At 48.5% G+C, this 57,671-nt stretch carries 46 protein-coding genes (1 of these 46 running past the window's edge); 29 read left to right on the forward strand and 17 right to left on the reverse strand.

All coding sequences use genetic code 11. The annotated features are described in order from the left end of the window. Positions 1-222: 222 nt before the first annotated feature. Positions 223-1,455, reverse strand: coding sequence for a cation:proton antiporter (locus tag ACLHR0_RS21285; protein WP_429046770.1), 1,233 nt, complete (start codon positions 1,453-1,455; stop codon positions 223-225). 107 nt (positions 1,456-1,562) lie between these two features. Beyond that, complete coding sequence (locus tag ACLHR0_RS21290) at positions 1,563-1,907, reverse strand: TfoX/Sxy family protein (RefSeq protein WP_436489322.1); 345 nt, start codon at positions 1,905-1,907, stop codon at positions 1,563-1,565. A gap of 58 nt (positions 1,908-1,965) precedes the next feature. Between ACLHR0_RS21290 and ACLHR0_RS21295 the strand changes: the two genes are divergently transcribed. Together ACLHR0_RS21295 and ACLHR0_RS21300 are read left to right on the forward strand one after the other, a co-directional pair. Further along, the gene (locus tag ACLHR0_RS21295) at positions 1,966-2,562 is read left to right on the forward strand and encodes a Crp/Fnr family transcriptional regulator (protein ID WP_429046774.1); all 597 of its coding nucleotides are present in this window, start codon (positions 1,966-1,968) and stop codon (positions 2,560-2,562) included. A 71-nt stretch (positions 2,563-2,633) separates the two neighbouring features. Next, positions 2,634-3,359, forward strand: coding sequence for an SDR family oxidoreductase (locus tag ACLHR0_RS21300; RefSeq protein ID WP_436489324.1), 726 nt, complete (start codon positions 2,634-2,636; stop codon positions 3,357-3,359). Here ACLHR0_RS21300 and ACLHR0_RS21305 read toward each other — a convergent pair. After that, positions 3,356-4,594, reverse strand: a complete 1,239-nt coding sequence (locus ACLHR0_RS21305) for a multidrug effflux MFS transporter (protein ID WP_429065363.1) — start codon at positions 4,592-4,594, stop codon at positions 3,356-3,358. The two genes, ACLHR0_RS21300 and ACLHR0_RS21305, sit on opposite strands and share 4 nt — an antisense overlap. Positions 4,595-4,708: 114 nt before the next feature. Beyond that, the gene (locus tag ACLHR0_RS21310) at positions 4,709-7,567 is read right to left on the reverse strand and encodes a ligand-binding sensor domain-containing protein (RefSeq protein ID WP_436489326.1); all 2,859 of its coding nucleotides are present in this window, start codon (positions 7,565-7,567) and stop codon (positions 4,709-4,711) included. A 184-nt stretch (positions 7,568-7,751) separates the two neighbouring features. On the opposite strand from ACLHR0_RS21310, the gene ACLHR0_RS21315 reads away from it, so the two are divergent. Next, complete coding sequence (locus ACLHR0_RS21315; RefSeq protein ID WP_436489328.1) at positions 7,752-9,482, forward strand: cellulase family glycosylhydrolase; 1,731 nt, start codon at positions 7,752-7,754, stop codon at positions 9,480-9,482. Between the two features lie 72 nt (positions 9,483-9,554). Then, positions 9,555-10,772, forward strand: a complete 1,218-nt coding sequence (locus ACLHR0_RS21320) for a family 16 glycosylhydrolase (RefSeq protein ID WP_436489330.1) — start codon at positions 9,555-9,557, stop codon at positions 10,770-10,772. 60 nt (positions 10,773-10,832) lie between these two features. Here ACLHR0_RS21320 and ACLHR0_RS21325 read toward each other — a convergent pair whose 3' ends face one another. After that, entirely contained in the window at positions 10,833-11,504 is a 672-nt protein-coding gene (locus tag ACLHR0_RS21325) for an MgtC/SapB family protein (protein ID WP_429046784.1), read from the reverse strand. A gap of 142 nt (positions 11,505-11,646) precedes the next feature. Here ACLHR0_RS21325 and ACLHR0_RS21330 point away from each other — a divergent pair, with 142 nt between their 5' ends. From ACLHR0_RS21330 to ACLHR0_RS21340, 3 genes are all read left to right on the forward strand, one after another. Next, positions 11,647-12,549 (forward strand): BPSS1187 family protein, encoded by a 903-nt coding sequence (locus ACLHR0_RS21330; RefSeq protein WP_436489332.1) that lies wholly within the window; start codon positions 11,647-11,649, stop codon positions 12,547-12,549. 89 nt (positions 12,550-12,638) lie between these two features. Beyond that, the gene (locus ACLHR0_RS21335) at positions 12,639-14,078 is read left to right on the forward strand and encodes a DNA/RNA non-specific endonuclease (protein WP_436489334.1); all 1,440 of its coding nucleotides are present in this window, start codon (positions 12,639-12,641) and stop codon (positions 14,076-14,078) included. Between the two features lie 388 nt (positions 14,079-14,466). Continuing rightward, complete coding sequence (locus tag ACLHR0_RS21340) at positions 14,467-15,276, forward strand: glycosyltransferase family 2 protein (RefSeq protein ID WP_429046790.1); 810 nt, start codon at positions 14,467-14,469, stop codon at positions 15,274-15,276. Between the two features lie 55 nt (positions 15,277-15,331). Here the strand turns inward: ACLHR0_RS21340 and ACLHR0_RS21345 are convergent, their stop codons facing one another. The 3 genes from ACLHR0_RS21345 to ACLHR0_RS21355 form a co-directional block, all read right to left on the reverse strand. Next, a complete protein-coding gene (locus ACLHR0_RS21345) occupies positions 15,332-17,152 on the reverse strand; it encodes an ABC transporter ATP-binding protein (RefSeq protein ID WP_436489336.1) in 1,821 nt (606 codons plus the stop codon). A gap of 224 nt (positions 17,153-17,376) precedes the next feature. Further along, positions 17,377-18,912 (reverse strand): sulfatase family protein, encoded by a 1,536-nt coding sequence (locus ACLHR0_RS21350; RefSeq protein ID WP_436489338.1) that lies wholly within the window; start codon positions 18,910-18,912, stop codon positions 17,377-17,379. Positions 18,913-19,003: 91 nt separating this feature from the next. Beyond that, a complete protein-coding gene (locus ACLHR0_RS21355) occupies positions 19,004-19,609 on the reverse strand; it encodes a DUF1349 domain-containing protein (protein WP_429065350.1) in 606 nt (201 codons plus the stop codon). A 128-nt stretch (positions 19,610-19,737) separates the two neighbouring features. Between ACLHR0_RS21355 and ACLHR0_RS21360 the strand changes: the two genes are divergently transcribed. The 4 genes from ACLHR0_RS21360 (at position 19,738) to ACLHR0_RS21375 (ending at position 23,432) form a co-directional block, all read left to right on the forward strand. Then, positions 19,738-20,397, forward strand: coding sequence for a hypothetical protein (locus ACLHR0_RS21360; protein WP_429046797.1), 660 nt, complete (start codon positions 19,738-19,740; stop codon positions 20,395-20,397). Continuing rightward, positions 20,394-21,539, forward strand: a complete 1,146-nt coding sequence (locus tag ACLHR0_RS21365) for a glycosyltransferase family 4 protein (protein ID WP_436489340.1) — start codon at positions 20,394-20,396, stop codon at positions 21,537-21,539. The genes ACLHR0_RS21360 and ACLHR0_RS21365 overlap by 4 nt, the downstream gene beginning before the upstream one ends. 2 nt (positions 21,540-21,541) lie before the next feature. Continuing rightward, positions 21,542-22,714, forward strand: coding sequence for a glycoside hydrolase 100 family protein (locus ACLHR0_RS21370; protein WP_436489341.1), 1,173 nt, complete (start codon positions 21,542-21,544; stop codon positions 22,712-22,714). 94 nt (positions 22,715-22,808) lie between these two features. After that, positions 22,809-23,432, forward strand: a complete 624-nt coding sequence (locus tag ACLHR0_RS21375) for a hypothetical protein (protein ID WP_370911444.1) — start codon at positions 22,809-22,811, stop codon at positions 23,430-23,432. Between the two features lie 47 nt (positions 23,433-23,479). On the opposite strand, the gene ACLHR0_RS21380 is transcribed toward ACLHR0_RS21375, so the two are convergent. Further along, entirely contained in the window at positions 23,480-24,745 is a 1,266-nt protein-coding gene (locus tag ACLHR0_RS21380; RefSeq protein WP_436489343.1) for a hypothetical protein, read from the reverse strand. 116 nt (positions 24,746-24,861) lie between these two features. On the opposite strand from ACLHR0_RS21380, the gene ACLHR0_RS21385 reads away from it, so the two are divergent. Beyond that, on the forward strand, positions 24,862-25,416 hold the full coding sequence (locus ACLHR0_RS21385; protein ID WP_429046805.1) for a GNAT family N-acetyltransferase: 555 nt from the start codon (positions 24,862-24,864) through the stop codon (positions 25,414-25,416). Positions 25,417-25,507: 91 nt separating this feature from the next. On the opposite strand, the gene ACLHR0_RS21390 is transcribed toward ACLHR0_RS21385, so the two are convergent. Next, entirely contained in the window at positions 25,508-25,825 is a 318-nt protein-coding gene (locus ACLHR0_RS21390; protein WP_370911447.1) for a hypothetical protein, read from the reverse strand. Between the two features lie 197 nt (positions 25,826-26,022). Between ACLHR0_RS21390 and ACLHR0_RS21395 the strand changes: the two genes are divergently transcribed. The 15 genes from ACLHR0_RS21395 (at position 26,023) to ACLHR0_RS21465 (ending at position 42,999) form a co-directional block, all read left to right on the forward strand. Next, positions 26,023-27,162 (forward strand): NAD(P)/FAD-dependent oxidoreductase, encoded by a 1,140-nt coding sequence (locus tag ACLHR0_RS21395; RefSeq protein WP_429046807.1) that lies wholly within the window; start codon positions 26,023-26,025, stop codon positions 27,160-27,162. Then, positions 27,153-27,863: a methyltransferase domain-containing protein gene (locus ACLHR0_RS21400; RefSeq protein ID WP_429046809.1), complete on the forward strand. Its 711-nt coding sequence runs from the start codon at positions 27,153-27,155 to the stop codon at positions 27,861-27,863. The genes ACLHR0_RS21395 and ACLHR0_RS21400 overlap by 10 nt, the downstream gene beginning before the upstream one ends. Continuing rightward, positions 27,860-28,912, forward strand: a complete 1,053-nt coding sequence (locus ACLHR0_RS21405) for a type III polyketide synthase (protein ID WP_436489346.1) — start codon at positions 27,860-27,862, stop codon at positions 28,910-28,912. Before ACLHR0_RS21400 ends, ACLHR0_RS21405 begins: the two co-directional genes overlap by 4 nt. Continuing rightward, positions 28,906-29,679: an SDR family oxidoreductase gene (locus tag ACLHR0_RS21410; protein ID WP_436489348.1), complete on the forward strand. Its 774-nt coding sequence runs from the start codon at positions 28,906-28,908 to the stop codon at positions 29,677-29,679. Before ACLHR0_RS21405 ends, ACLHR0_RS21410 begins: the two co-directional genes overlap by 7 nt. Positions 29,680-29,682: 3 nt before the next feature. Further along, positions 29,683-30,129 (forward strand): 3-hydroxyacyl-ACP dehydratase FabZ family protein, encoded by a 447-nt coding sequence (locus ACLHR0_RS21415; protein ID WP_429046815.1) that lies wholly within the window; start codon positions 29,683-29,685, stop codon positions 30,127-30,129. Next, on the forward strand, positions 30,122-31,396 hold the full coding sequence (locus tag ACLHR0_RS21420; protein ID WP_436489350.1) for a beta-ketoacyl-[acyl-carrier-protein] synthase family protein: 1,275 nt from the start codon (positions 30,122-30,124) through the stop codon (positions 31,394-31,396). Before ACLHR0_RS21415 ends, ACLHR0_RS21420 begins: the two co-directional genes overlap by 8 nt. 10 nt (positions 31,397-31,406) lie before the next feature. After that, a complete protein-coding gene (locus ACLHR0_RS21425) occupies positions 31,407-31,661 on the forward strand; it encodes an acyl carrier protein (protein WP_370911454.1) in 255 nt (84 codons plus the stop codon). Then, positions 31,658-32,248, forward strand: a complete 591-nt coding sequence (locus tag ACLHR0_RS21430) for a 4'-phosphopantetheinyl transferase family protein (protein ID WP_429065341.1) — start codon at positions 31,658-31,660, stop codon at positions 32,246-32,248. Before ACLHR0_RS21425 ends, ACLHR0_RS21430 begins: the two co-directional genes overlap by 4 nt. A 251-nt stretch (positions 32,249-32,499) precedes the next feature. Further along, positions 32,500-34,818, forward strand: coding sequence for a PSD1 and planctomycete cytochrome C domain-containing protein (locus ACLHR0_RS21435; protein ID WP_436489353.1), 2,319 nt, complete (start codon positions 32,500-32,502; stop codon positions 34,816-34,818). A gap of 30 nt (positions 34,819-34,848) precedes the next feature. Then, positions 34,849-36,303, forward strand: coding sequence for a DUF1501 domain-containing protein (locus tag ACLHR0_RS21440; RefSeq protein ID WP_436489354.1), 1,455 nt, complete (start codon positions 34,849-34,851; stop codon positions 36,301-36,303). A 14-nt stretch (positions 36,304-36,317) separates the two neighbouring features. Next, positions 36,318-37,343 (forward strand): 6-bladed beta-propeller, encoded by a 1,026-nt coding sequence (locus ACLHR0_RS21445; protein WP_370911460.1) that lies wholly within the window; start codon positions 36,318-36,320, stop codon positions 37,341-37,343. Continuing rightward, positions 37,343-39,517, forward strand: a complete 2,175-nt coding sequence (locus tag ACLHR0_RS21450; protein ID WP_436489356.1) for an FN3 associated domain-containing protein — start codon at positions 37,343-37,345, stop codon at positions 39,515-39,517. The genes ACLHR0_RS21445 and ACLHR0_RS21450 overlap by 1 nt, the downstream gene beginning before the upstream one ends. Before the next feature lie 3 nt (positions 39,518-39,520). After that, positions 39,521-40,975 carry a PLP-dependent aminotransferase family protein gene (locus ACLHR0_RS21455; protein WP_436489358.1) on the forward strand — a complete coding sequence of 485 codons (1,455 nt, stop codon included), beginning with the start codon at positions 39,521-39,523 and terminating at the stop codon, positions 40,973-40,975. 93 nt (positions 40,976-41,068) lie between these two features. Continuing rightward, positions 41,069-41,515 carry a GNAT family N-acetyltransferase gene (locus ACLHR0_RS21460; protein WP_436489360.1) on the forward strand — a complete coding sequence of 149 codons (447 nt, stop codon included), beginning with the start codon at positions 41,069-41,071 and terminating at the stop codon, positions 41,513-41,515. A gap of 68 nt (positions 41,516-41,583) precedes the next feature. Further along, complete coding sequence (locus ACLHR0_RS21465) at positions 41,584-42,999, forward strand: GDSL-type esterase/lipase family protein (protein WP_436489362.1); 1,416 nt, start codon at positions 41,584-41,586, stop codon at positions 42,997-42,999. Positions 43,000-43,047: 48 nt separating this feature from the next. Here ACLHR0_RS21465 and ACLHR0_RS21470 read toward each other — a convergent pair whose 3' ends face one another. Together ACLHR0_RS21470 and ACLHR0_RS21475 are read right to left on the reverse strand one after the other, a co-directional pair. Then, on the reverse strand, positions 43,048-43,617 hold the full coding sequence (locus ACLHR0_RS21470; RefSeq protein ID WP_429046833.1) for a hypothetical protein: 570 nt from the start codon (positions 43,615-43,617) through the stop codon (positions 43,048-43,050). Between the two features lie 137 nt (positions 43,618-43,754). Next, positions 43,755-46,325, reverse strand: coding sequence for a hybrid sensor histidine kinase/response regulator (locus ACLHR0_RS21475; protein WP_436489364.1), 2,571 nt, complete (start codon positions 46,323-46,325; stop codon positions 43,755-43,757). 95 nt (positions 46,326-46,420) lie between these two features. Between ACLHR0_RS21475 and ACLHR0_RS21480 the strand changes: the two genes are divergently transcribed. Next, positions 46,421-47,563 (forward strand): glycoside hydrolase family 130 protein, encoded by a 1,143-nt coding sequence (locus ACLHR0_RS21480; protein WP_436489366.1) that lies wholly within the window; start codon positions 46,421-46,423, stop codon positions 47,561-47,563. 26 nt (positions 47,564-47,589) lie between these two features. Beyond that, positions 47,590-49,071, forward strand: a complete 1,482-nt coding sequence (locus tag ACLHR0_RS21485; protein ID WP_436489368.1) for a hypothetical protein — start codon at positions 47,590-47,592, stop codon at positions 49,069-49,071. A gap of 3 nt (positions 49,072-49,074) precedes the next feature. Here the strand turns inward: ACLHR0_RS21485 and ACLHR0_RS21490 are convergent, their stop codons facing one another. The 5 genes from ACLHR0_RS21490 to ACLHR0_RS21510 all read right to left on the reverse strand — a co-directional run. After that, positions 49,075-51,270, reverse strand: a complete 2,196-nt coding sequence (locus ACLHR0_RS21490; protein WP_436489369.1) for a GH92 family glycosyl hydrolase — start codon at positions 51,268-51,270, stop codon at positions 49,075-49,077. A gap of 44 nt (positions 51,271-51,314) precedes the next feature. Next, positions 51,315-52,766: a RagB/SusD family nutrient uptake outer membrane protein gene (locus ACLHR0_RS21495; RefSeq protein ID WP_436489371.1), complete on the reverse strand. Its 1,452-nt coding sequence runs from the start codon at positions 52,764-52,766 to the stop codon at positions 51,315-51,317. A 22-nt stretch (positions 52,767-52,788) separates the two neighbouring features. Continuing rightward, on the reverse strand, positions 52,789-56,205 hold the full coding sequence (locus tag ACLHR0_RS21500) for a SusC/RagA family TonB-linked outer membrane protein (protein ID WP_436489373.1): 3,417 nt from the start codon (positions 56,203-56,205) through the stop codon (positions 52,789-52,791). A 140-nt stretch (positions 56,206-56,345) separates the two neighbouring features. Next, positions 56,346-57,356 (reverse strand): FecR family protein, encoded by a 1,011-nt coding sequence (locus ACLHR0_RS21505; RefSeq protein ID WP_436489375.1) that lies wholly within the window; start codon positions 57,354-57,356, stop codon positions 56,346-56,348. A gap of 50 nt (positions 57,357-57,406) precedes the next feature. Beyond that, positions 57,407-57,671: the 3' end of an RNA polymerase sigma factor gene (locus tag ACLHR0_RS21510; RefSeq protein WP_429046844.1), read on the reverse strand. It continues 326 nt past the right edge of the window; the window shows 265 of its 591 coding nt (coding positions 327-591); its start codon lies beyond the right edge, outside the window; the stop codon is at positions 57,407-57,409.

Here is a 57,671-nt window from a genome sequence, read left to right on the forward strand (position 1 = left end):
TAACGGATTGATAATCATTCTCAACTGCCATCACAATGGCTAATTTTTGCTCAAAACTGTATTTTCTGCGTTTATCCATAAAAATGCCCCCTAAAAGTGTCTAACTTTTAGGGGGCAGTACATATATTCGCTTTTATCTCCCTTAATCCTTTAAAAATCCAAAAGTAAAAATCCAGCTAATCAGTAAAATCAGCGTAATCCTGAGCCAAGACAAAATCCGCTCTACGCCATGCGGTCAACTACTTTCTTTAGCGTGAGTCCCTGCACTATGATGGAGAATAGTACCACAAAGTAGCTGGCAGAGAGGATAATTTCCTTATAGGGAGATTCCGGCAACGACAGCGCCAGTGCAACGGAGATGCCCCCACGCAGTCCGGCCCAAACCAATATGGTAATGCTTTTATAATTTGTTTTCAGGGAGCGCTTTAATACAATGGCGGGGATGGTAATACTCAGCGCCCGCGCAATCAGTACAAATACGGTGGCCATTAAACCGGTGAACCAATAGTTTTGCAGGAAGGGCATGATCACAATCTGCAACCCGATCATCACAAAGAGGATGGTGTTCAGCAGTTCATCGATGAGACTCCAGATGTTGTGAAAATAGTGTTGTATTTCTTCTGCATTTTTTGTTCCCAGGGAAGTATTACCCAATATCAATCCGGCGGAAACGGCCGCCAGTGGAATAGATACGTGCAGTATAGCGCCTACCACAGAAATTACCATTACCATGGATAAGGATACCATTACAATGATATTGAAGTCGTCTACACGCTTCATGGTCCTGTAAGCCACAATAGCGGAAACAACACCCAGCAGGATCCCGCCGAATACTTCCTGCGAAAACAGGGCGGCAGCATGTGATAGAGAAACATGACTATCTGTTTGCCCGGCTACTTCTTTCAGGATCACAAATAACAGGATGCCAGTACCATCATTCAGTAAAGACTCGCCCCCAATAATGGTTTCAAGGGCGGGCGGGACTTTTGATTTTTTTAAGATCGATAATACCGCTACCGGATCGGTAGGTGAAATGAGTGCGCCAAACAACAGGCAATATACCAGCGGGATGTCGATGTGCAGCAGTTCAGTGGCCCAGTACAACAGGAATCCGAATATAAAAGTAGAGCCGATAACCCCTACGGTACTCAATACCAGCACGGGATACCGCTGTGCTTTTAGTTTATTGAAATCGAAATGCAATGCGCTGGCGAAAAGCAGGAAGCCTAACATTACGTCCAGCAGCGTACCGGTGAAATCAATACCGTTGGTGACATCTTTAATAAAAGTGAATGCGCCGGGGAAAATTTTACCCGTCAGGGAAATCAGTAAAGATAATAACAGCGAAACCACGATCACACCTATGGTTCCGGGAAGTTTAATGAATCGGTTGTTGATGTAGGAAATTAATGCACTAATGGTAACTAAAGCCGTTATCAGCGTAAATGTGTTCATAAGTAATCGAATAATGCCGGTTAAAAAATCAGGTTCCTATTGTTGCTACAGTAGTTTTAAAGGTAGAAAAAAATGTAGCAAATCAAAGTCCCACCGGCATTATAGGATTATTTTTTCCTGGAAGACTTAGCATTTACGTTAAATTCTAATGCCATTTTAATCCAGTATTGTAATTGTTTTTTTGTGTGCAGCTCACCTTCATCTACAAAAATAAATCCTTTCATTTCTTTGCCCCCATGAATCATTACTTCGGCGCCGGAAGAGGATTCGACTACCTCGTCTGATTTAGCAGGATCAATTCTTACCATCATTTTATCGGGCCGTACGCCCACGCACATTTTATCGTTTACCATGAAACACAGGCCACCAAACATTTTCTTTTCCGTGATGTTATCGGTGGAAGCATAAAGGATTTCGCGTACGCGATCAGCGAGTTTTTCATTGAATGCCATTGAGCTATTTTTTGGGAGATATGAAGGTACGACTTCCTTTAATTACCATAATATTGTAATGAAATTTATAACTATGGCAGGATTGGATACTTTTTACCGCTTCCTGAAGCAGCTGCATCCGGTGTCTGATGACGACTGGCAGCTGTTATCCGAAGGGTTATTTGTGCAACAGGTGAAGGAAGGAGCGGTGTTATTGCCGGAGGGCAAAGTGCCGCGGGAGCTGTTCTTCATTTGTGAAGGTATATTGCGCCTGGTAAAGTATACGGATGACGGAGAGGATATTACCATATTTTTTCTGAAAGAAAATAAGTGTGCCACCATACTGGGCAGTTACCTCGAAGAAACGCCCTCGCCTTACGTACTGGAGGCGGTATGTGATGCGGCTGTAATTGTATTGCATAAGGAATACCTCATGAGGCTATACGAAAAGATCCCTTACCTCAGATCCCTGATAGATCAGATTACCCGGCAAGGCTTGCTGGAAAAGGTGCTGGCCCGGAACGAATACCTGGGACTGGATGCCTCGGAGCGTTACCGGTATTTCCTGCAAAAGGAACCGGATATTGTTTCCCGTGTACCATTGAGTACTATTGCGTCTTTCCTGGGTATTACGCAGCAGTCGCTCAGCCGGATCAGGAAAAATGGCCGCCTTTAATGCTTTTTACCATTTGTTAAATGACGCCTGCTGCCGGCTGCCGAATTTTGTGTTCATAAAAAATTATAATTATGAATACGGATCTGACAGGAAAAAAAGTATTGGTATTGGGCGGTTCGGCCGGCATTGGTTTGGCAACGGCACAGGCGGCAGCGGTGGCGGGTGCAACGGTGATCATTGTTTCCAGTAATCTTGAAAGAGTAAATAAAGCATTGGCGACGTTACCCGGAACCGCGCAGGGCTTTGCGCTGGATCTGGGGAGTGAAGCAGCGGTGCGTGACTTCTTTCACACATCAGGCGCCTTTGATCATCTGGTGTTTACAGCAGGTGGCGCCTTCCCGTTCGGGCAGGTGGAAAGCCTTACAGCCGCGGAATTGCAGGAAGCATTTCAATTACGTTTTTTCGGTGCATTCAATGCCGTAAAGTATGGCAGTAAAAATATATTGCCGGGGGGATCAGTGGTATTGACTACCGGCATCGCCAACTTAAGGCCACAGCAGGGATGGGCCGCCGGCGCCTGCATTTGTGGCGCTATGGAGGGCTTCACCCGCATGCTGGCCATCGAACTGGCGCCTATACGTGTAAACGCGGTGTCGCCTGGTATTGTGAAAACAGCACTCTGGGCAGGAATGCCGGAGGCCGATCGCGAAGCCATGTATAAACAGGCTGCCGGCATGCTTCCGGCAGGCCGCGTGGGCCAGCCGGAAGATATTGCGCAAACTTATTTATACCTGATGCAGAATGGATTCAGCACGGGGCAGATAGTAGTGGCAGATGGCGGCGCCGTACTGGTTTAATGCGCAATGGTAGCGGCGCCAGGCGCCGCTGCCACAGCCGTTTTGATATTCCGGCGGCATACCAGTAATATAAACAGTGCCAGCAGGGAAGTGCCGCACATGGTGATCGCCATCGGCGTAGCCGTGTGCGTGTTATACAGGCTTACCACCGTGGAGGCAAGCGCACCTATTCCCATTTGTGTGGCGCCCATCAGGGAAGATGCGCTGCCCGCATTTTTACTGAACGGGGCGAGCGATAATGCTGTCGTGTTGGGATTGATAAAGCCCAGGCAGCAAAGGTAGATGAACAACAATACGATGATACCGGGTAATGATAAAAAGTTATTCCAGGCGCAGACAATGAAAACAAGCCCGGTGATGGTTTGACAAAGCAGCGCCACCGGTACTATCTGCTGACTGCTGAACCGTTTCAACAACAGGCTGTTCACCTGGCTGGAACCGATCAGTCCTACCGAAAGGCCCGCAAAGATCCAACCATACGCTTTGTCACTGAGCTTATAAATATCCATAAACACCTGGGGGGAAGCTGATACATAAGCGAACAGTCCTGAGAAAGAAACTGCGCCTGCAAAAGTGTAGGTATAAAACTGAGGTTCACTCACCACCGACAGGAAGTTGCTGATAATGGGACCAGGCTTCAGTGACATCGACGTGTCCGGCTTATAACTTTCCGGCAGCCAGAGGATGGTGGCTATCAGGATCAGTGCGCCCATAACGCCCAGTACCAGGAATACTGCGTGCCAGCTAAAGGCGCTGGTTACATAACTGCCCACGGTAGGGGCAATCATGGGGGACGTTCCCACTACGAGCATCAGCAGTGCAAATACTTTGGCATTGTCTTTCACGGGGAAGAGGTCACGCACCATCGCAACAGAAGCTACTGCCGCGGCGCAGCTGCCTATGGCCTGGATAAAGCGGAGGATAATGAGCCCGTTCAGGGAAGACACATACATACAGCCGATAGAAGAAATCACATACAGCACGAGTCCTATGAATAGCGGCTTCTTCCTGCCAAACCGGTCGAGCAACGGACCATATAGTAATTGTCCTGCTGAAATCCCAATAAAAAAGCTCGAAAGCGATAAGGCCACCCTGGTAGGATCTACTCCCAGATCCTTTCCTATAGCCGGAAAGCCGGGAAGATACATGTCGATCGAGAAAGGGCCTAGTGCTGTGAGCGTACCGAGAATCAGGATAAGAAAGAAATATTTCGATTTTGAAAGTTCGTTGGTCAAAATAATATGGCTTTAAAAAATTTCCCTGCAAAAGTAAGAAGAAATACGCCCCTTCGGATGATGTGACTGTTATCTTCTTTTGATTTTACCGTGGGGAGACAAGCATTCGCGTATTTATTCCTGTGTAATATTGATCAGGAAATCATACAGTCCTGTTTCGCCGGGGATGTTCAGTTTCTTGCGAAGCCGGTACCGGCTGGTTTCCACGCCGCGTACGGAAATACCCATCGACTGGGCTATTTCTTTGGTGGTAAGATTAATGCGCAGGTAGGCACAAAGTTTAAGATCAGTGGTGGTCAAATCCGGGTATTGTTTTTTAAGGGTGCGCAGGAAGTTGTTATGCACTTCATCAAAGTGTTGGGAGAACTGCGCCCAGTCTTCTTCGTTATTCTCTGCTTCTTCAAATAACCGCATCACTTTTTTGAAAGAAGGAAGCGCTTCCGGGTCATTGGTTTTCTTTACGCTTTGTATCAGCTCTTCACGGATATTGGATATCAGTTTGCCTTTTTGTACCAGGTGCATCGTGGCGGTGGCCAGCTCTTTATTTTTATGTTGTACGTCTGATTCCAGTTTTTCATTGCGCAGCCGGATCAGCTGTTTCTCGTTTCTTTCCAGCTCCAGCTGGTGTTGAAAAATGAGATGTTGTTGTTCCTGCAGATGTTTGTCTTTCTGTGCAGCAAATTTTTTCTTCTGACGCCGGTACAGGTACCAGGTCAGCCCCGCGAGCAACAGTATATACACCGTCTTCGCTATATAGGTTTGATACCAGGCGGGTAAAATGGTAAAAGAATAACTGGCGGGAGCGGAGATATTGCCGAGGTTATCTTTTGCCTTTACCCAAAAAGTATATTTCCCGTAAGGGAGATTGGTATATTCTTTTTCTGTTTTGGCGGTCCATTCGCCGGGTTGTTTATCGAAGCCGGCCAGCTGATAGCTGTAAGTGATATGATTGCCTTGTTCCGCCGGGGGAGCCGTATATTCAAAATGAAAACTGTTGAACGCATTGGGGAGTACCACTGGCGGCTGCGCACCGGCCGTTTGGTAGCCGCCATACAGCAGGGTGTCTTTCCGGCTGGTGGCTTTTATTTGTCCGAGTAATACTGACAGGCCGGCATCATGACGGGAATATTTTTTATAGTTGAGATGATAAATGCCTTTGTCGCCGCCAAAAAAGATATTCTCCTCATTAAAAGGATAAATGAACTCAAAGCCGCCAACGATTTTCCCGGTGAGTTCGGGGAACCAGGTAATTGTTTGCTGCCGGGGTTTCAATACTCCCGGCTTTTTATCTGCCACCAGCCAGATGTTGCCGCTGCTGTCTTCCGAAAGATATTGCACCGCTGCATTTTTCAGCGGGGCAAACAATCCCTGCGACGGAACAAATTGCTGCCGGGCTTCATCAAATTCATAGATGCCTTTCATGGTGGCGGCTACCATCCGTTGTTGAATACGGAAAACGTAATTATTGTAGGTGGACGGCAGCCCGTCTTTTTGCGTGAACAAGCGGTAGCTCAGGGCGGTGTCATTTTTTAGGGTGAGCAGGTATACACCTCGGTAGGGGTGGGAGGACCAGATACGTTGCTGTGGGTCCATCGCCAGGAAGCGGAGGGATTCGTATAAACCGGAGACGTGCCGGTTGACACGCACCTGTGGGCCGTTATAGCGGATAATAGCCAGGCCATTATAACAGCCGGTAAGTATGTTGTTGGAAAGCGGCAGGTAAGCCCAGCAGCCCAGGTCTTTCAGCACTGCAGCAGCCTTGTTGCCGGTGATTTCAAACGTTCCTTCCTGGTGGGCCATCAGCAGGTGGGAGCCGATAGCAGAAAGGTTCCATACCTGGCCACGGGTGTTGGCCACCGGCTGAAAGTTGCCTTTGGAATAGCTGAGGTCTGCAACGGTGTCCAGTGGTGTGCTGTATAGTCCATCAGAAGTGCCGATGTAAAGGCGCTGATTAAACACCTTTGCCGCATAAGTGGTAAGCGAATTATGTTTGGCGGGTAGTATCTGTTTAATGGCGGTATTGTAACGCAGCTGATCTATACCGTTGTCCAGCGCCAGCCAGATATTATGGCGGGGATCAGCAAACAGGCGGAGCACATTATTATTCTGAAGACCCTCGTCCATGCTGAATTGCTGGATCACGCTGCCACTATTGGCATTGATGATAAAGCATCCTTTGGAGAAGGTGCCCACCGCCAGCTGGCCGTCACCCAGCGGGATGGCGCAATAAATACGGCTGCTCCGGAAAACACTATCTGCTGCTGTTTGCAGCGGGAGTAACTGTTGCCCGGTGATACGGAAAAGCCCATCCTTGAGGGTGGCAACCAGCAGGGTATCATTTTTTTCTTCCAGGAAAGCGGTGACCAGGAGAGATTTGCCCTGGAAGCCGGTGCAAACAGGTTGCCATTTACCGTTTAATAATTTCAGCAGTCCCTGTTTCAGGTCCTGCGCGTAAAGGCCGTGGGCCGTGCTGCCCATTATTTTCCATTCTACGGGAGCATTGTACACGTCTATCTGCCGGTTACGCCAGCCGAATATTTTATTGTTGCTTTTGAAGTAAACGCCATTGTTGAATAATGCAATATTCCAGATGTCTGCAAATTCTGTTTGCCCGGCGGGGATATACTTTTTGAGAGAAGTATATTCCAGGATACCATTTTTATTGGGCAGATAATACCCGAAGTCGTCCTGTGCGCCAACATAAATCTTCCCGTCCGGCGCCACCTTTACCGCGCGCAGGCGGGTGTTGTTGGGTACGGGGTACAGCTTCCAGTAATTGCCGTTGAAGGTAAGAAGCCCTTCATTATTGGCGAAATACAGGATACCGTTATGGTCAATATCAATGTCCCAGGTTTGCCCATTTCCCTGGTATTGGGCTTTACTGAAATTCACCACAGCGGGTAGTCCGATTGTATTCTGGGCTAATAATATTTTTCCGTGGAATAAAAGGGCCAGCAACAACAAATGCTTCATCTAAAAAGCGTTTTACTAAATGTAAAATTTTTTTGCTGATGTAGGTAAGATGTAATGAAGATAGATTAGCTATCAATGTTTTAATGTCCTTTGAAGTAGAAATGACGTAGTGCCGGAAATGATTTTATGCTTTTAAATAGGGATCTTGGATATTCTTATTTTTCTTTTTAAAGAGACACTGTACATGCTGAAATTCCACGTTATAGCACTCACCTTATTGCTGGCTTCTGTGCTGCCTGGTAACGGGCAGGGATATCTGAAAACCCGCGGCCACATTATTGTTAATGAAAAAAACGAGCAGGTGATCCTCCGGGGAATGGGCCTCGGAGGCTGGATGTTGCAGGAGGGCTATATGTTCCGCCTGGGTAATATCGGCCAGCAATACAGGATCCGCGAAAAGATCCGGGAACTGATAGGGCCTGAAAAAACACAGGCATTTTATGATGCGTGGCTTACCAATCATACCACCAGGAGGGATATTGACTCGATGGCGGCATGGGGGTTCAATTCCGTTCGCCTGCCCATGCACTTCAACCTGTACACGCTGCCGGCAGATGAGGAGCCGGTTGCCGGGCAAAATACCTGGCTGGAAAAAGGGTTTGCATTGACCGACTCCCTACTGAACTGGTGTAAGGCCAATCATATGTACCTGATCCTTGATCTGCATGCTGCACCTGGTGGGCAGGGGAACGATCTGCCTATTTCCGACAGGCACCCCGAAAAGCCATCTCTCTGGGAAAGCCAGGCTAACCGGGATAAAACCATTGCCTTATGGCGCAAGCTGGCAGCGCGTTACGCCAACGAACCCTGGATAGGCGGTTATGATATTATCAATGAACCTAACTGGGGATTTGAAGACGCCGGGGATAAAAGGGGCACCAAAGAAACAAAGAACATTCCCCTGAAACAGCTGATGACAGCCATCACCAAAGCCATCCGGGAAGTAGATCAACAGCATATCATCATTATAGAAGGAAATGGTTTCGGGAATAATTACAAGGGCATACTGCCTGCGTGGGATAATAACATGGTGATCAGCTTTCACAAATACGGCAACTTCACCAATACCGCTTCTATCCAGAATTTCCTGGATTTACGGGCGCAATATAACCTCCCGTTGTGGCTGGGGGAATCGGGGGAAAACTCCAATAACTGGTTCACCCATACTATCAGTATGGCAGAAAGCAATGATATCGGCTGGGCATGGTGGCAGCTGAAAAAGATGGGGGGCAACAATCCCCTGGAAATAAAGCTCACGCCCGGTTACCAGGCGCTCCTGGATTACTGGAACGGCAAAGGGCCCGCACCTGCGGAGGATGAAGCCTATCGCGCGCTCATGGAATTTGCAGGCAATACCGGGATCGAAAATAATATTTACCATAAAGATGTGACAGATGCCATGTTCCGCCAGGTGGCTTCCGGTAAGGCCATTCCTTTCCGGGAACATATCATCAAAGACAAGGCTGTGATCCGCGCGGTAGACTATGATCTGGGACGAAACCTTTCAGCGTATAACGACCTGGATACCGCGAGCTACCATTATACGCCGGGTGTTAATACACAGGGGAACCGCGGACACGCTTACCGCAACGATGGCGTGGATATAAAAAAGGAGGATGATGAGTTTGTGGTATTTCATATTGAAAGCGGCGAATGGCTGCAGTACACTACCCGGGTTGCCGCTGCCGGGAACTACACCCTTACCGTAAAAATAAAAGCAGATACCGGTAGTGTTGCCCCCAGGTTTAAGATCAGCAGCGATGACAACGTGCTGGCGGCTGATATTGCCGTGCCATCTGCGGGGCAGCAGGTGGTAGTGAAAAATATCCGCCTCACAAAAGGGGAACACCGGATCCGGATAGCCTTTGTGCAGGGTGGCGGTGTGTTTACCGGGATGACCTTTGAAAGAAAGTAAGAACGCATAAAATTAACTCCACGTTTGATCCATTAGCCTTATTTGTTCACCTTTTCTTTAATTGTAAATTCCATGAAAGAAAAACTGATCTCCATTAGCGTAGGTTCCGTCCTGTTAGTGGTAATGATGAGCGCCTGCAAAAAAGAGGCGAAAACAACCAATAATCTGCAACCTTTGGATGCCCGGCCTGCTGCAGTAGCAGTGCAGGCGGCAGCAGCAGCGTACACGCTGATCTGGTCTGACGAATTTGACGGCACCAGTGTCAACACTTCCAAATGGTCTTTTGAAACCGGTCCGGGTGTTAATAATGAAAAGCAGTATTACCAGTCGTCCAATGCCAGTGTGAGCAACGGCAACCTGGTAATCACCGCGAAGAAGCAGTCCGTGAACGGCTGGCCCTATACCTCTGCGCGAATGAACACCGCCGGGCATTTTACCACGCAGTACGGCCGTATTGAAGCGCGGATTAAACTGGCCTCCGGGCAGGGACTATGGCCTGCCTTCTGGATGCTGGGCAATAACATTGGCTCCGTGGGTTGGCCGAAATGCGGTGAAATAGATATCATGGAGCAGGTAAATACCAGCAACACTGTTTATGGCACTATTCACTGGGATGCCAACGGTCATGTTTCCTATGGCGGCACTTCCAGTACCACTATTACTGATTACCACGTATATGCGGTGGAGTGGGATGCCAATGCAATCCGCTGGTACCTGGATGGTAACCAGTTTGCAACAGCCAATATCCAGAACAATATCAACAGCACAGAAGAATTCCACAACCAGTTTTTTATCATCCTGAACATGGCTGTGGGAGGCGATTTCCCCGGACAAACGATTGATGAAAGTAAACTGCCTGCCAATATGTACGTGGATTACGTGCGGGTATACTCCATTTCCAACAGCGGTGGCAATGCGCCTATTGGCAGCACCATTACGCTCAAAGGATTTAATAATGCTTTTGTGAGCAGTGAAAACGGCACACAGGCCATGACCTGCAACCGCACTACTGCACAGGGATGGGAACAGTTTACCGTGGAAGATGCCGGCGGTGGTAAGGTGGCATTGAAAAGCCAGGGTAAGTATGTTTCTTCAGAAAACGGCGTTAATCCCATTACGTGTAACCGTACCAGTGTGGGCGACTGGGAAAAATTTGACTGGATAGTAAATACAGACGGCAGCATCGCCCTCCGCGGAAATAATGGGCGATATGTGTCGTGCGAAAACGGCACGCAGGCTATGACCTGCAACCGTACCACTATTTCCGGCTGGGAGTCGTTCCGGTATTAAATGATATAGGTTGATGGATCGGGCCGGCCGTGTTAACGGCCGGCTTTCCTATGCTGTAGATCAACTGTTCCATGATACTTCCTTTACGCCGGTATCTGCCTGTATATCTGCGATCAGCTTGCCTACAATGGTTTTATCCATGCTTCTGAAACGTACCGTGATAAAGAAGAAACTGTCTGTTTGCTCGATGTTGCAGGAAGTAATATTGAGCGCGGTGTTTTGAAATAATTTATCTGCTACCTCAATGGATTTGCTCCGTTCAAAAGTGATGATGCGGATAGTTTTTTGTTCAAAGCGGCTGAGGAATCTTTTTTCTACCGGCTGCAGCAGCCACAGGATGATGATGGCAATAGCGGTGGCAATAAATGCGGCGAAATACATGCCGCCGCCGGTGGCGAGCCCGATAGCTGCTACCGTCCATAATCCCGCGGCGGTAGTGAGCCCGCGAACCACGCCTTCTTTCAGAAAAAGAATGGTGCCGGCGCCGATAAATCCTATACCGCTGATCACCTGTGCGGCCACCCTGGAGGGGTCCAGTACAATGTTAGGCTGCCCCAGGATATCGGAAAATCCGTAAGCGGAAACCATCATGGTTAACGCCGCACCTACAGACACCATCATGTGGGTTCTAAGACCGGCAGCCCAGTCCTTCCGTTCTCTTTCCAAACCTATTATACCGCCAAAAACCGCTGCCAGCGATAATCTTATCAATATTTCCATCCAGGGTATCATACTACTAATTTACGCAATAAATTTTCTTTCATCCTGTGGAGGTTGTCTTTCTGCCTGATTACGGTGATTATTCCGATTATAGCCGGGCTTTTAAAGAAGCTCAAAATTTGTATCTTGACATCAATTCATTTATATTTTTCGCATGCTTCCAATCAAACTACGTTTACTCATTGCCGCAGCGCTTCTTTTTTCCGTTACAACCCGGGCGCAGGTAAAGTTCCGGACAATAGCACCCAACGTCACCCAGCCGGGATTAAAGACAGTGCATTCGCCGCATCTTGCCGCAGAACCCGCTGTGGGAAACAACCGCCATCAGCTGATAGTGATGATTCCCGGTACCGGCGGCACGGCCACTGATTTCCGTACATTCGACAGTTCTTTTGCTGCCATGGGCTATTATGTGATCACCCCGGATTATATGAACACGGTGATCACCACAGCGTGTTCCAAAAGTGAAGACAGTACCTGTTTTGATCATTTCCGCCAGGAAATTATGTTTGGTACGCCGGTGAGTGATAAGGTAGATGTAGATTCTGCCAACAGCCTGGTGAACCGTTTTACAAAACTGGTGGTGTACCTGGCTGCGCAGGATCGTGGCTGGAGTGAGTTTGTACGTAATGGACAAGTGCGCTGGGATAAAGTTATTGCTGCAGGTCATTCGCAGGGAGCGGGGCATGCAGCATATTTTGGGAAGCAGTTCCGTTTGCGTGGAGTGCTGATGTTTTCGGGCCCGCAGGATTACCTGCAATATTTTAATGCGCCGGCGCATTGGCAGCAGGAGCGTGGTCGCACGCCGGTGAACAGGTATTATGCGTTTCTGCATGTTGCAGACCCGTTTAATTACCAGTACCAGGTGCAGGATGTAAGTGCGGTGAACCACCAGGCGGTAACCGATACCACGATGGTGCAGCCGGGAATGCCCGTTCACTCCAGGAATAGTATCCTTGTTACGGATGTGGATCGTAAAGATAAACACGGATCTACGCTGGGAACAGACTTCATAGCCGTGTGGAAATATATGATCAGCGGGGCTACCAGGAATTAATAAGGAACTGGCTAACGGTCTCGTGTAAACGATGAACTTTGTCCTCCTGTTTTTTATTCTTTATCTTCGCGGGCGTTCGTTACCATTCTATGTCAAAGAAGAAGAGAAGAAAAAAGAAGAAGCACCAGGGAAGCAGCAGTTTAGCCGTTATCGTTATATTGATCATCGCTGCATTTGCGGTGACTACCTGTTCCCGGAAAATTACCGGAGACAATGAAAAATCTCCTCCAAAGAAATCATCTCACAAAAAAAATACTACTTCCGGCACCAGTGCATTTTTACTGGCAGAAGATTTTGAACCGGGATCCAAAACAAATTATAACAGCGGGGACGTGGCATTATCCAGTGGTACCTGGAAGTTTAAGGATGCCGTCACCGGCAACCTGGAGGAAGATCATAAAACAGGTACACAGGCATTGCGTATCCGGGACAATGGTATGGCCGGGATGAAATTCGATATCCTTGTAAAAGGAACGGTAACGGTTACACTAAAATTTGCCGGGTACGGGGACGACAAAATGGGCACATGGGAGTTGTGGGCATCAGTGAACCGCGGGCAAAGCTATTTTCGTGTGGGGGATCCCGTTAGTGTTACGTCCGGTGTGCTGAAAACAGCCACTTTTACCGCGAAAAGTACGGGCACTATCCGTTTTGATATCCGGAAAACAGATCCCGGCAGCAGCAGGATTAATTTTGATCGGTTCCGGGTCACTGCCGGCGGAAAGGACACATCGGTTAAGCCGGTGGAGAAACCGGCAGGGAGCGACGACGACAACCTGTTACTGGGCAATCCCAGCGATGCCAGTGGATCGTTGGTGATGGCGAATAATTACCTGATGGATAAGGAATATTACAAGCTGTCGTATAACCGTGACAGGGGAACGCCCAATTGGGTGGCCTGGCATGTATCGCGGAAGGACCTGGGCAAAATGTCGAGGGCCAATGATTTCAGGCCGGACGCCGATATTCCTGGGAACTGGTACCAGGTATCCCAAACTAGTTATATGGGCAGCGGATTCGACAGGGGGCATAATTGTCCGTCGGGCGACCGGACGGCCACCCGTGCCGCCAATGAATCCACTTTCCTGATGACCAATATGATCCCGCAGGCGCCTAACCACAACCAGCATTTATGGAAGAACCTGGAAGAATATACCCGGGAGCTGGTGATGAAAGGGAACGAAGTATATGTGATCATGGGCAGCTATGGCAGCGGGGGAGCCGGCAGCAAGGGACTGGCCAAAACAATAGACGGGCGTAAGGTTACCGTGCCGGACCATATCTGGAAGGTCCTCGTAATTTTACCGGAAGGAAACAATGATTTGCAGCGAATTAATAAGAACACCCGTATTATTGCAGTGAACACACCAAATAAAAACGATGTAAATGCGAGGTGGAGCGCTTACCTGACATCTATTGAAGAGATAGAAAAGGCTACCAGGTATAAGTTGCTTGACAAGGTACCGCTGGTGATAAGACAGGAATTAGTAAAGAAAATAGATGCAGGACAGGAGAGAATGTATCGTTAAAAAAAATATTATGTTGTTCTGATAATTAAATTATAAATTGCATAAAATTATTATGTTTTTGTAGTTTGTAAACTAATATCCAAAAAATAAATCATGATAAGTTCCTATAAAAACCAGATTGGCATAATTTTATTGAAAGTACTGTAGCTACATGTAACTTATTGAAGCCTTAGATCGTTATTATAATTAGAAGCTAACTTAAAGTATAACTGGCCGATTATTAATGGAAATAAACCTACACTTTTCTTGATTATATGTACATATAACAAGACAAATACTGTGTACACAACGAAAGAAATGGCGTAAAATAATTAGGGGTAAAATGGCGTTATACTAGAGAAGCTTAACAATATGAGCTTTTTAAACATTAATTTTATATCTAACTAATATGGGTGAAAGAGTGTCGGTGGCCTTACTTGTTACTACATACAACTGGCCGGAAGCATTAAAGCTTGTGCTGGATAGTGTACTGGTGCAAACCGTTCTCCCCGACGAAGTCATTATAGCTGATGATGGCTCCGGAGAGGCTACCAGGGATGTTGTAGAGGCATTCAGACGAAAAACCAATATTCCGGTGAAGCATTTCTGGCATCCGGACGAAGGTTTCCGTAAAACTATCATCATTAACCAGGCAATTACCGGTACTTCTTCCGACTATATTATCCAGATTGATGGCGATATTGTGATGCATGAGCTTTTCATCAGGGACCATATCAGTGAAGCGGAAAAAGGATATTTTATCCGTGGCAGCAGGGTGTTGTTACAGGAAGAGATTACCAGGAAATACCTGAACAATGGTCAATTTGAGCGGGTATCTTCTTTCAGCAGAGACGTGAGAAACCGGATTAATTCACTTCGCATTCCTTTCCTGGCTCCATTGCTGATTAAAAAGAGTCAGCGTTCCCGTAACTGGATCGGTTGTAACTGTGCTTTCTGGAGAGAAGATTTTCTGAAAGTGAATGGTTATAATAACGAATTGAAAGGGTGGGGGCACGAGGATATTGAACTGGCAGCACGTTTTATCAATTCCGGTTTATACCAGAAAAAGGTAAAATTAAAAGCGGTATGTTATCACCTGCATCATCCTTTTAATTCCCGTGTACACGAAAACATCAACTACAGGGTTTACCTGGATACCTTAAACCACGGGATTGCCTATTGTTCCAACGGCTACAGGCACCATTTAACGACGGAGTAAATAATCAAAAAAGATATTTCATAAAAAAGGCCACCAATCGGTGGCCTTTTTTTATTTAGTTACTAAACGTTTGCATTTCAATGAGCCGTTTATAAATACCGTTGTTGCTGAGTAGTTCCTGGTGGGTGCCTTGCTCGGCCACCTGGCCGTTATCCAGTACAATGATCAGGTCCGCGTTCTGAATAGTGCTCAGGCGGTGGGCAATCACCAGGGATGTGCGGTTCTTCATCAGGTTATTCAGCGCATCCTGCACCATTTTCTCGGATTCGGTATCCAGGGCGGAAGTGGCCTCGTCCAGCAGCATCAGCGGCGGATTGGAGAGCACGGCGCGTGCAATGCAGATACGCTGCCGTTGTCCGCCGGAGAGCTTGGACCCTTTATCCCCGATATTGGTGTTGTAGCCGTCTTCGGTTTTGCTGATAAAATCGTGTGCGTTGGCAATCCTGGCTGCGGCCTCTACCTCTTCCATGGTGGCGTCAGGTTTGGCAAAAGCAATATTGTTAAAGATGGTGTCATTAAAGAGGATGGACTCCTGGTTTACAACGCCCATGAGTGCCCGTAAAGATTCCATTGTAACAGACTTCAGGTTTTTGCCATCTATCAGGACGCTGCCTGACTGCGGGTCCATGAAACGGGGGATCAGGTCCATCAAGGTGGATTTTCCGCCGCCGGAAGGGCCCACCAGCGCCACCGTGGAGCCTTTGGGTATGCTGAGGTGAATGTTATTCAGTACTTTCTTCTCGCCGTAGGCGAAAGAAACGCCATCAAAACGAATCTCATTGGTAAAGCCGTTTAAGGTAGCAGCATCGGGTGCGTTGGTGATAGCCGATTGCTGATCGATCAGCTCCAGCACCCTGTCGCCCGCCGCAACGCCTGAATGGATATTGCTGAACGCAGTGGAAATAGCTTTTGCCGGGCGCATAATCTGGGAGAAGAGGGCAATATATACAACAAAGGTAGATCCGTCCATATCCCCCTGGTTATTGATAATAAGCGAACCGCCATAAAACACGATACCGGCCACCATTAAGACCCCTAAAGTTTCAGAAACGGGCGACGCCAGTTGCTGTCTTTTAGCCATTGAGCGGGATATCTTGGAATACTTGCGGTTTTGTTCATCAAAGCGGTTGGTAATAAATCCAACGGCATTAAATGCCTTTACGATCCTGATGCCGTTCAGCGCCTCATCGAGGTAGCTGATCATCATGCCGTAAGTTTGATGGGAAGCGGTAGCCTGTTCTTTCAGTCGTTTTACAATCCGCGATATAATGAGGCCGGCTACCGGAATCACCAGCATCGATACCAGCGTTAATTTATAGGAGATAAGGAACAGGATGACGAGGAAAGAGATCAATTGGGCCGGTTCTTTAAATAACACCTGCAGGGTACCGGTTACTGTATACTGTACTACCTGGACATCTGATGCAATCTTAGAAATGATATCTCCCTTTCTTTCATTGCTAAAATAACCGAGGTGAAGGTTCATTACATTGTTGAATACTGATTTACGCAGGTTCAGCAAGGTTTGTATGCGCAGGCTTTCCATGGTACGATCTGCGAAATAGCGGAACAGGTTGCCTATTAATACTGAGGCGGCAATACAGGCGCAAACAAATTCCAGGCTTTTGATTTTACCATATTCACTGGCAATAGTGGTGGTGTAATGTTTAAATACTTTGAAAATATCAAAATAATTGTCCGGCATGGGAACAATTTTCTGATTGAGGTCCTTGTTGAACAACGTTTCCAGCAAAGGCGCCAGCAATGCAAGGTTCAGCGTGCTGAATATTACAGACAACAGTACACAGATGATATAGGGGATCGCAAATTTATTAATAGGTTTAGCAAATGATAATAATCGGAAGTATGTCTTCATATTTTAATAATAATCGTATAATGATTAAGACGGTGCATAAAAAAAACCGCATCGTTGCTGATGCGGTTCCTTAAGTTTTAATTTCCTTTTTATCAATAACTTAAAGAATATTTTTCGGTCGCACATTCAAGCCAGCAGATCACCAGTAAAAACTGCAATCAGGGCTCAAAAATAGCCCTTTTGGCTTAATTGTCAAAAGATTTGATCGCCATCGGCTGGCGGCGTTATAGCTGCGTGAGGATTTTTAGCGCCCCGGTGTCTTTATATTGAACCATCAGTTGTTTCAGGTGCTCTTTTAAGGTAGCGGTGAGTTTCTCTGTGCCTTTCCGGCCATAAAGATTGTTTACCTCGTGCGGGTCCTGCTTCAGATCATACAGTTCCCAGCTGTTGGACTCCCCGTAGAAGCGTACCAGCGTGTATTGTTCTGTACGGATACCGAAGTGCGGGTATACATGGTGGGGCTCCGGAAATTCGTAATAGTGGTAATAGGCTTCTTTTCTCCAGGGAACATTTCCGGCATTTGCTTTCAGCAGCGGTAAAAAGGAGGTGCCTTGTATATCAGCGGGTACTTTTACGCCGGCGATGTTCAGGAAAGTGGGGGCCCAGTCGATGTTCAGCATCAGCTGATTGATGGAGGTACCAGGCTTTATTACGCCGGGGTATCTGATCACAAAAGGTGTACGTAATGATTCTTCATAAATAAAGCGTTTATCAAACCAGCCATGTTCTCCCATATAGAAGCCCTGATCAGAGGCATATACGACGACTGTATTTTTTGAAAGGCCTGATTTATCGAGATAGTCCAGCAGCTGGCCGATGTTCCTGTCGAGCGATTTTGCCGTGGCCAGGTAATCTTTCAGGTAGCGCTGGTATTTCCATTCTACGAGGGCATCACCTGTTAGTTTTTGTTCATCAAATTCTTTGCTGATCTTATTTTCATAGTAATCAATAAATGCCTTTTTTTGTTCCGGCGTAAAGCGGCCGTAGATCCCTTTTTCGTAATTGGCATGCACTTTCAGGTCTTCTTTCAGGCGCATGGTTTTATCGATGGTCATGTCCTGGTTTTGTGCTGCCAGGCGGTTTTTGTAATCATCTTTGAAAGTGGCCGGGAGGGGAAATGTTTTATCGTCGTATGCACCGAGGTCCTGGACATCCGGCAGCCATTCGCGGTGTGTTGCTTTTTCGCCTACTACCAGGAAGAAGGGTTTGGAAGTATCGCGTTTGTTGAGCCAGTTAACAGAAAGGTTGGTAATAATATTGGTTACATAGCCTTCTATGCGGGTGGTGTCGTTTGGACCGATGATATCAGGGTTGTAGTATTGGCCCTGGCTGTTGAGGATACGCCAGTAGTCGAACCCCTTTGGCAAACTGCCTAAATGCCATTTACCTATCCAGGCAGTCTGGTAGCCGTTTTCCTGCAGCAGGGCAGGGAATAGTTGCTGTTCTACATTAAACCTTTTCTCATTGAGCGTGTAGCCGTTGATGTGACTATACTTACCGGTAAGCAGGGTAGCCCTGCTGGGGCCGCAAATGGAATTGGTGACCAGGGCATTTTTGAAAATGGCCCCCTGGCTGGCAATCCGGTCGATGTTAGGTGTTTGTACCAGTTTGCTGCCATAGGCGCTGATAGCCTGGTAGGCATGGTCATCGGAGAAAATGAAAATAATATTAGGGCGTTGTTGCTGCGCATAGCTGCTGGCAGTGAAGAGGAGTAATAATCCCCAGGTTTTTTTAAGATAGTTTGCGGAGAAGAATTTCATGTTCAAAGTTTTATCTTTTGACGGGTTATGTTCCGTGGTTTTATCAAAGATATTTTAGCGGCCACCCTCCGGCGACCGCATCTCAAAAAAATCACTTTTCCGCCACCACCTTAAACTCCTCAAACACCACCTCAAACGGCAACTTCCCCGGTGCAGCGGCCACAGGGCCTATCTGCACTTTACCACCGGGAGGAAAATAGGCCAGTCGCAGCATATCAAATTTCTTATTATCAAAGGAATATTCAATCTGTACATAGTCGCCTTTACGCAGTAACTTCAGCCACATGCTTTTGGGGCTATCGTGGCGCGGAACTACCGACCAGTCGGATACTTCACGGGTTACCACGGCGCTTACGTTCTGTACGCCGTCTACATATTCGATACCGGTTTTAATCCAGTTTTTGGCGTCCTTGCGGATCATCAGGCCGGCCTGGTGGAACAACTCTTTATAATGTCCGGTAATTTTTACCGTGGCGGTAAAATCGCCTTCCTGTTCCTGGAAATAAAAAGGGCCGTTATCGCGGATGAAGCCGTAGTGGGTTACCTGCCAGTAGTCGGTACCGGGGTCAACGGTCACGTTTATCTTGTTGTGGTCTGCTGACCATTTCTGAGGAGTGTTATACCATTGCATTGTTTGTGCTTTTAGTCCCATACTCATCGCTATGAAAGCGGATAATGCTACCAGTTTTTTCATCATGTTTCCGTAAAAATTTTCTGTAAGATGATAAATATTCTCCGGAATGGGTAATTTTTAGTGATGGGTAGCTGCTCCGGATTTGTTAACTTTAAGAACCCTCTTTAACCCGCCTGTTAAATGTTATGAATATGCGCGAAGAAAACCCTCAAGTAACAAAAAGAAAGTCTGTTGCCATTATTGTAGCCCATCCCGATGATGAAACGCTGTGGGCCGGAGGTACCATCCTGTTTCATCCGCAGTGGAACTGGACCATCATCAGCCTGTGCCGCGCCAGTGATACAGACAGAGCCCCTAAATTTTTTAAGGCATTACAATTGTACGGAGCACAAGGAGTTATGGGAGATATGGACGATGGTCCCGAACAAACGCCATTGCCGGAAGAGGTGGTGGAAAACCAGGTGCTGGCGTTATTGCCGGTGCAGCATTACGACCTGGTCATCACCCATCATCCGCGCGGGGAATATACGCGGCACCTCCGCCACGAAGAAGTAAGCAGCGCCGTGATCCGGCTGTGGCAACAAGGCAGGATCACAGCAGATGAGCTCTGGGCGTTTGCTTATGAAGACGGATTAAAGTCCTATTTCCCGGAAGCTATTCCTGAAGCAACTATTTATCATGTGCTGGATAAAGATCTCTGGCAACGAAAATACGAGGTGATCACTCAAACGTACGGATTTAAGGTCGATAGCTGGGAAGCAGCCACCACGCCGCTGGCGGAATCATTCTGGTGTTTTAATAACAGCATGGAAGCCCATCAGTGGCTCAACAGTTTACCGTTTGAATTATGAAAGTACTTTTGTTATTTGATTATCCGCCGGCTCCCGGTGGACTGGCAACACAAGGAAATTTATTGTACCATGGCCTGCTGGAAATAGGTGTAACTGCGCTGGCGGTGCACTACGACTCACCACTGGAAAAGGAATGGTACTACAACTCGTTTAAGCCGGATGTGGTGGTGGGCGTAGGTTACTGGGGATATTGCCCGCAGTTGATCCTGCATCCGCAGCAATTTGGTGTGCAGCCGGTTCCGTGGCTGGTGGCCGATGGATATATCGCCAACTACCAGGAGGTGCTGAATAAACTGCCGCTGATCCTCGTTACCTCGCAGTGGGTAAAGGAAATGTATATACGCGACGGCATCAACGGCGATAAAATCGCCGTACTGCCGGTTGGTTGCAATACCAACAGGTTCGCGCCGCTGCCTAAAGATCATCCGCGGGTGAAAGCCGTGCGGGAATCAATGGGCGTGGCGCCGGATGAGCTGATGCTGCTCACCGTAGGCGGCGACGCCTGTTCAAAAGGAGCCAGGGAAGTCATGCAGGCGCTGTCGCAACTCAGCAGTGAAGTGCCCGGCAACTGGAAGTATATCTGTAAAGTATGGCCGCAGCCGCGCACCAGCATACAAAATAAAGCCGACCTGGCACTGGCGGAAGAACTGGGGCTGGGTGGCAAGGTGCAATATATTACCAGCATTGTTTCAAGGGAGGAGATGCCTTATCTCATCAACGCCTGCGATATTTATGTGGCCCCATCGCGGCTGGAAGGCTTCGGGATGCCACAGGTAGAAGCTGGCGCCTGCGAAAAGCCGGTGATCGGCATCCGCGCAATGGGCATGCTGGATACGCTGGTAGATGGCGAAACCGCACTGCTGGCCGGTGTGGCAGAAGAAATTGTGCTGAATGAAGTGATGGTTGGTAAAGAGTCGGGTTTCGAGACGGAAAAGAAGGTCGTATTTTCTACGCCCCGTACAGTGGACTACCGGGCAGATATCAACGATATCAGGCAGCATTTGCAACGGTTAATGACAGATGCCGCCTACAGGGAACAGTTAGGAAAAGCTGCAAGGAAAAGAGTAATAGCAAATTTTGATTACCGGTTGATAGCAAGGCAGTTTGTGCAGCTGATGCATGAAAAACTTAATATCCGCTGAACATGGAAGCTTCTTCCTGGTTAACCATCAACGCAGCCAGGGATGCCGCCCTGAAGGTATTGCTGCATAATGTAAACGGACCGTTTCACGGCCTCCCCCGCACTGCGGGATGTGGATATCCTGAGCCATATACAAGGGATCTGCTGCTGTCCTTTTTAGGCGTAGGCGTTACCGGCAACCCCGTGCTGATCAACAGCATCCGGAAGGTGCTTGAAACACTGGCGAAAAATCAAACGCCACACGGACATATCCCTTCTCTCGTACACGACAAACAGGACCTGGGCGCGAGCGACACCACGCCGCTCTTCCTGCTGGCAGCAGGCATGTATCGCAAGCTGTCGGGTAATGAGCAGTTCCTCGAAGAAGCGGTGAACAGATCATTGCAGTGGATGGAATACCAAAGTCCTTCAGATCGTTACCTGGTGGCCCAACAGCCTACCAGCGACTGGCGCGATGAACAATGGGTGCTTGGTTACGGCCTCTTTGTAAACACGCTCGTGTATAGTTATCTCCGCATCCTCGGGCATCATGAACGCGCAGAGAAAGTACGGCAGGCAATGGGCAGATTTACCATCACCGGTGGGGTGCAGCACCGGCATGTACACGAAGGACTGGTCGTAAAACACAAACCCTATTACGCCATGTGGTCTTATAAGGTATTGAGCAGCGAACGGTTCGACCTGCTGGGCAACAGCCTGGCCATCCTCTCCGGCATTGCAGCCCCCACCAGGGCAGCGGAAATGGTATCCTGGATCGAAGACGAGTGCGCGGAACTGATAAAGAATAACCAATTGGCTGTAAAACTGCCGCCTAACTTCTTCCCCTATACGAAACCGGGCGACAACGACTGGCACGAACGGTATGCTTCTTTTAATCTTCCAGGGGAATATCATAACGGCGGCATCTGGCCTTTTATCTGTGGCTTTTATGTAGCTGCACTGGTAGCGGCAAAAAAATACCGGCTGGCAGAAGAAAAACTGCTGGAGCTCACCCGGATTATAACTATCTCCAACAGCGGCACGGTGGATTATGGTTTCAACGAATGGCTGAAAGCCCAGGATGGTACCGCAAAAGGGCAGGAGTGGCAAACCTGGAGCGCAGCACTGTACCTGTATGCCGCGAAATGTGTGGAAGAAAGACGTACCCCGTTTTTTGAAGAAATGAGAATGCGGTAACCTGTTTCATGATAACTTGATGAAAGATTAGTGAAACTCGTTCGTCAATTGATGGTAACTTTACGCGCATTATCCCTTGTTTAAACTTATGAAGATGAATACTTACAGATCCCTGCTGCTGGTGGCAGTTCTGAGCACTACACTCGCTGCCTGCGGAAGCCTTGAAATGGCCGGACCGGATAACGTTACCCCGGTAATACCACCGCCTACCACACCACCTGTAACAGGCAATAATAAAATTGAAGGTACCTGGAACTTTGCAGGCGTCCGTGTAAACAGCATCGCCACCATATCGGAATCCGGCGCCAAAGCCACGCTCTACAACGACTACACCACCTTCAATAATAAAGGGGTAATGGTGATTGATGGAAGTACTTTCAAAATTACAGGCCTGAGCTATTCCATTGATGCGGTGATCCGGAATGTCCTTTACATGGATGGCGTACTGGTAAGCGATATGCAAATGCCTTTTCAGATGGATATGGATCCATATAATGCATCCAACCCTTATAAACTGGTGGGAGCAGATTCCATTTATTTCAGCGCAGGTGTAATGGAAACCCCTTCCTATGGAGGCGGCACTACAGAAGTACAGGCGGCAGGCGGAAAAATTTCCTGGAGCGGAGATACGCTGTTGCTGACAATCAATCTTAACCAGGTACAATCTGCCGCTGTTATGTCAGGTTTTGAAGTGATGAAGCTGGTAAAACAAAAATAAAACAGTCACCGGTTATTTTCCGGAAGAAAGATAACCGGTGATGATCCTTATTTTTTGCGGGCATCAGCTGCCTGCCAGATGGATTTGATCGTTGCTTCATCATTCATCCCGTCCGGGCACTGCGCGGAGCGTGTATTGGCGCGGTATTTCAATCTTGGCATCCTGCGTCCCAACGTAACTACACGGGTAACCGGCATCTGCAAATGGCCATTGGCGTCATGCGCTGCTACCCATTGATGTGCATATTGCAACCAGTTGTGCCGGTATTGTTCCGGTTGCTGATAAAACCAGCTGATTTCATCAAAGCCCCACGGGTAAATGGTAGTGGTATCCGGCACACCGGGGTGATCGCTGATACCAAAATTATCCAACTCCACCAGGTAAGGCATTGACGCGGCTTTCCAGCCACTGGGTGTAATACCGCCTTTGCTTCTCCCGAAAAGGGCATCTGTAAAACCCATTTCCAGGATACCTTCCTGTGGATGCGCAGGGACCGATTTAATACGCAACGGAAACGAGTTAAAATCCAGTAAGCTTTTGCCATTTACCACCATACCGCCCGATGGCGTGTGTGCATCGAGTAACACCCAGTGATGGCGGGTGTGATCTTTTGCATAGGCCCGTAATTTTTCCAGGAAGGCCGCCCATTCCGTCAGCTGCGGATCTTCCATGCCTATCAGGGCAATTTGCCCGAGGTGCAGCGCTTCGCAGCCTACTTCCATATAGGTGCCGGCCAGGAACATAAACCAGAGCTGCGTTTCCACCCGCGTAATATCGGGTACGCTGTTGCCTTTACTCCAGTGATTGACCAGTTTCCCTTTTGTATTCAGCATGCTGTCGTAACGGAAACGCCGGTCTTCCGACGGTAATCCCAGTGCTTTGAATGCCCATGCCGGAACAGGAATGGTGTTTACCTGTTCACTGATTTGCTCAAACAGGGCGGCCTGGAAAATTACTTCCGGGTCATTTTTCTGTACTTCCTGCACCAGCCGTTTGGCCTGGTGAAGAAAATCTTTGTTGTTGAGCACCGATTCCCCGCCCCAGCGGTAAATGGCCCTGCCTATGAACTTTGCGCCAATGTTCCTGATCAGGCGGATATCATCTTCCTTGTTGGGATAGGGCGCATCGGAGGCGTAAGGATCTACTGAAAGAAATTCAGTCATGGTAACCGCATGATCCAGGTAATATTCCAGAGCGGGGCGGGTAATGCCTTTTCCGTTGAAGGAGGGTGGTTGTGAGCGGGCGGTCATGGCCCACAAACTAATGCCTGCAGCCAGCAATGCTGCTGCCGGACGCTGAGTGAATGCTAACATGTCGTGGAATAAATTTTGAAAACAAGATACTTTTTTTCGTTTTCCGGGAATAACATTTTTGGTTGTGTGGTACAATTGTTTTTATATTGGGGTCATTAAAACGAGCCAGCCAGCATATGAGTTTACTGCCGGATACTTTCCCCGTCCTGTCTACGCCCCGCCTTCACCTGATTGAAATTGAACATTCGCATCAGCCGGATCTGTTTTACCTGCTCACGGATAAACGGGTGACCCGGTATTATCATGTAATCCCGTTGAGTGAGGTGGCCAGTGTTCGCCCGGTTATTGATCTTTTTAAAAAGCGCTTTTCCGATAAGCAGGGCATCCGCTGGGGTATTGCCCTTGAAGAAAAAACATCGTTGATCGGTTTCATCGGTTTCAATAATTATGAAACAGAAGATACGGTTCCGCTGGTGTTTGCGCTGGTACAGGAATACTGGGGCAAAGGCTACATGGCCGAAGCCATTGAGGCCGTGGTGCAGTATTGCTTCTCCAAACTGGGTCTGAAAAAAATCGTTGCAGATGTATTACCCGGCAACGAAGCCTCGGAAAGGGTGCTGACTAAAGCAGGATTCCATCATGAGGCCCTGGTGGTGAAGGGGATGATCTGGGACGACAAAGGATATGATGTTAACCGCTATGTAAGGGATTACAAAGCGCCCGACCTGTAAGCATCTTTATTGTCCGCGGTTCAGGACGCAGCAATACGGGTTCCTGTAAACAGGAACAATAAAGACACTCACAGGAATTACAGATGTAGGATTAAGCTTTTTTAGCGGCAGTTTTCTTGGGAGCAGCTTTCTTAGGCGTCACCTTTTTATCGGCGGCTTTGGGAGTGTTGGCTTGAGCTTTGGGTGCAGCAGCTTTTTCGGCAGCAGCTTTCTTCTTCGGCTTGGCAGGTCCTTTTGGCTTATCTGTCAGTCCTGCTAACATCGCTTTAGTGGCCTTTTTTACGTTCCGGAGAAACTTTTTCTCTCCCAGCTTCTCTTTTAGTTCGCTTAATGCGGTTAATACTTCGGCTACTTTTACACCAGCTTCTTTTTTAAGATGCTTGCCGGTCGGTTTACTCGAATCAGTCATGGAGCATTATTTATTTACAAAAACAATTATATTCGAAATTAACAATTAAATAATATTGGCAATGTTAAGTTTTATAATGCCGTGATTTATAAAGAATATTCTGATCTTAGCGAAACGGAAATCAGCTATAAATTCATTATATTGGGGTAGGCTACCTTCCTTGTGTCGGAGCTTGTTATTGTTTTAACCATAGGGGTATGGGTTCAAGAGATGTTATTATTATAGGTGGGGGCTTATCGGGTCTCACCAGTGCTATTCATTTATCGAAAGCAGGATTACAGGTAACCGTAATCGAAAAAAGTAAATATCCTTCGCACAAAGTATGCGGGGAATATGTTTCCAATGAAGTATTACCATATCTGCAGTCACTCGGGGCAGATCCTTCGGTATTACATCCTTCCCGGATCAACCGGTTAATCATTTCAGATCATTATGGTAAAACGCTGGAAACGACGCTTCCATTGGGAGGTTTCGGGGTAAGCCGGTATGCGTTCGACCAGTTCCTGATGCAGAAGATGACCGAAAACGGGGTGGAGTTAATTGAAGATACCGTCACCAACGTGGTATTTGAAAACGACCGCTTCTTCATTGATACCAACAGCTATGGCGTTTTTTCCGCGCCGGTGGTGTTGGGCGCTTATGGCAAAAGAGCCGCACTCGATGGTAAGCTTGCCCGTCCGTTCTTTAATGAGAAATCGCCCTGGCTGGCCGTGAAATCCCACTACCGTGGCAGCTTTCCGGCCGATACTGTAGGACTCCATAATTTCGACGGCGGCTATTGCGGCGTATCAAAAGTGGAGGATGATATCCTGAATATCTGTTACCTGGTGAGTTACGAGAGTTTTAAGAATTTCAAGCAGATAGAATCACACCGGGAGCAGGTGCTATACCGTAATCAGCACCTGAAGGATATTTTTGAAAACAGCACCGCGTTGTTCGACAAACCTTTAACCATCAGCCAGGTGTCTTTCACAGATAAAGAAAAGGTACTGAATCATATATTGATGATCGGCGATACCGCTGGTCTTATTCACCCGCTTTGCGGCAACGGCATGGCTATGGCCATACAAAGCGCACAGATAGCATCCGATAAGGTGCTGGAATATTTTTCAGCTCCCACCCGGAACCGTTTATTGATGGAACAGAACTATACGAAAGCCTGGAACAAAATGTTCAGCGGCCGTATGCGCACCGGTCGTGTACTATCCCGGTTGTTCCGCAATGAAAAGCTTTCTGCTACCATGATGAAAGGACTGATCCTCTTCCCCGGCCTGCTGCCGGGAATCATCCGTCGCACTCATGGGAAACCGTTAAATGCCGTACCGGAATGCGTGTAAACACCCGGCACCGGAGCCAGGCTACCGAAATCATGGACGATTTCAGTATGGAAGGCGATCTGCTGAAGGCTACGTTGGATAAAATCGCACAAATCAACGCTTTACTGGGCGGCAACCGCGTCACCCTTGAAGGCGTTGCGGCCCTCCTGAAAGATATTCCTGCCAATCAGAAAGTTACCATCGTGGATATCGGCTGTGGTAATGGTGACATGCTGCGGCAACTGTCGGACACCTTTTGTTCCCATAGAAAAATAAAACTAACCGGCATCGATGCCAACCAGGCCACGGTAACGCATGCACGGAATTTATCAAAAGATTATCCGCACATTGAGTATTATTGTCAGGATATTACACAGTTATCCTTCCGGGAGCAACACTATGATATTGTTTTATGTACGCTTACACTGCATCACTTTAAAGAGGCAGAAATCAGGGAGCTGATGAAAATCTTTTACCGGCAGGCCCGGAAAGGAGTAGTGATCAATGATCTGCACAGGAGCGCATTGGCATACCGCCTGTTTCAACTGGTATGCTTTGTGTTCAATTTAAACAGGATGGTCAGGGAAGATGGACTGGTATCCATTCTCCGGGGATTTAAAAAAAGAGAATTACAACATTTATCGGCAGAACTTAATATTGATCAGTATTCCCTTAAATGGAAATGGGCGTTCCGGTATCAATGGATAATCAATAAATTATGAGCGTTAAAATTCAGACTGTCACAAAAGCACTACCGCCTTACTCAAGAACCACCGCCGAAATTATTCCCTTCCTATCATTATGGCTCCAGGGCCAGGAAGAAAGATTTATCCGCAAGGTGATCAAGATCTTTGAGAGCGCCGGCGTGGATAAACGCTATTCTATTATGGGACCTGAAGAAGTATTTACCAATACTTCTTTTGAAGATAAAAATAATATCTACCAGCGGGAGATGATTACCCTGGGCCGGACCTGCCTGCAAAGCGCGCTGGATAAAGCCGGTTTGAATGGAACTGACCTCGACTATATCATCACCGTGAGCTGCACCGGCATCATGATCCCTTCTTTAGATGCATACCTGATCAACGAACTGCAGCTGCGTCAGGATATTATACGCCTGCCTGTTACTGAAATGGGCTGCGCAGCCGGTGTGTCGGGGATCATCTACGCAAAGAAAATGCTGGAAGCAAACCCCGGTAAAAGAGCCGCAGTAATAGCAGTGGAATCGCCTACCGCCACGTTCCAGCTGGACGATTATTCGATGGCCAATATCGTTAGTGCAGCCATCTTCGGCGATGGCGCCGCCTGTGCGATCCTCTCTTCCCATGAACAGGATACCGGTCCGGAAATTATCGCAGAAGAAATGTATCACTTCTATGACGCGGAATACCTGATGGGATTCCATCTCTCCAACACCGGTTTAAAAATGGTGCTGGATATAGAAGTACCCGAAAAAATAGAAGCACACTTTGGAGATATCGTACACCCTTTCCTGGCAAAAAATAATCTTACGATCGAAGATATCGACCACCTCATTTTTCATCCCGGCGGGAAGAAGATCATTACCCTCGTGGAAGAATTGTTCCGCAGTATGGGAAAGAAACTGGACGATACCAAGGAAATTCTGCGGTTGTATGGCAACATGTCCAGCGCTACGGTGTTATATGTATTGGAAAGATTTATGGAGCAGTCGTTGCCTGCGGGCGATAAAGGACTGATGCTGAGTTTTGGACCGGGCTTTTCGGCACAAAGAATATTATTACAATGGTAACAGAGTTTGCATCTTACTGGGCGTTAATACTGGGAGGCAGCAGCGGGCTTGGACTGGCATCCGCGCGTAAGCTGGCGGCACATGGCATGAACATTTGCATTGTACACCGTAACACCCGCGTGGAATTAACGGATATCCAGCAGCAGTTTGAGGAGATCAGGTCATTAGGCGTGCAGCTGCTGACGTTTAATACAGATGTGCTCAACATTGAAAAACGTGCAGAAATTTTGCAGCAGTTGCAGGAAGCTATGGGTACGGGGCGTATCCGTTGCCTGTTGCACAGCATCGCACGGGGCAACCTCAAAGCGTTGCCGGACCTGCAGGCGGATGATTTCAATACCACCATCGGGCACATGGCGGTGAGCTTGTATGAATGGTCGGCAGATATATTGAACAGGCAACTGTTTGCTGCAGATGCACGTATCCTCTCTTTTACAAGCGATGGTAGTTACAAAGCAATGGCGCACTATGCGGCGGTATCTGCGGCGAAGGCGGCACTGGAATCCATTACCCGCAGCATAGCGCTGGAATTTGCGCCGCACGGGGTTAGGGCCAACTGCATCCGTGCGGGGGTGACTGACACCGCATCATTGCGGAAAATTCCGGGCAGTGAGGCATTGCTGGATTACAGCAGGAAGAGAAACCCTTTCGGGCAGCTCACCACACCGGAGGATGTAGCGAATGTAGTATACCTGATGTGCCGGGACGAAGCCGCCTGGATCAATGGCGCCATTATACCGGTCGACGGAGGAACACATATTCATTAGCGTATGACAAAAGAAGAGATCCTGCAGCACTTACCATATGCACCGCCTTTCCTGTTTGTGGATGAACTGGCATACATCGATGAAGAAAAGGTAACGGGTATATATACTTTTCACGCAGATATGCCTTGCTATAAAGGCCACTTTAAAGGGTTGCCTGTTACGCCGGGTGTATTGCTAACGGAAGTAATGGCACAAACGGGGCTGGCTTGTTTAGGTATTTATCTTTTGAGAGAAGAGATCCATAAGCAATTGCCCACGGTAGCTATGACCTCCACTCACATCGACTTTTATTTGCCTGTGCCACCCGGTGAAACGGTGAGGGCGGAGGCAACGAAAATATACTTCAGGTTTAACAAATTGAAATGCCGCGTAGCGTTGTATAATGCTGCCGGCGCATTAGTCTGCGACGGAACGATGGCAGGCATGATCATCAATAACAAAAATGAATAACAGGGTTGTCATAACAGGCTTAGGAGTGGTAGCGCCAAACGGCACCGGCATCGCCGCTTTCCGCGAAGCGATCAAAAAAGGTATATCCGGTATCCGTTATGATGAACAACTGGCTGCCCTGAAATTTTCCTGCCAGATTGCAGGTAAGCCGGAGGTTTCCGAAAGCTTGCGGCAACAATATTTTGAAGAGCTGGAATTAAGGCAGCTGGGCAGTTCCGGTATTATTTACGGCGTAATAGCCGGTATGCAGGCCTGGGCAGATGCGGGTTTGCCAATAGCACAGGAAACGCCCGACTGGGACAGCGGTACTATTTTTGGCGCCGGTAGTTCCGGTGTGGAGAAATTCCGCGAAGCCGTTTATAAGGTAGATGATTTACAGGTTCGCCGTTTAGGCAGCACTGCGGTTACGCAAGCCATGGCCAGTGGCATCAGCGCTTTCCTCGGTGGCAAACTGGGACTTGGCAACCAGGTAACCACCAACTCTTCTGCCTGTACCACCGGTGCAGAAAGTGTGTTGCTCGCCTGCGAACGGATTAAGTACGGTCATGCCAAACGTGTGCTGGCCGGCAGTACCAGCGACAGCGGTCCCTATATCTGGGGTGGCTTTGATGCCATGAAAGTAAGCACCTTTAAATATAACGAACGCCCGGAAGCCGGTTCCAGGCCCATGAGCGCCACCGCGAGCGGTATTGTTCCCGGTAGTGGGGCAGGAGCGCTGGTACTGGAGTCGCTGGACAGCGCGCTGGAACGCGGCGCTACTATTTATGCGGAAGTACTGGGCGGTCATATTAACTCCGGCGGTCAACGGAACGGCGGCAGTATGACGGCCCCCAATCCCGCTGCGGTGCAGCGTTGCATTACCGCGGCGCTTCAACAGGCCGGTGTGCAGGGCGCTGATATTGACCTGATAAACGGTCACCTTACCGCCACCGGAAAAGACGCGGAAGAAATAGCCAACTGGTGTAGTGCTCTTCAGCGCAGCGGGAAAAACTTTCCTTACATCAATGCACTGAAATCGATGGTAGGGCATTGCCTGAGCGCTTCCGGGAGCATTGAACTGGTAGCGGCGGCACTGCAGCTCAAGGAAGGTTTTATATCTCCCAATATCAACTGCGAAGACCTGCACCCCGATATTCAGGCACTGGTAGACCGGGAAAGAATTCCGGAACAGCTATTGTATAAAGACATAAATTTAGTGGCGAAAGCGAGTTTTGGTTTTGGAGATGTAAACGCTTGTATTATTCTGCAAAAATACCCGCAACCTTAAACGAAATAACATGGACAAAGAAACATTCATTGAGCAGTTAAGAGAAATAGTAAGGCCCTATGCTAAAAATCAGGAAGCACTGGCCACCATCAGTACTTCCACCGATTTTATCAACGATCTCAAAATTAATTCTGCCAACCTGGTAGATGTGGTACTGGATGTAGAAGAGAAATACGATATCGTGATCCAGAACGAAGAAATGGAACGCATGCTGAACGTGCAGGCGGCCCTCGATATCGTGGAAGCCAAGCTCAAAGAAAAATGATCGGCAACGACATTATAGATCTCCGGGCAGCCGCCATGGAAAGCCGTATTCACCGGAAAGGTTTCCTGGAAAAATTGTTCCTGCCCGAGGAAATCAGGATGATCCGTAATGCTGCCGCACCGGCAGTGCTCACCTGGTTGTTGTGGAGTTGCAAGGAAGCCGCGTATAAAATAGTGAACCGTAATACCTGCGAAAGACGATACGCTCCACAGCGATTTATGTGCCAGGTGGAACAGGATGTTACATCCGATATGATTGCCGGCAACTATACCGGCACGGTGGTATATGAACAGCATACCTATTATTACCAGAGTTTTATCACAGATCATTACATCCATACCTGTGCGGCCACAAATCCCCGGCCGGTGCAGGATGCAGCTGTGTTTATAAAGCAGGTTGCCGGCGAAGACTATCTGAATTTTATGCAGGAAGTACTTTCCCCGCAGGAGTTTTTTTATAAAGACGATCATGGAATACCGTATATCCTTCACCGTGAAAATGGCAGGCGCTCTCCTGTTTCTGTAAGTCATCACGGGCAATATTGCGGAATCCTAAAGGTGGATTTTAGCCTACCGGTAACCAGGTGACGCCCGGCCTCCTCCCTAACAAACAATACCCGGAACCAGTCATTAAATTAGGTCTCCACCCCTCATCATGATCAATTTGTAGGTATGTATATACATAATGCTAAGAAAGCACCATTATGGAGCAAAATAGCATCAAAATGGCATGTTATTATAGCCGATATTTACCATTATTAAACAACCAGACAGCTATAGTAAAAATTCACGGGCCTCCCCGTTGTATAAGTACAGTGTACAATTAATTGCAGAAAATTATGTTCCAACGTTGTGTCAGACTCACCATCTGCTCTCTTGCATTTTTATACGCGTGTAATAATGGCGATACACCCGGTAAACAGCAGGAAAAATTGCCTGAAATTGTAGATTACAATTTTGATATACGGCCTATCTTATCGGATAAGTGCTATGCCTGTCATGGTCCGGATGCCAATAAACGGGAAGCCGGTCTGCGCCTGGATATTGCCGACAGCGCCTATAAAGCGCTCCGTGAAACACCGGGCGCACATGCGCTCGTACCCGGTAATCCTATGGCTTCTGTATTGTACCAGCGCATCAGCACCACGGATACTTCTATGCGCATGCCTCCGCCATCCTCCAATATGTCGCTTAGCAACTATGAAGTAAAGCTGATTGAAAAATGGATCAAACAAGGCGCAAAGTATAAACCACACTGGGCCTTTGTGGCGCCGGTAACACCGCCGCTGCCCAAAGTAAACAAAGAGAAATGGGCACGTAATGAAATAGACCATTTTGTATTGGCCCGCATGGAAGAGAAAGGGTTGGAACCCAATCCCGCTGCGGATCATGAGAGATTGCTCAAACGCCTTTGCCTCGATCTTACCGGCCTGCCGCCATCACCCGAAAGAATGGAGCGCTTTGCCAAAGATACCAGCGACGCCGGATACGAACGTATGGTAGATGAACTGCTGCAGGACAGCGCCTATGGCGAAAAGATGGCAGTGCACTGGATGGATGTGGCCCGTTATGCTGATTCGCACGGCTACCAGGACGATAACTACCGCAGCATGTGGCCGTGGCGGGATTGGGTGATCCACGCATTTAATGAAAACCTGTCTTACAAAGATTTTATTACCTGGCAGATCGCAGGAGACATGATCCCCGGCGCTACCCGGGAACAACTGCTGGCCTCCGGCTTTAACCGCAATCACAAAATTACGGAAGAAGGAGGTGTAATAGACGAAGAATACCGCATAGAATATGTTTCTGACCGCACCAATACATTTGGTAAAAGCATGCTCGGCATCACCATCGAATGCGCTCACTGCCACGATCACAAATATGATCCGTTCTCACAAAAAGAATATTATGAACTCTTTGCCTTCTTTAATAACGTAAAGGAAGTAGGACTGGAATCGGCGGTGGGCGGCCCGGAAACCTACGCCAAAACGCCCTATATGGAGATCACGAAAGACGATCTCAAAGGAGTGCTGAAATTTATTAATAAACAGGACAGCAACAGGCTGATCGTATCTGTAATGGGAGAGAAAGACACTACCCGGAAAACGTATATCCTTGGCCGTGGTAACTATGACAACCCTACGCTGGAAGTGCAACCTGAAACGCCACATGCGGTGCTGCCGTTTGATGTGAAACAATATCCGGCCAATCGCCTCGGACTGGCCAACTGGCTGTTCGATAAGCGAAATCCACTCACCGCAAGAGTGTTCGTGAACCAGCAATGGCAGGAAATATTCGGCAGGGGCATCGTTAAAAGTACCGGCGATTTCGGTATGCAGGGCGATCTGCCTACCAACCCGCAACTGCTCGATTGGCTCGCGGTGGACTTTATGCAGCACGGCTGGAATATTAAACGTCTCATGAAACAAATGGTCATGACCACCACCTACCGGCAATCGACCGCCATTTCCAAAGACAAACTAAAAGCAGATCCCGAAAATATTTACCTCTCCCGCGGACCGCGGTTCCGTTTACCCGCAGAAGGAGTGCGCGACCTGGTGCTGAAAAGCAGCGGGCTGCTGGTACCGGTGATCGGTGGCCCCAGCGTAAAACCTTATCAGCCTAAAGGCTTATGGGAAATGGCTACATCTGGCAGGGGAATCCTGGCCAGCTACAAACAGGACCATGGTGAAAGCCTGTACCGCAGAGGGTTGTATACCTTTATCAAACGTACAGTGCCACCGCCCTCCATGATGATCTTTGACGCCAGCAACCGCGACCAGTGCGAAGTGAAACGAGCAAACACCAACACGCCCTTGCAGGCGCTTATCATGCTCAATGATCCTACCGTGCTGGAAGCTTCCAGGGTACTGGCATCCAGGCTGCTGCAAAAAGATAATAACAGCTCCAGGAATATCCGGCAGGCCTTCCGTTTAATTGTTTGCCGTACACCGCAACCACAGGAACTAACCTTGCTGGAGAAGTATTATGACCAGCAACAGCAGCTGTATAAACAACAGCCGGCCAGCGCAGTAAAGTTGCTGCAACATGGAGAATACCCGATGGCGCAACACCTCGACAATGCCTCATGGGCTGCCATGATGCAGGTGATCACCACCATCTATAACCTGGAGGAAACACTTTCAAAAACATAACGATCGTATAGTCACGCATAATAAAGGACGATGAAAAACGAATTCATAGAACACCACCTGAATATGAACCGCCGCAAGTTCTTGTCGCGCCTGAGCCTTGGCGTAGGCAGCCTTGCCCTGGGTTCATTACTGGTACCTGACCTCTTTGGTAAAAACAGCGGGGAAGAAGCGCCTTTCATTCCCGGCATGCCGCACTTTGCACCCAAAGCCAAAAGGGTAATTTACCTGTTTCAGAATGGCGCGCCCTCACAACTGGAGAGCTTCGATTACAAACCGAAGCTGCGGGAAATGATGGGACAGGAACTGCCGGCTTCCATCCGTATGGGGCAGCGCTTAACAGGCATGACATCGGGACAGTCGTCTTTTCCGCTGGTAGGTTCGCACTACGATTTTCACCAGTATGGCGAAGCGCGCGCCTGGGTCAGTGATCTGTTTCCGCATACCGCCAAAATAGTGGACGATATCTGTATTGTCCGTTCCATGTTTACGGAAGCGATCAACCACGATCCGGCCCTTACCTTTTTCCAGACCGGGGCACAACAAGGTAACCGCGCCAGCTTTGGCTCCTGGATGAGCTACGGCCTCGGCAGCGAAAATAAAAACCTCCCCGCATTTTGCGTGCTGCTGTCGAGAGGTAAAGGAAACGGGCAAGGCGTATATTCCAAGTTATGGTCCAATGGATTTTTAGACAGCATCCACCAGGGCGTTCAGTTCAGCAGTGGTGAAAGTCCTGTGCTGTACCTGAATAATCCTGAAGGCATTGACATGGCTAATCGCCGCCAGATGCTGGACCAGCTCGCCGCATTGAATGACCAGTCGTATAAAGAATTTGGCGACCCGGAAATCAATACGAAGATCCAGCAGTACGAAATGGCTTACCGCATGCAAACGGCGGTACCGGAGCTGACGGACCTCTCCAAAGAATCGGACGATATCATTAAACTATATGGACCGGATTGCCTGGTGCCCGGCACTTTCGCTGCCAACTGCCTGTTGTCCAGGAAGCTCTCTGAAAGCGGCGTGCGGTTCATCCAGCTGTACCACCAGGGCTGGGATCAGCATGGCAACCTGCCCAATGAAATGGCCGGACAGGCAAAAGATGTAGACCGTGCTTCCGCGGCATTGATCACTGATCTGAAACAACGTGGCCTGCTCGATGAAACGCTGGTAATATGGGGCGGTGAATTTGGCAGAACCAACTACTGTCAGGGTAAAATGACTGCCGATAATTATGGCCGCGATCACCATCCCCGTTGCTTCTCCATCTGGATGGCCGGCGGTGGCGTAAAACCCGGCATCGTATACGGTGAAACCGATGAATTCGGATATAATATTATAAAGGATCCGGTACACGTGCACGACTTCCATGCCACCATCCTACACCTGATGGGACTGGATCACGAAAAATTAACTTTTAAACACCAGGGACGCCGTTACCGCCTCACAGATGTGGCCGGCAAAGTAATCCCCGGATTGATGGCCTGATAAATACTGTTATAATGGAAAGAAGAAAATTCATACAGACGTCGGCGTTAGTAACCGCCTCCTTTTATATTTCCCGCGATCTTTTTGCCAAACCAAAAGGACCGGTATACGGCCACAATAATATGCGGTATGCGCTGGACACCAAATGGGGAACGCTCGACAGCAGCCGGTACCCGGTGAAAGATTGCCATGAAATGGTGCAGGACAAAAAAGGCCGCATCATCCTGCTGACCAACGAAACAAAAAATAATATTCTTATCTATAATAAATCCGGCAAACTGCTGGAAAACTGGGGCCATGAATTCCCCGGCGCACACGGACTTACACTCAGCAATGAAAATGGTACCGAATACCTGTTCATTACGGATACCGAGAAACACCAGGTATACAAAACAACGATGGAAGGTAAAATTCTGCTGACTATCGACTATCCCGCTGAAACAGGCGTGTATAAGAAGAAAGAGGAATTTGTACCTACAGAAACAACCGTGGCAGACAACGGCGACTTTTATATTGCCGACGGCTATGGTGCGCAATATGTAATGCGCTATGACCGCAATGGTAAACTGCTGGGTTATTTTGGCGGAAGGGGTCAGGGAGATGAACACCTGGACAATGCCCACGGTATCGTGGTAGATCACCGCAAAGGCACGCCTACGCTCATTGTTACCGACAGAACACGGAATTGCTTTAAACGCTTCAGCCTCGACGGACAGCTACAGGAAGTAATTGCGCTGCCCGGCGCCTGCGTATGCCGCGCGGTTATAAAAGGCGATCACCTGTATGCAGCCGTATTACGCTCGCCTAATATGGATAAGGAAGGCAGTGGTTTTGTAACGATATTGGATAAAGACAACAAGGTAGTTTCCAATATCGGTGGCACCGCACCGGTATATACCGATGGAAAACTGCAGCCCATGCAGCAGGCAGAGAAAATATTTGTACATCCGCATGACGTATGTGTGGATAACGACGGGAACCTCTATGTGGCACAATGGGCCTCGGGGAAGGTGTATCCTTATAAACTCAGGAGGGTATAATGACCGCGAAACAGACATCCAGATGGCAAAGCGCAGGCAGCAGCCTGTTATTTGCCGGAAATATTTTTATCCTTTTCCTCGTGATCTTTGGCAACAGGGTGGTGTTACCTCCCTGGTTGCAGGTGCTGGGGCGCATGCATCCTTTGCTGCTGCATTTTCCAATTGTACTGATTCTTGTAGCATGCATTTTAACGTTTATCCGTTTGCGTGAGCCTGCTGCTGAAGCGTGGAAACAACAGCTGGCATCTGTGTTACTGCTTACCGGCGCACTCAGTGCAGTCGTTACCGTTATCATGGGCCTGTTTTTATCAGGTGAAGAAGGATACAACGGCAGTGGCACTTTACAGTGGCACAAATGGAGCGGCGTGACAATGTGCTGGCTGGCCTCTTTCTTATACTGGTTTGGACAATCGGAGAAAAGCCGGCCGCTGTTACAGAAGGGCGGTGTGCTCATCACCGCGGCATTGCTGGTGATCACCGGTCACCTGGGAGCTGATATCACGCACGGCGAAAACTTTGTGCTGGCGCCGGTAAACCCGGCGGGTAAAAGACCACAGGTGCCCTTCGACCAGGCGCTGGTATATGAACACCTGGTGAAACCGGTGTTGCAGGAGAAATGTATGAACTGCCACAATGCGGGCAAGGCAAAAGGGGAGCTGGCAATGGAGCTGCCGCAACAACTGCTGAAAGGTGGAAAGAGTGGTAAACTGTTTGTTGCCGGTAAACCGGACATGAGCCTGCTGATGGAAAGACTACACCTGCCACTGGATGCCAAAAAACATATGCCGCCGGCAGGAAAGCCGCAGCTTACACCAGAAGAAGCGGACCTGTTGTATTACTGGATCAAAGGCGGCGCTGATTTTAAAACAAAAGTAGCCGCATTACCTGCAAAGGATAGCCTGCGGTTGCTGGCCGCAGCCATGTTAGAGCCAGCCGCATCGACAGCTCCTGTATACAACTTTGCCGCAGCAGATGAAAAGCTGGTACAAAAGCTGAATAACAATTACCGTGTTATTTACCCGGTAGCGTTAAATGCAGCCCCACTTGTAGTTAACTGCTATAATAAAGATCAGTTTAACAGCAAGTCCATTGAAGAACTGCTCCCGCTGAAAAAGCAGATCATAGAAATGCACCTGCAGAAGATGCCGGTACAGGATGCCGATCTGAATATCATTGCACAGTTTCCGGAGCTGCGCGTGCTGAACCTGAGCTTTACTAACGTAAAGGGACAAACGCTGTCGGCCCTGGCAAAGCTGCCGCACCTGGAAAGCCTTTCGCTGTCCGGCACCCCCGTTACCTTACAGCAGCTACAGGTACTGAAAACAGCACCTGCGTTGAAGGAGTTATACCTCTGGAACACGGGACTCACTGCTGCTGAACTGGACAAGCTCCCTGCTGCATTTAAACAGGTAGCCATCATCAAAGGATTTACAGACGATGGTAAACAACTATTAAAACTGAATCAGCCTTTATTACTGAATACCGCTTCTGTTTTCCACAGTACGGCACAACTGCTGCTGAAGCATCCCATAAAAGGGGTGGAGATCCGCTACACTACTGATGGATCAGTACCAGACAGCATCAACTCGCCGCTGTTTAAAGACAGCCTGTTGCTGCAAAACAATACCACCATCCGTGCCATTGCCTGCAAAAAAGGCTGGTACGCCAGCGACCCGGTGCAGTTCAGTTTTTATAAATCTACGTATATCCCTGACAGTGTGGTATTGCTCACGCAGCCGGACGGAACTTATGCCGGTAGTGGCGCCAAAACCTTATGCGATGGGCAGAAAGGCGGTATGGATCAGGGCAACGGAAAATGGCTGGGCTATGTAAAAGAACCTATGTCTGCCATGCTGCTTTTCAAGCAGGCCATACCCTTGCAGTCAGTATCGGTAGGCATCTTACGAAATATTAACGGGTATATTTTTCCACCCGCCAAAATAGAAATATGGGGTGGGGCAGATGCACAACACCTGAAGCTATTGAAACGGATTATTCCGGCAGCAGGAAAAAAAGACGACCCCGCCGCCGCTATGGAAATAGCGGCAGCTTTCCCCGTTACCAACGTTTCCTGTGTAAAAGTAGTGATGGAACCCCTGCTGAAAATACCGGGCTGGCATCCTGGTAAAGGAAACCGCGGATGGGCATTTGCAGACGAGCTGTTGTTGAATTAGCTGTTGAAATTCGCCTACCTTTACCGGGTCATCGTAGCCGGTAAAGAAATGAAACAATATAAATACGAAGAAATAGCAGCGAACATTGAAAGTAAGATCACCGGTGGCCAGTATTTACCTGGTCACCGGTTACCTTCAGTAAGAACATTGAAGGCACACTACAGCACCAGTTTGAGTACCATCCAGAGCGCCTATGACGATCTCCTGTTAAGGGGCCTGGTGGAAAGCGTTCCCCGTTCCGGCTACTATGTAAGCGCCCGGCCGGCTGCTACCGGTAAAGTAACTGAAACCATGATAGTAAGGGATCCTGTTTTCAGGAATAACCTGGCGGCGATTTCTTCTGAAAACCGGCAACGCAGCGCACTATCTGAATTCAACGTGGCGGCTCCCGGCGATTTGTTGCTGCCGCAGCAGTTGTTGCTGAAAACCATGCAGCAGGTGATCCGCGAAAAAGGAGCGGCGCTCTTAAAATATTATCCTGCCAATGGTTTGGCCACATTGCGTGAAAGCATTACCAAACGCGCAGCACATCACAATACCCGTTTACAATCTGATGAATTGCTTATCACAGACGGCGCTTTACAGGCAGTATATATTGCGCTGGCAGCGGTGTGTGAGCCAGGAGATGTAATTGCTATTGAAAGTCCCTGTATCTTTTCTGTATTAGAAGTGATCCGTGTACTGCGGCTGAAAGTGGTGGAAATTCCTGTGCGCCCGCAAACAGGATTTGATCTGGATGTGCTGAAGGAAGCCTGTGCCATACATGCTTTTAAAGCCATTGTCGTTACACCGAATTTTCATAATCCTACCGGCACACTGCTAACGGATGATCAAAAGCAGCAACTGCTGAAAGTCGCGCAAGCCCACAACATTGCGCTGATAGAAAACGATATTTACGGTGAGCTGCCGTTCAACGGCCAGCGTCCTTCCACCATCCGCTCCTTCGATAGTAGTGGATTGGTAATGACCTGTTCCTCTTTTGCAAAATCGCTGGCGCCGGGTATCCGGTTGGGATGGCTGTCGGCCGGCCGCTTTTTCCGGCAGGCAGAACAGATCCGGTTTGCCGTGGGCAGCAGCGTATCGCCTGTGTACCAGGAAACGATGAATAAAATACTGGAAGGCAGTGCTTATGAAAAACACCTGCGCGTTTTCCGGAAGCAGCTGGCCGCACAGTGTGAGCAGAGTTTGAAACTGATCAGGGAATGTTTCCCCGCGGGGACCAAAGTAAGTCGTCCGGGCGGCGGTTATCACCTGTGGGTGCAGCTACCGGAAACGCTGGATATGACCGCCTTTTACCGCTTTTGTGAAGATACCGGGGTGAGATTTACACCGGGATCGGCCTTCTCTTTTACAGGCGCTTATGACCATTATTTCCGGCTGGTATTTGCCGATAAATATACACCGGCAAAGGTGGCGGCTATACGAAAAGCGGGAAGCTACGCGGTAGCCCACAGCTGAGCATTCCTGTACCGGTTATATTTCGGCTCCCTGTATTTCGCTGCGCAGCGGCGGACTGCTACTTTCGTGGCTCATTCTTTCAAACAACCGGACATGAGTACTATCATTACAAAGTTTGCAGTGGCATCAGACAAGATGATTGATGAGCTGTTATACCTTACCCGCACCTGGCTGGCAGAGCATCCCGAAATAAAGATGGAAGGGCAATACACCCAAAAAATCCTGGTGAACAGTATGAATAGTTTTTCAAGTCAGTGGTTCATCGTATATGCGGGGGAGGAACCGGCGGGCTTCGCCTTTCTTACCGATGGCGGCGTGCGGCCTTCATTCCTGGAAGGGAAGCGGATCGTACACCTGTCGGCTTTCGCGATATTGCAGGCGCATGCCGGCGGAACAGCAGCAGCCTCATTGCTGGAAAAATGCCTGGCGGTATATAAGGGCCGGGATGCCATGTGGGCAGAGCTTTCCGTAGCGCCGGGCTACCTGGAAGCAAATGGCTTTGTGAAAACAGCAGGCTATCTTGTAAAAGAGATGCAGTAAGGGATACGTGGAATGATAAAAGTAAATATTATCTTAACAACCCATTATTCCACGTATAATTTTTACCCATGAGGTCCAGGTGTTTTATTTTATTATTGATCCTGCTGTATCAGGTCCCATTATTTGCACAGCGGGTAAAGATTGCCTGTTTGGGCGCAAGCATCTGTGCCGGCGCCCGGCTGCAGCATCCTGAAACCGAATCCTATCCCGCGCAGCTGGGAAAGCTCCTGGGGCCGGACTTTGAGGTGACCAACTACGGCGTAAGCAGTACCACTTTACTGAAAAAGGGCGATCATCCCTATTGGAATACTTCCGGGTATAAAGCTGCATTGGCAAGTGAACCAAATATTGTGCTGATCGACCTCGGCGGCAACGACAGCAAGCTGATTAACCGCGTATATCTGGATGAATACGAGCGGGATTATCACGACATGATCCGTGCATTCCGGGCATTGCCTTCACACCCGCGTATCCTGTTGCTTCAGCCCATTGTTTCTTTTGTGAAAGACACTACCCAGATCTGGGACCCGGTGATTACAAAGCAGATTTTACCAAAGGTAAGACAGGTGGCTTATGAGGAAAACCTGGAGTTGGTAAACCTGAACGCACTGCTGATGGGTAAACCTGGACTCATGCCGGATGGAATTCATCCTGAACTGGAGGGCACTACTTTGATAGCTAAAACACTTTTTGAGGTACTGCACCCGGTACGGGATACAGCTTTTAACGCTATTGGCCCGTTACCCGGCGATAAAAAGATCTCCTCATTTTATGGCTACTGCTGCGCGGATTTTAATTTCAGGGGACGCGCCTGTAAAGTGGTGGCGCCTAAGTTTGCGGCTGCCGGTCATCCGTGGATCTGGCGCGCCCGTTTCTGGGGGCATGAACCGCAAACGGATATCGCCCTGCTGGAACGGGGTTATCATGTGGTATACTGTGATGTGGCTGAATTGTTTGGCAATAAGGAGGCTATACAATTATGGAACGGGTATTATTCGTTGTTGCGCAAAGCCGGACTGGCACATAAAGCAGTGATGGAAGGCATGAGCAGGGGAGCGGTATACGTGTACAACTGGGCGGCTGAAAATCCGGATAAAGTAGCGGCTGTATATGTAGATAATCCCGTGATAGACCTGTGCAGCTGGCCGGGAAGCCAGTTTAAAAAACAGGTCGCGCAACGTAACGAGTGGGAAGCTTTCAAAAAGGATTACGGTTTTACTTCCGATAGCGCTGCTATGCTGTTTAAGGGAAGCCCGCTCTATAAAATAAGGGAAATAGTAAAAGGAAAGTACCCAATGCTGCATGTGCTGGCAGATGCGGATACGGATGTACCGCCAGAAGAAAATACGCTGCCGTTTGAAGAGAAAATAAAAGCGCTCGGAGGAGATATAATAGTGATGCATAAACCGGGATTCGCCCATCATCCTCACAGCTTCCCGGACCCTACACCTATTGTAGATTTTATTTTAAAAGCGGCAAAGTAGTTAAACAGTTAGCTTTCCGCTTTACGCAGAAAGCTAACTGTCATGCGTTTATTTTACCAGCCATTCCAGCTTATACATCCCGCGGAACCTGTCGTAAGTCAGCAGTTCTGCATCCCGTTTAAACAGGGCATCCATCTGATCGGCCAGTGTTTCATGCGCAGGGAAGGCCTGTTTTACATTCCAGGCGGTCAGCGTTTGTATTTTACCGTTAGGAGCGGAGAAGTACATTTTGTACTGATCTTCCGGACCGGCTTTGGGAGAAGTGGGTATTTTTCTCTTATACAGCAATAATTGCGGGTTTTTATTCAGGATCTGGTAACTGTGGTTGCCCTCTACCCGGTAAACATCACCGTTGGTGAGCTGATAAGCAAATATTTCATTTTTGTTGATATGAATATTTTTGCCATTATGCTCCAGGGTGACATAACTTTTAGGCGCAAGTGTATGCAGATGAATCCTGGGTGTTTTGTTGCTGTTATCCTTGGTATAACTCAACCCGCCGGACAGGTAATCATCCATGCTGCGATAAATGCCGGTAATCTTCTTTTGCGCGTCTGCTGCTACATTGATACACATCAACAAGCAGATCAGGTAAAAAATTCTGCTACAGTATTGCATATGTCTATCGGTTTGTTTTGGTGCTACTATTAATTTAGCAAAATTAGCCGATAATTTATTACCAGGACATGATAAAAATCATTAAAAATTTCCTAAAAATTGATTTGGTAAGATGGTTATTTTATTTCATCCGGCACTTACAAAACCGGCAGGTATACATAAAACGTACAACCTTCATTCAACTGTGATTCAGGGTAAATATATCCTCCGTGATTTAATACCACTTTCCGGCAAATGGTTAACCCAATACCTGAACCGGGATAGTCGGAAACCCTCACCAAACGTTTGAAAATAGTGAATACCTGATCCGCGTATTTTTGCTCAAAGCCAATACCGTTGTCGCGGAATACCAGTTCATAGTAACGTTTGTCAGTTTCCAGCTTTGGAACGGTAGCCTGTTTTTCCGGTGATAGTATGCTCACACTTACCCGGATCACCGGTTCCTGGTCATTAAATTTCAGGGAATTATCAAGCAGGTTATGAAAGAGCTGATTCATCTGTAACGGAACAGCTTTTATTCGTGGAAGCGGTGATATTTCAATATGGGCTTTTCTTTTCTTCAGATCGGGTTCAAGATCACGCAATACGTTTTTCATAACAACGTTCAGATCTGTTTCAATAAACAGATCTTCATTTTTATTCAGTTTGGAGTAAGTCAGCAGGTCTTTGATCAGCCCGGACATACGCGAAGCCGAAGCAATCATTTTTTCCAGGTATTCTCTTACCGGTTGCCGTGCCGCTTCTGCGCTCATAGCAAGGTTACCAAAGGTTTGAATTTTGCGTAGCGGTTCCTGCAGGTCATGGCTTGACATAAATACAAAATCTTCCAGTTCCCTGTTTGTCCGTTTCAATTCTTCATTGGCTACTTTCAATGCTGTGGTGCGGTCTTCCACATGTTGTTCCAGCTTATCCGAATAGTTCCTGGCAGCTTCACGCGCTGCCACAAAAAAGGTAATGTCATTGGTAACGCACATAATACCGGAAACATGACCATTTTCTTCATACAGCGGTTCAAATGTAATTCTGACAATAATATCTTCTGGTTTGCCAAAGCGGATGATCTTTAATGGCAGTTCACCGGTAATATATCTTTTACCGCTGGTGTATGCCTTCTCTATCATGCCTTCCATTCCCTGTGATTTCAGCTCTGGTAAGGCTTCCAGTAGTGGTTTCTGCATTACTTCTTCCGCCGCTCTGCCCCAGTATTGCAATTGTATTTCATTGGCTACCTCGATATTCATTAACAGTCCTTTCAATAAGCAGATGGCTACCGGCGCCTGTTCAAATAAATTTTTCAGTTGTTGTTCTGCATGGTTGCGCAACTTTAAAATTCTAATATGCGATTTTACTTTCGTAAGCAGTTCTACGGCTGAAAAGGGTTTCACCAGGTAATCGTCTGCACCGGCTTCCAATCCATCGATACGTGCTTCGCCACCGGTGCGTGCAGAAAGGAAGATAACAGGTATCTGCGCTGTAGCCAGGTTACCACGTAAACGTTCCAGCAGATCTTTTCCATTCATGACCGGCATCATGATATCGCTGAGAATGAGATCCGGCTTTTTGCGCTCCACTTGCTCCAGTGCTTCCAGTCCGTTTTTGGCAGTCGTGATATAATAATATTTTTCGAGTAGCCTTGCCAGGTGGTTACGCATATCTGCGTTATTGTCTACGATGAGCACGTGTGCCCGTTCAGGGCTGTTGGCGGCTGTTTGGGCTTTATCAATAGCCGCTAATGCGTCGTTGCGTTGTTGTGCCTGTTCATATGCATGTACATTCGAAAAAGCGATGCTGAAAGCGTTACCCAGTAATTCGTAAAAATTCAAATAAGTTTCGTCCAGCGTTCGTCTGGCACTCACGCCGGCAACAACAAATCCCCATGGCCGCTGCTCGCCGGCGATATTTACCGGCAGCACAACAGCGCTGTGTGGCGCTTCCGGGTAGGGACCAAAGGGAATATGGCCAAAGTGGCTGCCCAGGTCAGTTATCACTCCCGGTTGCAGGGATTGTAACGCTTCGTCGAAAGACCAGTTAACTCCTGCAGTATCCGCATCAATCCCCGCGGCGGCTATCACACAATGGTTATTTACTTTGCTATCCAGCTGGTATAACAGCAGGAAAGGGATATCGCAGCTGAAGTCAATCGTCTTTCCCAATATTGCTTCGCATATCTTTTCAGTAGTTTCTGCTTTGCCTATCAGGGTCGACAAATCACGCAACACCTGCGTCCGGCGCGCAGCCAGCACTTTATCTGTTGTTTCGGTAACCGTGTGAAAAATGCCTCCCACTTCGCCGGCTTCATTCCGTATGGGCGCAAACGAGAAAGTCATGAACGCTTCTTCGAGGTAGCCGTTACGGTCCAGGAACATCCGCTGGTCTTTGATATAGGTTCCTTCTCCTGACTGTCCGCGGGTGAAAGCATCGCCTACCACGGGCAGTGCTGTTTCCCAGCATACCCGGAAGCTCTGACCCATAGACATGGGATGTTTATCACCACAGACAAGCCGGTAGCTATCATTGTAGATCTGTATAGTATCGGGGCCCCAGGCGATTAAAACGGGAAATGTGGAAGCAAGACACAGACTGACCGTTGTTATCAAACTTTGGGGCCAGCATTCAATAGGTCCTAAGGATGTTGCCGACCAGTCCATGCTTTTAATCAGCCTGCCCATTTCTCCACCACGAGCTAAAAATTGATCCCGATGTTTCATAGGCGTTTGGTAATAGGGCACATATAGTTTTGTTTGAATGAGTCAAAAGCGGAGATTATCTTTATCCTTTCCATACTCAATTTAAACAAACTACCTTGAATAGCAAGATTCTGCCTCTGATCGCTGCAATAATAGTACTCACGCAGCACCCGTTGAAAGCCCAAACCAACCGTTTACCCGATTGGGCAATGGGCGGCTTTGTAAGGCCCGCCGGCGTAAATCCCGTGATCCGCACAGATTCCACAGCGCATTTTTATGATTCGCTCCTGCAAAGGGAGGTCGACTGGGAGTCGAACGACACCTTTAACCCTGCTGCTGTGGTGAAGGCCGGGAAAATAGTAGTGCTCTACCGCGCAGAAGATAAATCCGGTATCAAGATAGGTACGCGTACATCCAGGATCGGCTATGCAGAAAGTAAAAACGGGGCTTCTTTCAAAAGAAAAAAAATACCGGTATTATATCCGCGTAACGATGTTCAGCAAACCTATGAATGGCCGGGTGGCTGTGAAGACCCCCGTGTAGCTGTTACCGTTGATGGCACCTATGTGATTTTCTATACACAGTGGAACCGGCAGGTACCCCGCCTGGGAGTGGCTACCAGTAAAGACCTGGTCAACTGGACCAAGCACGGGCCCATTTTCCGGAAAGCCGGCAGCCGTTTCGTGGATCAGCCGCATAAATCGGCGTCCATCGTTACCATGCTGAAAGGAAAGAAGCAGGTGATTGCAAAAGTAAATGGAAAGTACTGGATGTATTGGGGCGAAGCCGGCGTATTTGCCGCTACCTCTGATAACCTGGTGGACTGGCAACCCGTTACCGATAGCAGCGGTGCATTAAAGGCGCTTATAAGGCCCAGGAAGGGCTATTTCGACAGCGGGCTGACGGAGTGTGGTCCGCCGGCTATTATGACGGATAAAGGCATCCTGTTGCTGTATAACGGGAAGAATCAGCCGGGTGAAAGAGGCGACCGGCGCTTTACCGCAAACAGCTACAGCGCCGGGCAGGTACTTTTTGATAAACAGGACCCTGAAAAAGCTATTGCCCGCCTGGATGTGCCGTTCCTGCGTCCCATGGAAGCATTTGAGAAAAGCGGGCAGTATGCCGCAGGTACCGTGTTTATAGAAGGGCTGGTATATTTTAAGAAGAAATGGTTTTTATACTACGGCTGCGCCGACAGCCGGGTAGGGATGGCTGTATTTGATCCAAAGCACCCGGCGCCCGGAGATCCCCTGCCATAACCGTTCACCATTAAATTTCCGCTATCATGCGTAACCGTTTTTTTTCGTTGCTTGTAATGGTTGCTTTTTTTACAGCATCATCCGCAAACGCGCAGTATATCGAAAAAGTAGTTTTTGATACAAAAGATAGTACCGGCAATTTTTATCTTGCCGTACCGCCGCTGTCCCATCAGATAAAAGGCGTGGTGGTGGTGTTGTCTAATTTCTACCAATTGGATAACCTGGTACCGGAAACAAAGCTGCACAACGTGGCCTGTGCCAACGACCTGCTTACTGTTTTTGTTTCCATGCAGGAACAACTGTTTGCCGATACCGCCGTGGTAAACCGCATCAGCACCGTGATACAGCATGTAGCCAATAAATACAAAGCCGATACGTCGAAATTTGTATTGGCCGGATACGAGTATGCCAGCAATATCGCGCTGCGCTATACGGAATTAACCCGGCAGTTCCCCGCCGCCTATGCCATACATCCCAAAGCCGTTTTTACCGTCAGCGGCCCGGTAGATCTGAATGGATTGTGGCAGTGGTGCCAACAGGTGATCCGGAAAAAAACAAACGACGGACAAATGGGCGACGCAGGTTATATTCTTGATAAAATGACCCGCGAAATCGGTACACCAGCGGCACGCCCGGAACGCTACCGCGCCCTTTCACCGTTCAACCGGGAAGATACGGCCGCAGGCAATGAGCAATACCTGCAACGTATGCCCGTGCGCGTGTATTATGATACGGACATCGCGTGGCTGTTGAAGGAACGCCGCAACAGTTTGTATGATACCTATATTCCCGATGCCACTGAACTGATAAGCAGGCTGCTGCTGGCCGGCAACGGAGACGCGGAGTTCATCGCTTCACCGCAACCCGGCAAACGCATCAACGGCGCCCGCTACGCAGAGGCATTTTCTATTGTAGATGAAACGGAATGTATCCAATGGATCAAACGTACACTGGATATTTTTGACCCGGTAAACTGGAAACCACCTTATAAGCTGAACAAGCCGAAGGGCTGGGGAACAGAACATTTCCAGGTGCCGGTGGACTTTGCCCCGGAGATCCGCTATAAAGGTGTGGAAGATATCCGCTTTGCACCAGGATGGGGCGACAGCACCAGCGCGGAACACTGGTCGTATGCTTTCCTCTGGTGGCTGAAAGATAAGCCCGTGGTAAACGCGGCTACGCTGAATACCTATCTCACCGCTTATTACAATGGCCTGGTAAAACGTAACGTTATCGGCCGCAGGATACCCGCGGAAAAACAGGTTCCTACGGTCGTCGATATCAAAAAAGTAAAAACATTGGAAGGAGATGTGGAAACCTACGGTGGCACTATCCGGATGTTAAACTATATGGTACAGCGCCCCATTGTGCTGCACTGTACCATACATGTAAGCAATTGCGAATCGCAACAGCGTACCGCCCTCTTCTTTGAAATTTCCCCGCAGCAGGCGTCCCATGCTATCTGGAAGCAGATGGACGGGCTATGGAGTAGTTTCCGCTGGGAGTAAGGATTATTGCCCGCCGGGGATTGAGTAAATATCAAATACGCCGCCCTTCATCAGGTCGGTGTGCAACAGGCGCGTGGTACTGTATGGCTTTCCATCCTTTTTTATGGCGCCAATAGATACAGGCGTGCTTTTAGCCTCCACACGGATGGTGGTAGTGGTATGCGCACCGGTATGAATGACAATACGCTCAAAAGTGGGAATGGTGATGGCATATTCCGGCGCCACGGGGTTCACCGGGTAAAATCCCATCGCAGCAAATACATACCAGGCACTGATCTGGCCGGCATCGTCATTGCCGCATAACCCTCCCGGACCTACGCCGTATTCCATGGCCCTGATTTCACGGGTATGCGCAATGGTTTTCGTTTGCGCGTTTACGTAGTTATACAGGAAAGGGATCTGGTGACCGGGTTCATTGCCATGCCAGTATTGATGGTTTAAAAAAAGACTATCCAGCGCCTGTTCAAATTTTTTATTTCCACCGGTTATTTTAATAAGACCGGGAATATCATGCGGTACATAAAACCCATACTGCCGTGGCGTTCCCTCGGTAATAAAAAACATTTTCTTGTCCCGGTCGGGATGCTCATACCATTTGCCGGAGGCGTACCGGCCGTTTACATCTCCCAGCTGCGGATCAAATACATTGGCATAATTGCCGGCCCTTTTTGTTAAGGCTGCATAATCTTTTTGCTTATGCAGTGCCTTCGCAATGGTAGATAGCGCGTAGTCATCAAACGCATATTCAAGTGTGCGCGATACCTGCTCACGGCTATGAAAGGCATACGGCACGTTATCTTCCAAAGGTACATATCCGTATTTCAGGTAAGAAGATAAAGCCCTGCGGCCCTTGCCTTCTTTATAATCAGCTATAGCAGCGGTGTCAAACGCATTTTGCCGCATGAGGCGATACGCTTCTTCCACATCATAATTCCGGATGCCTTTGTTATAGGCAGATGCAATAAACGGAATGGCATGATCACCAACCATGGCTGCAGTGTAATTATTCCAGCAGGGGAAGATCGGCAGCCAGCCACCCTGTTGCCCTTTCAGGATCAGCGAACGTACCAGGTCGTTGATCAACGTGGTGTCCAGAATTTCATACAGCGGGAGTTGCGCGCGGTAAATATCCCACATGGAAAAGTCGTCGTAGTAATTGCCGGAAGCCAGTTGTTTCACCTGGTAGGATTGCGCAAAAGCAGGGTAGGTGCCTTTTACATCATTGAAGAGGCGCGGGTGCTGCATGGTATGATACAATGCCGTATAAAAGATTGTTTTATCTTTTTCGGAAGAACCGGTTACTTCAATTTTCCCCAGCGCTTTATTCCATATATCGCTGGCTGTTTTTGTTTGTGCGGTAAAATCCCAGTGATTGATTTCTGCTGCAAGATTTTCCCTGGCCGCATCAATACTGGTGAAAGAAGTGCCTACACGTATCCTTATTACACTGCCCTTATGCACCTTGAATTTTACAGCAGCGCCGATACCTGCATAGTCTTTGATGCTGTCTTCCGCCAGAACGGTGTTGTCGCGGAAGACTTTTGCATCACTAAACACTTCTTCAAACTGCACCACGAAGTATCCGCTAAAACCTGCTGGCTGTCCCTGACCCTGGTAAATGCGGAACGCGGGGTTATAGCCGGAGATCTCCTGCCGCCGGCGATCGATATACACAGCGCCTTTGCCCCGGTCGCTGTTAGGCCTGATCACTATATAGCAGTCATCCTCTTTGGTGAAGCTGAACTGCATCATGCTGCAACGCGCGGTGGCAGTGATGGCTGCGTGTATCTTGTCTTTGCCCAGTAATGTGCTGTAGCAGGCGGGCGAGGCTGTTTCACCGGTGTTTGAAAACGTTGAGGCGTAACCGTCAGGTGTGGTTTTGAGTTCGCCGCAAACGGGCATAACGGTCATACTGCCATAGTCCTGTGTGCAGGAGCCGCTGAGCCAGTGTGTGCCCCGGAAGCCGGTGAAAAGTGAGTCCGTGTAATAATACGGCGCCACACATTTCTGTTCGGTGAGCCTGGTTTGCGGGGTCCACTGCGTCATGCCAAAAGGTGTGCCCACCGCGGGAATGGTATTAGCCAGCTGCTCGGTGCCGGCGCCATGTGCCAGGGCGGTGAGAGTAGTACTTTTGGAAGTGCCGGTGAACGGGTCTACATAAGCCAACAGCTGGCTGGTTTGTGCCAAAGCACTTGCCATACCAGCTGTTAACCATAAAAAAGTACAAACGGTTTTACGTACCATCAATATCCTTTATTTTGTTTGATCTTATCCTTGTTAATATCTATCTGGCTTTGTGGTACTGGTATTACGAGGTTGTCGCTGGTAAGGTCCGCTACTAACCTGATCTGTGCTTTTTTGCTGTTGAGTACCGGAATCGCCCTGCCGGTGCGGACGAGGTCGTACCAGCGGTGACCTTCAAACGCGAATTCCACCCGTCTTTCATTTTCTATTGCCAGCCGGAACGATGCCTGGTCGGGCACGTTGGCGGCCGTTTTTTCTGCGAGTCCTGCTCTTTTGCGGATCATGTTCAGGTAAGTGAATGCTTCACCGCCGCCCTGGTAGCCTATTTCATTAAGGGCTTCCGCATACATCAATAATACATCTGCATAACGGATTACCGGGAAGTTATTACCATTATCGTTCTTGGTGGCAGGTACATCAAAGTACTTCTTTACAAAATAATAATTTACGGTAGCCCCGCTGGCATTTACATAAGAAGTAGCCATGGAAAAGCTCTTCCTGGTGTCGCCGGTTTCATAGGCGCTTTCCATATCAGGGGTCACCTGGTTATTGCCATCGCCGCCAAACTTCACTACGGCGTCGCCGGAGTTTTCGGGCGCGAACGAGTTAGGCAGCGGATTGCCTTCTTTTACGCCACCTGATTTATATTGTACATCAAAAACAGATTCCTTATTATTTTTCTTGCTTACATCAAAAACGTCGGCATATTTATCCAATATGGCGTAAGTGCCGGAGCTGATCACTTCTTTCAGCTTTGCAGCAGCATCGGGGTATTTATGTTGCGTGAGCAATACCTTTCCCAGCAAGGCTTTGGCGGCGCCACGGGTAGCCCTGCCTATATCGGCGCCGGTATAACTCACCGGCAATGCGGCTTCAGCAGCTTTCAGGTCGGCTTCAATTTGTGCGTATATGCTGGCTGCAGGATCACGGGTATATTCATATGCCTGGTCGGCATTGGTGATTTCTGTCACCACCAAAGGCACATCACCAAAGGAACGCACCAGGTTGAAGTATACCAGCGCACGGAGAAACTGCGCTTCTGCGGAGAAGCGCTTCTTCAGTGAATCACTCATAGCTATCGGCGTAATCCTCGACAGGATGGTGTTGCTGCGGGAAATGGCTTTGTAGCTGTCGTTCCAGCGGGCGGCCACAAAAGGATTGGTAGTTTTGATATAGAAGCGGTCAAATTCATCCTGGTCTGTCACGGAGCCGGAAGGCACCGGGAAGTTGTTATCGGATGGAATATCACCATAAATATAAGCGTTGCCAAATACGCCGCCCGACTGCAGGGAGCCATAGTTGGCATTGAGTGCATTTTTAAAATCGTCTGCTGTTTTGTAGAAGTTTTCCGTAGTGGCCGTGGAAGGCGGGACCTGCTCCAGGAAGCTCTTTTTGCAGGCCGTAAATGAAACAGCTGCTGCGAGGAATATGTATATATAATTTGTGCGCATGTTCGTTAATTTTTTAGCAAGATCAGAATCCAATATTTACCCCAACTACAAATGTTCTGGCCAGCGGATACCGGCCATAGTCTACGCCGCTGGTTAAAGCGCCTTCGTAATTACTTACTTCCGGGTTATAGTTCAGGTAGTCGGTAAACGTGTAGAGGTTTTGAGCCGAGAGATAGATCCTGGCCTGTTGCAGGCGGATGTGCTGTAATATTTTTTCCGGCAGTTGGTAACCGATACTTACGTTTTGGATACGCAGGTAGGTAGCATCTTCCACCCAGCGGCTGGAGATGGCGTTGTTGTTGCCGGTGGTGCGCTGGTTGGCGCGGGGAATGATGCCGTTGCCTGGTTTGTCGGCCGACTGCCAGCGGTTCAACACCGTGGTGAGCTGGTTGGCGCTGCCTTCTACGTTTTCAAAGAAGCGGCGGCTGAGGTTCAGTATCTCTCCGCCTTGCTGGCCTTGTATGGCCACCATCAGGTCGAAGTTTTTATACCGGAAAGTGTTGGTGAGGCCGTAAATAAAATCAGGCTGACTGTTACCGATGATGGTGCGGTCGTCAGCTGTGATCTTTCCATCTTTATTTACATCTTCATACTTCACATCACCGGGTCTGGAAGTGATGTCGTGTGGAAATTTATCGAGGTCGGCCTGGTTCTGGAAGATGCCTATCTGTTTGTATCCATAAATGTTACCGATCGGTTTTCCGATTATCGTGATGTTGGTTTCGTTTACGCCGGAATTGCTGCGGATGGGATCTCCTGTAGGACCCAGTGCCACCACGGTATTGCGGTTAAAGGAAAGCGTGGCGTTGGTGTTCCAGGTAAAGGCGCCGGTTAGGTTACGGGTGGCAAGTGAAAATTCCCATCCTTTATTTTCAATAGCGCCAATATTTTTAACAGCGGTGCTGAAACCCGTGATAGTAGGCACATTTACTGCCAGCAGCAGATCGTTGGTATTTCTTTTATAGTAGTCGATGCCAATGCCAATTCTTTCGTGGAAGAAGCCGATGTCGATGCCGGCGTCGAACTGTTTGCTTTTTTCCCAGCCCAGTTCATCGTTGCCAAGCGAAACTGCACCCAAACCATTTACGAGCGAGTTGTTGAAACTGTAGTTATCTGCTTCCAGTTTAGCGAGGTAAGGATAATCTTCAGCGTATTGGTTATTACCTGCCAGTCCGTAGCTCACACGCAGTTTGGCGTTAGAGATGACAGGAATGTTTTTCATAAATGGTTCTTCTGTCAACACCCATCCTACAGAACCCGCGGGGAATACGCCCCACCTGTTTTGGCTGCCGAAGATGGAAGATCCATCTGCACGCAGCGATACATTGGCGATGTACTTTTCTTTGTAGTTATAGGTAGCGCGGCCAAAGTAGGAGGTGGAAGTATTGGCAGTTCTGAAAGAAGTGACGGTACTCGGTAACCCGGCAGCATTCAGTGTAGGCACTACGTCGTTGGCGTAAGAGGTACCAATCGCCTGGCTTCTCTGGTACTGGTATTTATAGGCCTCCATACCCAGCAACACATCGATGTTATGCGGGCCGGTGGCTTTGGTATAGTTTACGGTTTGGTTAAACAGCCAGCTGGTGGTTTGATCAGAAGACGCTTCACCCACGGCCTGTGTAGGCGGCAAGATCTGGTTCAGCGGCATGCGGGATGTTTTATAGGCATTTCTCCTGGTGGAGCCTACATTGAAATTACCGGTAGCGCGGTAACTGAAATCTTTCAGGAACTGGTACGATGCATACACATTGGTAAGCAAATTGGTGGTGATCAGCTCATTCGGATTTTCCGTGATATTGGCTACGGCGTTGGTGATGCCAGGCCAGCCATAAGGCACTGCCAGCGCGGTTTGCGAGGTGTAAGCGCTATGGTCGGCGTTCCAGACAGGTGTCATTGGTACTGCAGATAAAGCCGCGTTGATAATACCGTTGTTAGCCCAGTGACCATCACTGTTTACATCGTTCTGGATTTTATATACCGGGTTGATATTGGCGCCCAGCTTGAAACGGTCGGTCACGTTGATGTCTACATTCGCACGGATGGAGTACCGGTCGAGTGTGGATTTTTCAATGATGCCATCTTGTTTCAGGTAGGCACCGGTTACCAGGTATTGCGCGTTATCATTGCCGCCGCTGGCGGTTACCTGGTAGTTGTTGATCATTCCCTTGCGAAAAATCATATCCTGGTAATCATACGTAGGCATGGCGGCTACCTTCTGCGGATCGTCGAAGTTGAACCACTCAAACAGATCGCCGCGTGGATAACGGTAACGCAAATACGAAGACGGGCGCGCACTGTTGGGGTCTGATATATTGGCGCCGGGTACGTTATCGAGGTAAGCATTATTGGAGGCTTCTTTGGAGAACTCTGCAAACTGCTGCGAGTTGAGCACATCTATCTTTTTAGAGAGCTCCTGGAATCCCGTATATACGTCGGCGTTAAACCTTGTTTTGCCGGATTTACCGCGTTTGGTGGTTACGATAAGCACACCGTTGGAGCCTTTGGAGCCATAGATCGCAGTGGAGGAAGCATCTTTCAGCACATCAATGCTTTGCACATCGTTGCTGTTGAAATTGCTGAACACACTGGCGTCCACAATATTGCCATCCACTACAATCAGCGGGTTGGTACCTGCGCTGATAGAGCCGAAGCCACGTACTTTTATGGCGGGGGTAGCACCCGGGGCGCCGCCTGTTTGCTGCACGATCACGCCGGGAATTTTTCCCTGCATACCGGTGGCCACATTGGAAATAGGCATGTCACGCATTTCGGCCATAGGCACGGAGGCGATGGCAGCGGTAACATTCCGTTTCTTTTGGGTGCCGTATCCCACTACCACCACATTATTGAGCGAGCGGGTTTCTTCCTTCAGGATGATGTTCAGCGGGGTAGCGCTGCCGGCGGCAATTTCCACGGAAGTATACCCGATCATACTAAAAACAAGAACGGTTTTTTCATCCGGTACCCGGACGGTAAAATGCCCGTTAACATCGGTAATAGCCCCGCCACCACCGTTTTTGATGGTGATGGTGACATTGGGAAGCCCGCTGCCTTTTTCATCGGTCACTTTTCCACTAACGGTGATCACGCGCGCAGAGGATAGCGTAGGATCTGCCACCCGCTTCTCGGTGATCACAATGGTATTGGCATTCAGCGACCAGGTAAGGGCGGTGTTTTCCAGCAGCAGGTTGAGTGTTTGCAGCACGGATCTTCGTTCCGCGGGCAAAGTAATATCATCATAGGGAGAGAGCTGTGCGGCAACATAAGCAAACTTAAAGGCGCTTTGCTGCTGGATTTGCTTAATACCTTCCTTCAGGGATTGCCGTTTCAGGTTTACGGTGACGTCTACTTCTTCCAATCGCTGCGCTTTGCCGGGAGCAGCAATCAGCATATTGATGCCGAAAAGAAAAGCAGAGGCGAGTAAGCAACTTAGTTTCATATAATACGCAAACGTTCGCTTTGGGAAAAGGCGTAGCCTTCCCCTGATAAGAAATTTCATACCTTTGGGTAGTTTTTAAATGTTTACCGAAATGTTTAAGACAACCGGCTATACTAACTAGTCCTTAGTATAGCCTTTTTTTAAAATCGTTTATCCAGCCAGATTATACTGTCCTGTCCTTTTTCCCATTGAGCGTGCGTTAGCTCACAGATCACATCCAGCGCCTGTTTCATGGGATCGTTGATAAAATTACCGGTGAATTTTTTAACGCGCAGGGATTCATCCCTGAACCGGATATCAATACCATAATATTTGTTGATAAGTGGAATCGCTGCTTCAAAGGAAATATCTTCAAATACCGGCTCGTCTTTTTTCCAGACCAGCACTTCTTTCATATTGGCTTTGGTCACCAAAGGGGCAATGGCGGCCTTGTCCAGTATTAACTGATCACCGGGCAGCAGTTCTGCTACCACGGCGTTATTAGCTTTTTGCACCTGTACTTTGCCGGTAGTAACGGTAACGGCTATTGGCGAGGCATCCCCCGCAGCCCTGATATTAAAGGAGGTTCCCAGCACCCGCGTCACTATGGCGCCGGTATGCACCAGGAACGGTTTGTTTTTATCGTGCGCTACTTCAAAAAAAGCTTCTCCTCTCAGGTATACTTCCCTGCTACCTCCATCAAAGGCGGCAGGATAATCCAGCTGGCTGTTTTCATTGAGCGTCACCACGCTGCCATCAGGGAGGGTAATTATTTTATTGGACGACTGCTGCGTTTTGGGAAGTGCCGCGGTAAGGGTAGGAGCGGGCTTTGTAACCGGCAGCAGCCACCAGGCGCTGAGCACCGCCAGTAGTACAGCGGCGGCAACGGCCATCCTTTTGTAGAAGGGATTGCGCTTTACCGTCATTACCTTGAGCATATCAACCTCCCCCTCCCGGATCTTTCCCTGCAGCTTTGTATACAATTGTTCCCACGCAGGCTCCTGCGCCGGCCGGGGCGTACGCTCCCAGAGCGCTGCCAGCTCCTGCGAAACAAGGTCGTTTTCCGACAGCTCCGCCATCAATGCCCAGAACTCTTCCAGCTCCTGCGGACTACAGTCGCCGGACAGGTATTTTTGCAGTAATAGTTTTAATCTTAACGGATTAGACGACATATGCCAGTTATATAACTGCAATGACGACAAAAAGGAGGGGGTAGTACTAATCAGTCAGAAAATAAATCTGACAGCAGCAGGAGGTACACAAAAGGGGTAATATGGTTATTCAGCAGGTATTGCTTAATGATCTTCAGGCTGTCGGTGATGGTATTTTTAACGGTGTTACGGGATAAATTCAGTTCTGTGGCTATTTCTTCATGCGTCATGCCCTTTTCCCGGCTCAGGGTGATCATAAGGCGGCGCTGGGGCGACAATTGTTTATAGGCGTTGTTCAATATCTCCCGGCATTCGTTGTTCAGCAGGCTGTAGTCG

It is taken from the genome of Chitinophaga sp. ARDCPP14, assembly GCF_051362515.1.
Taxonomy (GTDB): Bacteria; Bacteroidota; Bacteroidia; order Chitinophagales; family Chitinophagaceae; genus Chitinophaga.

What these genes read in the sequence shown, in the direction of transcription:
- ACLHR0_RS21360 (WP_429046797.1), top strand. Translation starts at nt 19,738, where the DNA reads ATGCGCGAAGAAAACCCTCAAGTAACAAAAAGAAAGTCTGTTGCCATT.
- ACLHR0_RS21500 (WP_436489373.1), bottom strand. Translation starts at nt 56,205, where the DNA reads ATGAAACTAAGTTGCTTACTCGCCTCTGCTTTTCTTTTCGGCATCAAT.
- ACLHR0_RS21450 (WP_436489356.1), top strand. Translation starts at nt 37,343, where the DNA reads ATGACCGCGAAACAGACATCCAGATGGCAAAGCGCAGGCAGCAGCCTG.
- ACLHR0_RS21400 (WP_429046809.1), top strand. Translation starts at nt 27,153, where the DNA reads ATGCGTGTAAACACCCGGCACCGGAGCCAGGCTACCGAAATCATGGAC.
- ACLHR0_RS21390 (WP_370911447.1), bottom strand. Translation starts at nt 25,825, where the DNA reads ATGACTGATTCGAGTAAACCGACCGGCAAGCATCTTAAAAAAGAAGCT.
- ACLHR0_RS21435 (WP_436489353.1), top strand. Translation starts at nt 32,500, where the DNA reads ATGTTCCAACGTTGTGTCAGACTCACCATCTGCTCTCTTGCATTTTTA.
- ACLHR0_RS21345 (WP_436489336.1), bottom strand. Translation starts at nt 17,152, where the DNA reads ATGAAGACATACTTCCGATTATTATCATTTGCTAAACCTATTAATAAA.
- ACLHR0_RS21350 (WP_436489338.1), bottom strand. Translation starts at nt 18,912, where the DNA reads ATGAAATTCTTCTCCGCAAACTATCTTAAAAAAACCTGGGGATTATTA.
- ACLHR0_RS21300 (WP_436489324.1), top strand. Translation starts at nt 2,634, where the DNA reads ATGAATACGGATCTGACAGGAAAAAAAGTATTGGTATTGGGCGGTTCG.
- ACLHR0_RS21315 (WP_436489328.1), top strand. Translation starts at nt 7,752, where the DNA reads ATGCTGAAATTCCACGTTATAGCACTCACCTTATTGCTGGCTTCTGTG.
- ACLHR0_RS21490 (WP_436489369.1), bottom strand. Translation starts at nt 51,270, where the DNA reads ATGGCAAGTGCTTTGGCACAAACCAGCCAGCTGTTGGCTTATGTAGAC.
- ACLHR0_RS21395 (WP_429046807.1), top strand. Translation starts at nt 26,023, where the DNA reads ATGGGTTCAAGAGATGTTATTATTATAGGTGGGGGCTTATCGGGTCTC.
- ACLHR0_RS21420 (WP_436489350.1), top strand. Translation starts at nt 30,122, where the DNA reads ATGAATAACAGGGTTGTCATAACAGGCTTAGGAGTGGTAGCGCCAAAC.
- ACLHR0_RS21325 (WP_429046784.1), bottom strand. Translation starts at nt 11,504, where the DNA reads ATGATACCCTGGATGGAAATATTGATAAGATTATCGCTGGCAGCGGTT.
- ACLHR0_RS21310 (WP_436489326.1), bottom strand. Translation starts at nt 7,567, where the DNA reads ATGAAGCATTTGTTGTTGCTGGCCCTTTTATTCCACGGAAAAATATTA.
- ACLHR0_RS21340 (WP_429046790.1), top strand. Translation starts at nt 14,467, where the DNA reads ATGGGTGAAAGAGTGTCGGTGGCCTTACTTGTTACTACATACAACTGG.
- ACLHR0_RS21460 (WP_436489360.1), top strand. Translation starts at nt 41,069, where the DNA reads ATGAGTACTATCATTACAAAGTTTGCAGTGGCATCAGACAAGATGATT.
- ACLHR0_RS21465 (WP_436489362.1), top strand. Translation starts at nt 41,584, where the DNA reads ATGAGGTCCAGGTGTTTTATTTTATTATTGATCCTGCTGTATCAGGTC.
- ACLHR0_RS21330 (WP_436489332.1), top strand. Translation starts at nt 11,647, where the DNA reads ATGCTTCCAATCAAACTACGTTTACTCATTGCCGCAGCGCTTCTTTTT.
- ACLHR0_RS21430 (WP_429065341.1), top strand. Translation starts at nt 31,658, where the DNA reads ATGATCGGCAACGACATTATAGATCTCCGGGCAGCCGCCATGGAAAGC.
- ACLHR0_RS21375 (WP_370911444.1), top strand. Translation starts at nt 22,809, where the DNA reads ATGAATACTTACAGATCCCTGCTGCTGGTGGCAGTTCTGAGCACTACA.
- ACLHR0_RS21475 (WP_436489364.1), bottom strand. Translation starts at nt 46,325, where the DNA reads ATGAAACATCGGGATCAATTTTTAGCTCGTGGTGGAGAAATGGGCAGG.
- ACLHR0_RS21445 (WP_370911460.1), top strand. Translation starts at nt 36,318, where the DNA reads ATGGAAAGAAGAAAATTCATACAGACGTCGGCGTTAGTAACCGCCTCC.
- ACLHR0_RS21290 (WP_436489322.1), bottom strand. Translation starts at nt 1,907, where the DNA reads ATGGCATTCAATGAAAAACTCGCTGATCGCGTACGCGAAATCCTTTAT.
- ACLHR0_RS21485 (WP_436489368.1), top strand. Translation starts at nt 47,590, where the DNA reads ATGCGTAACCGTTTTTTTTCGTTGCTTGTAATGGTTGCTTTTTTTACA.
- ACLHR0_RS21370 (WP_436489341.1), top strand. Translation starts at nt 21,542, where the DNA reads ATGGAAGCTTCTTCCTGGTTAACCATCAACGCAGCCAGGGATGCCGCC.
- ACLHR0_RS21505 (WP_436489375.1), bottom strand. Translation starts at nt 57,356, where the DNA reads ATGTCGTCTAATCCGTTAAGATTAAAACTATTACTGCAAAAATACCTG.
- ACLHR0_RS21440 (WP_436489354.1), top strand. Translation starts at nt 34,849, where the DNA reads ATGAAAAACGAATTCATAGAACACCACCTGAATATGAACCGCCGCAAG.
- ACLHR0_RS21365 (WP_436489340.1), top strand. Translation starts at nt 20,394, where the DNA reads ATGAAAGTACTTTTGTTATTTGATTATCCGCCGGCTCCCGGTGGACTG.
- ACLHR0_RS21410 (WP_436489348.1), top strand. Translation starts at nt 28,906, where the DNA reads ATGGTAACAGAGTTTGCATCTTACTGGGCGTTAATACTGGGAGGCAGC.
- ACLHR0_RS21415 (WP_429046815.1), top strand. Translation starts at nt 29,683, where the DNA reads ATGACAAAAGAAGAGATCCTGCAGCACTTACCATATGCACCGCCTTTC.
- ACLHR0_RS21320 (WP_436489330.1), top strand. Translation starts at nt 9,555, where the DNA reads ATGAAAGAAAAACTGATCTCCATTAGCGTAGGTTCCGTCCTGTTAGTG.
- ACLHR0_RS21405 (WP_436489346.1), top strand. Translation starts at nt 27,860, where the DNA reads ATGAGCGTTAAAATTCAGACTGTCACAAAAGCACTACCGCCTTACTCA.
- ACLHR0_RS21470 (WP_429046833.1), bottom strand. Translation starts at nt 43,617, where the DNA reads ATGCAATACTGTAGCAGAATTTTTTACCTGATCTGCTTGTTGATGTGT.
- ACLHR0_RS21285 (WP_429046770.1), bottom strand. Translation starts at nt 1,455, where the DNA reads ATGAACACATTTACGCTGATAACGGCTTTAGTTACCATTAGTGCATTA.
- ACLHR0_RS21380 (WP_436489343.1), bottom strand. Translation starts at nt 24,745, where the DNA reads ATGTTAGCATTCACTCAGCGTCCGGCAGCAGCATTGCTGGCTGCAGGC.
- ACLHR0_RS21495 (WP_436489371.1), bottom strand. Translation starts at nt 52,766, where the DNA reads ATGCGCACAAATTATATATACATATTCCTCGCAGCAGCTGTTTCATTT.
- ACLHR0_RS21355 (WP_429065350.1), bottom strand. Translation starts at nt 19,609, where the DNA reads ATGATGAAAAAACTGGTAGCATTATCCGCTTTCATAGCGATGAGTATG.
- ACLHR0_RS21295 (WP_429046774.1), top strand. Translation starts at nt 1,966, where the DNA reads ATGAAATTTATAACTATGGCAGGATTGGATACTTTTTACCGCTTCCTG.
- ACLHR0_RS21385 (WP_429046805.1), top strand. Translation starts at nt 24,862, where the DNA reads ATGAGTTTACTGCCGGATACTTTCCCCGTCCTGTCTACGCCCCGCCTT.
- ACLHR0_RS21335 (WP_436489334.1), top strand. Translation starts at nt 12,639, where the DNA reads ATGTCAAAGAAGAAGAGAAGAAAAAAGAAGAAGCACCAGGGAAGCAGC.
- ACLHR0_RS21425 (WP_370911454.1), top strand. Translation starts at nt 31,407, where the DNA reads ATGGACAAAGAAACATTCATTGAGCAGTTAAGAGAAATAGTAAGGCCC.